Here is a 57,671-nt window from a genome sequence, read left to right on the forward strand (position 1 = left end):
GTCTCATTATACCTTTGTCTCTTGTCGCCCATCGTTAACACCTCTCGGTTTTGGTATATTCATTATCTGTTTACCGAGTTATGGGTGTCCACTTTTTATTCTAGGTGCAGTTCCACCTTTTTATATTGCAAACAGGCTCCACTTATTTGCTCTAAAGCGGAAAAACCGCGCTACAGCACGCGAAACGCCGCTTGGGCATTGCTCTAAAGCGGAAAATCCGCGCTACAGCACGCGAAACGCCGCTTGGCAATGCTCTAAAGCGGAAAATCCGCGCTACAGCACGCGAAACGCCGCTTGGCAATGCTCTAAAGCGGAAAATCCGCGCTACAGCACGCGAAACGCCGCTTGGCAATGCTCACTAAAGCGGAAAATCTACGCTACAGCACGCGACCACATAATTACTGATGTACATAAATGAATAAAATAAGTGTTCTGATGTACATAAATGATGTTGACAGCGCTATCGTGGTGTCTTATATTGGTGTTATAACAAGGAATGCATCCTATCTGGTGTATATAATTCGCGGAAATATACATCAGAGCATCAGAGGCATCGGATGATAGGTGAACGCCTTTTGGGAGTAAGCCATTCCAAAAACGGAGTGTTGTTCAAATGAAAACAAAACCAACGAATAAACAATTTCAACTTGAGCTGGATCAGATGGCAGAAGAATTACGACGGGATATTCACAATGGCACTTTTCCAGCCAACTCATTTTTGCCGTCTGAGTCAGAGCTTGCGAAGAGGTTCCAATTAAGCAACAAATCGATTCGCAAGGGAATGGAAAGGCTCGTCGAGGATGGGCTGATTGTCAAAATACCGCGAGTCGGAAACAAAGTGAACATGCAGCAAGCAAAAGTAACGCTGACATTGGCCTGCACGTTTTCAATCGAGCGCGATTTTAAGCTGAGCAGACTGGTAGAGGATTTTCAAAGGCTGCATCCCTGGATTCGCGTCAATACGGTACAGTATTCGGATATGCCTCAATTCGACGGGAATGGAAAAGACCGGTTTGCCGATGTGATTGCATTGGATTCTACTCAGTTTCAGCAGCTGAAGGAGGAGGGGAACTATTCGATGCTGGAGCCTCTTACCGGGTCTGAGGATGTGTACCCTTTTTTGAACGAAGCATTCCGGGCAGAGGATAAGCAGTATGTGCTGCCGGCTTTATTTTCTCCGATCGTAATGTGCTACAACCGGGCTCATTTCAAGGAATGCAATCTTCCGGAGCCGCATGGGGGATGGACCTGGGATGATCTGACGAGAAATGCGACAATCCTGTCTGAGAACAAGAACCGATTTGGAATCTGCTTTCATATTCTTTCGGAGAACCGGTGGCCGTTATTCATGCTGCAGAGCGGAGGGCGTTTCGAATGGGAAGGGACACGGCTTCGTGATATCAGAGGGACGAAGCTGCTGGAAGGGATTAAGCTCGGCAAGCAGATTATCCGCAACCGTGACATATTCCCGCTCTATTTGTCCGAGAACAATGACGATATTACTGAGCTGTTCAAGGAAGGCAAAGTTTCGATGATTCTTATCAGCTATATGGGGTTGAACGATTTTCTGAATACCAACCTCGACTACGATTTGTCGCCCTTGCCTTATACACATGAGCCTCGAACATTGGTAGTAGCTATCGGGTTCGGAATAAACCGGAATTCTCGCAATAAGGAGGCTGCCCGTCTGCTCACCGACTATTTTGCATCCAACCGGACGCAGAACCTGATAAGGAAGCATACATTGAGCATCCCTGCCATGCAGCAAGCAGATGAACCCGCCGAACCGCTTAAGCCTTGCCCAAGCCGATATATGATGTATCGTGAGATTGTATCTTCATACCGCATGCACAGTGAATTGAATATGCCATGGCGGTTGAATGTTGTGCTAGCCGGACAACTGAAGGCTTACTGGGCGGAGCTGTTGGACGACGAGGAGTTATGTGACCGGCTTGTTGATAAAATGTCCAGCAGGGAAGCGGAAAGTGTGACTCTTTGATCCAAGAGATCCTTTAAGACCGCCAGACCAATTGAAGGATATCAGGCAGGAAATGGGGGATTACGATGAGCTTTAAATCGACAAGAGTACTTATCATTGCAAGATGCAAGTACAAATTCGAAAATCACGTCATAAATCATTGCCATAACTTCCATCATCTTTTATATGTGGTAGGTGGAAGCGGAACCCTGTTCGCGAGCGGTGCCGGGTACAGAATGGACAAAAACGATATGTACATCATCCAGCCGGGCATGGATCACAGTTTAGTCTCGGATTCGTCCGATCCGCTATGTACAATTGAAGTGAAAGCCCTTGTCAACGATCCGCAATTGGATGCGTATCTCAAGCAGATGTCGCTGAAAATGGTCGTTCCCAATACCAAAATAAAGCTGATTCTGGAAGCCATGCTGGACGAAGCGACCCACTGTCGACCGCAATATAAGGAAATCATTACGGCTAATTTTATTGAAATCATCATGAACCTCCAACGCTCCAGCAGCATAGAGAAGCAGGAATCGGATTTTCAATCCGCTGCGAATCTAACTAGCCCATCCGGGAGAAGAGACGTTACCGCGAGTCTGATACCCGGCAAGTCCGAATTCGGCGATGACCTTGCCAGTATGACGCTGCAGTATTTCCACACGAACTATGATCGGAAAATCTTATTGAAGGAGCTTGCGCAGCATTTGACAGTAAGTCATGCTCATCTATGTCGGGTATTCTGCGATCGATATAAGGTTTCGCCGATGCAATATCTCAATAATTGGCGTATTCAGGAGGCCAAGGAGCTTCTCATCAATACGGAGATGTCGATTACGGAGATTTCTACTAAAGTCGGATTTCAAAGTGTGCACTACTTAAGCCGGCGCTTTACGGCCAAGGAGAAAATGTCGCCGCTGCAGTACAGGCAGAAGATGAAGGAGATCACAGAGCTGAAGATCGATGAGAAATTCGATATTGTCGATAATATGGTCGTCATGCATGGATAGTGCTCCGTCCTTATACCTGAAATAATAGACTAACACCATGGCCTCTAGAGCAATGTGCTCCAGAGGTTTTTCTATATCAGATCGGCATATCAAATGCGTACAAAAAATAATCGGTTTTTACTAAAGAATCCCTATTTCATCCCCTATATAATGAATCTGGTAATGGAATAAATCCTGGGTGCTGCAACGCCTATATAAGGTTTGAGAATAGAAACGGGAGGATGTAAGGTTATGAGTTTACGTGCAGGCGTGGCAAAAATCGATATTACCACAAGAAACGACGGGGTGCTCATTAGTGACCCTTTATATGCAAAAGCTCTAGTCCTGGATGACGGGAAGACCAAAGTAGTTATCCTTGCCATGGATGCTTTGGCGATAGGCGGGTTAGGCGATATAAAAGATGATTTTCTGCCTAAGCTGCGCAACCGGCTTCAGAATGAGCTTCACATTCCCGGCGACAATGTTCTGGTTAATGCTTCCCACACCCACCCGCAGGGGAGGTTGATCTGCGACGACGCCGAGCAAGTTGAGCGATCATTCGAGGCAGTCAGACAAGCTTTGCTTAATATGACTGAGGTAAAAGTCGGCTCTGGTTTCGGTCATGAAGATAGAATTATAATAAACCGCAACCTCAAAATGAAGGATGGCAAGCACTGGACAGTTCGTTATGCCCATCCGTGTCCACCGGACGAGGATGTTGCCAGTGTGGGGCCCATTGACCCGGCTATCGGTGTGCTCAGAATAGACCGCATGGACGGTCAGCCGCTGGCGGTTGTATATAATTTCGCCTGTCATCTTCTGATTGGCGTCCCGGATAAAGGGGTTACAGCTAATTTCGTAGGGTTTGCCTCAAAGGTCATCGAAGAGAACCTCGGCAATGGAGCCATGGCCTTGTTCCTGCAGGGAGCCGGCGGAGACATTCTCGAGGTGTATTTTAAAGACGTCAACCGTCCCAGAAACTGCGAACCAATCGGCACCATGCTCGGTCTGAGCACCTTGAAGGCAGTAAGAAGCATAGAGACTAAGGCTGCGGGCTTAAGCGTCCTTTCTGAAACGATCCAGCTGCCGCGAAAAACAGATATCGCTGATCGAATTGAAGCCAGTTTGCAAGATCAGGCCGAGCTGCTGGCATCCTTAAGAAGTACGACTCTGAACTTCAAAACGTTCCTGCCTCTGTATATCAAATACGCGCTTAATCCTGACTATCCGTCGGACTATTCCTATAGATATATGTATGAAGCTGAGATAGGCTCTAAGGAGCTTGTTTCTATGGATGCACATAACAGGGGGAACCTGGATCGATATCTTAACAATATACACTCTATGGAGAAATTGATAAGAATTCAGGAAGATATAGCTACAATGAAGACCCATCAGGCGATAAACAACGAGGCTGGGGAGTTGATCATTCCGGCTGAGGTACAGGGGATTAAAATCGGGGACTGTGTGCTTATTACCGCTCCGGCGGAGCTGCTAGTGGAGGTAGGCTTGAAGCTTAAACAAACATCGCCGTATGCGCATACTTTTATTGCGGCTTTCTCGAACGGTTACATGCACTACGCTCCCCCTGTCGACCACTACAGCAAAGGGGGGTACGAAGTCACGGAATGCCTGCTTGCCCCGGAATGGCAGTATGCTTATGAAGAGAAGGCCAACGAAATCATTCGCAGGTTGTAAAAGCTGAATATTAAACTCTGGCAATCGGTCGGACGTTCATTCGGTGGGCAAAATGCCATCCTGTTACGGCCTATGATAGGAGCAGATAACAATGCGCAAAATGGGTAAAACCATATTATTTCAAGGGGATTCGATTACCGACGGGGGACGGATCCGCAATGGAGATCCGCACCATGTATTAGGTCACAGTTATGCGTATATCCTGGCTGCTCAGCTTGGCTATGAATTAGTCAATGATCGTCCGAATTTCATCAATAGAGGGATCAGTGGGAACCGTGTTCCGGATCTTAATGCCCGTTGGAATGAAGATGCCGTCAGTCACAATCCGGACCTGATCAGTATTTTGATCGGAGTGAACGACGTTTATCGAAGGATCGCAGAAGAACCGCAGGGGATAGCCGACGGTTTCGAACGAGACTATCATCACCTGCTGGAGGAAACGAAGAAGCTGCTGCCGCAGGCTGGAATCATATTATGTGAACCGTTTGTCTTAAGAACGGGATCGACTGCGGATATATGGGAACAATTACGCGCCCGGCTGGATGTTTATGGGAAAATAGTCAGTCAATTAGCCGTAGAGTTTCAGGCTGTGTTCATTCCTCTGCAGGATCCGTTCGATAAGGCTGCAGAGAGAGATACCGCTGAATACTGGATACCGGATGGCGTTCACCCATCGGCAGCCGGCCACGAGCTGATTGCCCGAGAGTGGTTGACAGCTGTACAAAAGAGCAGTTTAGCAATATAAGCGCAAGTATAAAACACATCCTTCCTTAGTTAGGTGAGTTGCGGTGACTCCTCTCGCTAATGACAGGATGTTTTTGTCCTAACTGAGAAAGGAGAATGCATATGGAAAAACAATGGACCGCAGCTTGGATTATGGATCGTGAGTTTGCCGGGTTGCCGCCAATCAATATTTATCACAAGGAATTAGATAATGGGCAACGGGAGGAAAACAGACAGAAGCATAATCAGGAGCTCAAAAATCGCCACATGATGGCCAGAAAGGAATTTACTCTCGGCGGGATTGTATCTGATGCGGTTCTGGATATAACCGGCGATGATTATTACAAGGTGTACATCAATGGTCAATTTGTTGGACAAGGACCTGCACAGGGTAATCATTTTCATTATTACTATAACCGATTTGCGGTTGCGTCCTTTTTGAATAAAGGTGTCAATGTGATTGCGGTGCATGTTTATTATCATGGATTAATCTGTCACTCCTACATGAGCGGGGATCATCGCCAAGGTCTCATTGCCGAGTTAACGGTAGGGGGTCAAGCAGCCGCCAAGACAGATCATACGTGGAAATATCATATAACGGAAGAATATGGTCAAGGAAGCGTGATTGCCTACGATACTCAATTTGCCGAACATATTGACAACCGGATCAAGGTAAAGGGCTGGAGGGAGATCGGGTTTGATGACTCTAGTTGGCAGGCGGCGTTGGAATATGCTCAAGATGATCACCAGTTATTCCTGCAGCCAACACCGCCGCTGACTGTATATGACATGCCGCCATCGCAAGTACTTCCTATTGAGGAGGGAGGGTATCGGATTGACTTTGGTCAAGAGATTACCGGACAGCTTCGTTTAAAAGCACGAGGGGAAGCCGGGCAGGTTATCGAAATTCGCTGCGGTGAAGAACTAATGGATAATGGCCGAGTCCGGTATGATATGCGCTGCAATTGTCTCTATCAGGAGTTCTGGACCTTGTCAGGGCGTGATGATGATGAACTAGAGCTGTTCGATTACAAAGCATTCCGATATGCAGAGGTGCTTGCCGAGCCTGGCGTCCTATTGGACACCGAGAGCTTCTCTGCAGTAGTCCGGCATTATCCGATCGATGATGCTGCTGCCTGCTCGTTCGATTCGTCTAACCCGTTGTTGAATGCGATTTGGTCGATGTGCAGCAATGGTGTGAAATTCGGTTCGCAGGAAAATTACGTGGATTGTCCTTCCAGGGAAAAGGGCCAATATCTCGGCGACAATACGATCATCACGCATGCACATGCTTATCTCGCGGGAGATCTGCGGTTATTCCGAAAGTCGCTTCAGGACTTCGCTTTGTTAGCTTCCCATGTATGTCCCGGGATCATGGCAGTAGCCTCAGGCAGCTATATGCAGGAAATTGCCGACTTTTCATTCCAATGGCCGATGCAGCTCCTTCAGTATTATAAGCAAAGCGGCGATCTGGATTTTCTTAAGGAAATGTATCCCGTTGCCGAGAATATGCTGCGTCACTTCGAACAATTCCGCAGGGCGGATGGGCTGCTAGCGAATGTTACTGATAAATGGAACCTTGTCGATTGGCCAGAAAGTATGCGTGATGGTTACGATTGTAAACTCCACTATCCGATTAAGGACGGCTGCCATAATGTCATTAATGCCTTCTATTATGGTGCACTAACGGCTGTTTCCGAGATTCAGAATATATTACATGGGTCAAAAGCGGGCGATCTGCAGCTCGAGCTAGTCCGGGTCAAGGCTTCTTTCATTGAGATGTTTTACAATGCGGGCACCAAGCTCTTTGTCGATGCAGAAGGATCGGAGCATTCCTCGCTGCATGCTAATGCACTCCCGCTTCTGTTCGGCCTAGTCCCTGAAGAGGCGAGAGAATCAGTAGCAGCCCTAATTAGGGAGAAGCGATTAAGCTGCGGTGTGTACATGTCCTACTTTGTTCTAAAGGCTCTTGCCGAGGCGGGGGAATATGCTTTCATCTATGAGCTTATCACTTCAGAAGACCTCCATTCCTGGGGGAATATGCTGAAGGAAGGGGCAACCACCTGTTTTGAAGTGTGGTCCAAAGACCTGAAGGCGAACGCCAGCTTATGTCACCCATGGGCCAGCGCACCCATTCCGGTGCTGATCGAGGACATAGTGGGATTGAAGCCGGCAGCCCCGGGATGGAAGCAGGTATCCTTCTCTCCACGGCTGCCGGATTCCCTGAGCCAAGTTAAGCTAACGTTCCGAGTGCCTGCTGGAAACATCACTTTCGAGCTCTGCGATGGACGAATGAAACTGACAGTCCCTGAAGGTGTTACCGTTATTGAATAGCCAGGACACGGGATGGATGCAAGCCTAAATGATGCACAGGATAATTTGTTCTTGGCGGTCTGTTTGACATCAATAGAGTACAAAAAATAATCGGTTTTTACTAAAGAAACCCAAATCGATAGCTTATATAATGGGTCTGGTAAAGCGAAAAAACTATCATGGTAATAAAGTGGAGGAGTACAAACATGAATAAAATTCGTCTTGGTATTATTGGTTGCGGAGGGATGGCAAAAACTCATAGCGGGGGCTTCGGATATTTGGCAGACAAGGTTGAAATCGCAGCCACCTGCGACATTGTGATTGAGCTCGCCCAAGAGGCCGCTGAAGTGACAGGCGCGAAGCTGGCCGTTACTGATTATCATGAGCTTCTAGACCATGTTGACGCAGTGCTTATCGTACTGCCGCATGATCTTCATTTCGAGGTTGCGATGACCTGCCTGAAGGCAGGCAAGCACGTGCTCGTGGAAAAGCCGATGTGCAATACCGAAGAGGAGTGCCTCGAGCTCATCCAGACATCAGAGGAAGTAGGCAAAGTGCTGATGACTGCTTATCCGGTTCGGTTCTGGCCGATCGTATTGAAGCTGAAGGAGCTTCTCGACTCGAAGGCATACGGCGAATGCTTCCAGTTGTCCATCTGGACCGAGCAATATACCCGTTTATATGACGGGCATTGGGGGTTGTCCGCAGATCGCCTGGGTGGAGGGCAATTTTTCAGCCACGGGTGCCATTACGTCGATCTTATGCTCTGGATCATGGGCCGTCCGGTGCGCGGAACCCATCTTGGGACAAACTTCGGAACGCCTTGGATGGAGAAGGAAGGCACTAGCAACGTAACGATCGAGTTTGAGAACGGTGCACTGGGCTACCATTTCGGCACGTGGGGCGCGAGAGGCACGACGCTTGGCTGGAGCATTCACGCTCACTGCACGGGAGGGATGCTGGAGGTCAACCGCAACGATAATAAGCTGTACGCGCATACGCAGATGAAGGAGGAGAGGGCCAACCTCGAATCTGAGTCCACTCATGAAGTGCTCTATGAAGGCGATTCGAACGGCAAGTTCACGCAGCATGAGCTGGAGCATTTCCTGGATTGCATCCATACCGGCAACCGCCCGATTACGGACGGCCCTACGAGTCTACAGGGGCTTCGCGTCATTTGGCAGTTGTATGAAGCGGAGAAGAACGGTACCGTCGCAGATTTACGTGGATTGGGCTTGAACGATGATTGGCAGGCAGTGCAGCTGTCCGGCAAGGCGGAATAGCTTGATTCATACTAATAGAGCCGAACGAAAACGGGGCTGCTATCCCTGATTTCGCCAGGCTTTTTTTACATTCTGTGTAAGGCTCAATCGCACTAAGCACTAAGGATTTTACCCTTAATAATTATCGTTCAGATAAGTTTCCTCAAATCAACATCGTACAAAAAAAATGCGGTTTTTACTAAAGAATCTGAAATGGATCCCTTATATAATTGTAAAAGTAAGAGCAAGACAATACAATGTTCACTAAAAGGAGGTTGTTGTCTTTACCTATATTGATGGCGCTTCCATCATCAGGGTACCTTGGAACAGGAGAACAATCTTACGAGCACTGGCAATCATCAAGGGGTGAATAAACAAACGAAAGATAACAGCAGCCTAGACTTGGGTGTCGATGAGGGAATCATAATTGACGGGTTGTGTGCAATGGTGAACGAAATCTTAATAAAGGACATGGAGGAGATTAAACATGATTAAAACGTATAAAAAATCGGTGTGTATAACCATGATCATCCTGCTGATTAGTGTTATTCTTGGCTGCAGTAAAGAGGAACCGACAACACCTATAACGAGTGCGGAGCCAACAAAGCCGCCTATAGTGAACACCGATCCGGTCAACCTAAAGATCATGTATTTCAACACGTTGGTGTCGAAGGAAGCGGTTGAGCAATTTATTTCCAAGCCTGTGAAGCAAAAATATCCGCATATCAATATCGAGTACGTGGAAGTAGCAGCTGGTGTTTCTTTGCCGAACTTGATTGCTTCAGGACAGAACATTCCTGATATTGTGATCACGGATTACTCCAATTTGTCGAGCGCGATAGATCTCGGTTATCCGATGGATCTCCAAGAATCCGTGAAAATGGAAAAAATTGATCTGAGCAAAATGGAAGCGAGTCCCCTTGAAGGTGTAAAAGCGCTGGGAACCAAGGGAGAATTGTATGGATTGCCGCTTTATTTGGACAAATATATGATGTTCTACAACAAGGATATCTTTGATCGGTTTGCCATTCCTTATCCAACTGGCGATATGAGCTATGCGGATCTGGTCAATCTTGTGAAAAGGCTGACCCGATCAGAAGGCGGGGTTCAATATGTAGGGTATCGGTGGGGTGATTTATATACCTTCGGCTTCCAATTCGGACTGCCTGTCATTAATGCCAAAACAGGAAAAGCCGACCTCCAATCAGAAGGATGGAAGAATGCGCTGTCTCTAATGAAGCAAATGGTAGATATGGGCGTTGACAATAAAATTACTCACGAGACTTTCCTCAAAGAGAAGCGCCTCGCCATTTATCCGCAATGGATGGGAGCTGCTTACGGGTTATTCGAGAAAGAAGCAGGAGGCTTGAATTGGGACGTAGCCCCTATGCCGTATTCCAAAGATTCACCAAAAACGTCAGGACCAACCAAACCGATTTATTTATTGGCTTCATCGGTTAGTAAGAACAAGGCGCAGGCAATCGCAGCTATTTCTTATGTGACTACATCACCAGAGGTACAAATGCTTCTTTCCCAGCATGGAAGAATTAGCGTCTTGAAGGATGAAGCGATCCAAAAGCAATTCGGCACGAAGCTTGCTGTGCTCGCAGGTAAAAATGCAACCGCTGTATTCAAATATCCGTTCGGCAAGCTTCCGAATACGACTGCCTATGAATCCCTGGCATGGGATGGATTAGATACTGCCCCAGCTAGCATCATGAAGGGAATAGACGTCAACACAGCTTTGCGAACCGCGGAAGAAGAAGCGAATAAGAAGGTCGATGAATATTTGAAAACGAAGAAATAACATATTAAGCAACTTTCGTTTTCAATCAGGTTACTACCAAACAGGGGATTTGGGCATCCCGAAGCAAGCAGAAAATGGCCTGTTGTTGAATCTGGCGTTTAATCCCAGATTCCTGGCTTCTGCTCTTGTCTTCTGGCCCGAATCCCTTTTGCTTTGGCTCTTTATAGGTTCAAGATCTAGTGAATGTCTGGAGGTAATTATACGAAAGGGAGGAATAAGGATGTCGGTGAATGATGAATTGGAACAAGCTAGAACGCCAAACCAGGATCGAACAGGGGAGCGTGGATCAGAGAGCTTTATAAGCAGGAGAAAGCTTTTGTTTTCATTGGGTATGGCGGGTGCTGCTCTGGCATCAGGTAGCTTGGCACTGGCTGCAGGAGGCTCAGAAGAGGCCAGTAAAAGCGGCGGCAGCTGCTGTTCTACCAAAGTGACGCAAATTCTGGATATTGCCAGTCTGTCCGGATTGTCGGGCTCTTCTGACGGAGAACAGCTCTTGGTTCTTGGATATCATCCGGACACTTCGGTTGGCGGCGGTCGTTTGTTCTGGAACTCAACCGTTGCACGGAATCAACATGACGGAGGGAAGTTCTTTTCACCTACCGTTCCATGGACAACAACAATTGCTGATTATCTGAACGGTGTAGGCGAGACAGCAGGTATGACACTCGGCGTATGGGAACGGCCCGATTTTACCGCTTGCAGCCTGTACGATTGGGGCGGTATTTACGAAGGCAATTGCGTGGCGTCTATGAATGCAGCGTTAGCTTCTGATGTAGTAACAATCAAAGTCCCTGATAATGTTACCCTCGGCGCGCACACGTTCGATTGCAATACCAAAATCATTATTGGCGGCAGTGGAGTTGCGTTTACGGGTGTAAGTGCGGGTTTTCGTCCAAGAGATTGCCAGTACATTGAGATACGTGATTTCAAAGACATCGTAATGTCAACGAGTATTGGAGATGCTCATATATTCGTAGCACCTGCTCCAGGGGCGGATGTTGCCAGATTCATCGTTCACAATTGCTCGGCTAGCGGCGGCGTTATTGGTGTTGCGGCAAGCTTCGAAAGCGGGAGAACGATTGGCCGCTGTGAAATTACACATAACGATTTCAAGGATCAAATTGGCGAGGAAGGCGGGCAGGGCTACGGGATCCAGTACGCGAACGAGAATGCTACAGGAACTGCTATTATCGCCTACAACAAAGTTACAAGAGCAGGGCGGCATTCCTACTATGTGGCCCGAAATGCTGGTGGACTAGTTGAGCTTATCGGTAACGTCGCTATAGATCATCGGGAGAATGCTGTTATCACCAGAGATAATTTTCGTCCAGCCTTTACAATTGCTAGGGCCACTAATGTTAAGGGGTATGGAAATTGTGTAGACGGTTATTATGATGGCGCATGGGCAATCGATTGGGAGAATGAGGCTCCCCCTAACCCGCTATATGCCAAAGCGATTGAAATTTTTGGGAGTTTAATAAGAAAACCGAAAAACATTTTGAATTCGATTTCATTCGGTCTGCAATCGCCAACGGCAGAGGGTTTGCGCGGCATTAAATTTATCGGTGTCGATTACGAGTGTGATACAGTGGCAGCCCCGTTATTTGCTTTCACCTACGGTCATGATTTGTTAATCAGTAATATATCGGCACGTTTTAAGAATATGACTGGATTTTTTCGCCTTGGTCTTCTGACTGGGAACTCCGCAGCCGATTCATCGAATCATGTCATTGAGAACGTAAATGTCAACGTTGTGAATAGTCCGTCAGCAACATTATCCGTGTTCCGCATCCAGCTAGGCTCAAATACAGATCAGATCAGCACCAGCATACGGCATGTGAAATACGTTTCTGATGCGGGCACCAACATGATGTTTGATTCGGCCGTCTATGTGACGAACCCCCTGATCGAATTGATTGGCGTCGACGAGGACGGATTCGTAGGCGGACCGCTTGCGCGGACTAAATTCCCTTCCTTGCCATGGAACGGGCAGAGTAGTGCAGCAACTATAACGACCCCGGTCGGAAGTCTTACCCCTCGATATTTTGGGCAGGAGTGTTATTTGCAGAACAACAATACTTTCTGGAAAGCAAATGGGCTGACCAGCACGAACTGGGTACAGATCGGCTAGCGACCCTCACCTCACTACCAGGTGTCATGAAATCCCGAAAGATCAGTAGGAATAGAAACGGAGGAATCGATGATGTCAGATCGAGATATACAGGAACAAGAAAGGACGCCAATTCCGGATCGTGCAGGAGAACGGGGATCGGAGAGCTTTATAAGCAGAAGAAAGCTCTTGGTATCATTAGGTGTCGCGGGTGCTGCTCTGGCATCGGGAGGGCTGGCCCTAGCTGCTGGACGCGGCATTGAAGAGGAAAAGGGGGCGGAACGTCGCAGCGAGAACTGCTGCTCCTCCCGAATCCAACAAATTCCGGACATTGCCACACTGCGCACAACTCCAGGGTCTTATGACGGCGAACAGGTGTATGTCGTTTCCCATAGCAGCGTCTGGAATGGGAGCCCGATATTGGGGAGAGGGCCGTAAGGAGGAGGCATGTTCACGCGCATATCTGTGAGTGATCTGGCCAATCCGACAGATAACAACGGTACGATCATTATTGTTGATGCCAATATAGCATGGATTCGCGATGACACATTGGAATGTCGAGTTGAGGACTTCGGCGCTATCCCTGACGGTGTAACCAATAACGACACTGCTATACTAGCTGCAATAGCATCCATTCGGGCAAACCCTGTTGTCATCTTGCAGGATATTGGAGCGGGTACTATAACTGCCTATACTTCTGGCAGAGTTGTGTTCGGGCGAGGGGTGTACGTTGTATCGCCCGATGTGCTATACATTACGCAGGACATGGGGCTGCAGCTTGTAGGTCAGGGGTATCGCGGTACTAATAATGCCATTCGGGGTACAACGACTCTCCTGTTCTCAGGTGAATCGAATGGCTTCGGCATTCGCTATTATGGCGCAGGGTCAAGATCGGGTCTGATTCAGGATATGGATATTTGTTATGCTAATGCGAGTTTTACAGGCGACCTGATTGACTCGTATAGCTCACCCGGATTAAAGCTGAACCGTGTCTTCGTAGGGACCTTTGGCCTTACGGCCCAAACTAGAATAAGTACGGCAAGATGCGGTGTGCGAGCGACTTTTGACGAGTTCAATCATTTTGAAAATGTCACATTCGATGGTTTAACGGACGGTTGGTGGAGTGATGACCTTCGAGAGTCCAATCCCTTTGGCGGTACGTTAACGAGCTTTGACAACTGTGTGTTCTACGATATTACTAACAATATGATTCGTCACGACGGCAACCGGACCCGTAATGCATTAACGATTAGAAACACGGCATTCAACCCGATTCAAGTAAGCTGTCAGCGGGCAATCAAAGTGGATAACATCGATGGTATCCATATCGATACATGCGTATTAGCCGGATCTACCACTCACAAAGCAGACGTCGAATGGGTTAAGGTTACCAACGCAACGGGGACGATCCATTCCACTTCATTTAACGATTTCTCGAAAGCAGGAACATTGGGCGGTATGCTGGAAGTAACCGGAAACATCGTGTACTGCACGGACGGGTTTACTTTGATCGGCGGACCCATTCGAGCAGCGAACAATGAATTCTCAAAAGCATCCGCGGCTTACCGTGTTAGTCCTGCTTATCCCTTAACGATGCAGTTGGGGCCGGATCTGTTCAAGGGTGATGTTGGGGTCTCCTATTACATTACGCCTGATGCCGTCGATCTTAGCGGTCGGATCATTTACGCCCCAGAGCAAGATGCTTCCCCTAATAAGTTTATTAATCAGGGCACCAGAGTAACCGTCACCAGCTCAAGCGGGCATACAGTGTCGGTTGGAGATGCGAATTATAGTATATCAATCCTCCATACCGGACGTAATTTCGCATACGCGGTTAACGGCGTTCAGAGCTTTGAATTACCGATTCCGGCAATTGGGACAGAGATCGGTGTCATGGTGATCGGCACGGGAAGAAAAACACTAACCACACCGGCCGGAGTGAGCATCATTGCAGGCACAGGAAGTGCAATCACCAGCCTGTATAGCGAGAAACCAGGCTCCTATATTCGTCTCAGCGCCTTTGGTGTGTCCACTTGGGTAGTAACCAGCAAAACCGAGGGATGGGTTATATAAATTTGCAGAGTCATGCACCGAGTTGAGCAGAGTGGAATTATTTACAGTTATTTGTTATAGGGACTTATTGTGGGGGCCGCGGAAGCGGCTCCTTTTATTGCGATTGTAGGTTAGTCGTGAATACGACTATTAGTGAAGTTTGATTAACTACTCCCAAGGATCTAGGTCGCCTTTGCAGTTGGATTCTCGCCACTAAAAATAGTTCAACAGAATTCAAGTGCAACAGCGATTGTAGCCCATCTTTCTACCCTCTTACGCGCCAACCTGATATCCAACGCCAAGGATCGTCCGACACCGGGTGGTTTTTCTAATATCGTTCAATCGGTAGAATTCGTTTGCGGGCGTGAGTTCCCTCCATAATTCAAACCTTCACACTAAATTCATACCCGATCCTTTACACTAGTAACAAGAAGCTGTTACAGCGTTTGCATCCGTTAGCAGAAGGGGTGTTTGCCGTGTCACGTATTTTATTCAATCATGTATTCAAGCTGTACGGGAAAGATAAATCGCCCGTCGTCAAAGATTTCAATCTTGAAATCAATGATAGAGAGTTTATGGTGTTCGTCGGTCCGTCCGGTTGTGGAAAGTCCACGACGCTTCGAATGGTCGCGGGACTCGAGGACATCAGCAAGGGTGAGATCTACATCGGTGACCGTCTGGTTAACGATTTGCCGCCGAAGGATCGGGATATCGCGATGGTGTTCCAGAATTACGCGCTTTACCCGAATATGTCCGTCTATGAGAACATCGCATTCGGACTTCGTCTGCGCAAAATTCCGAAGCATGAAATCGATATTGGCGTGAAACGAGCGGCGCGTGTGCTCGAGATCGAGCAATTCCTCGATCGCAAGCCGAAGCAACTGTCCGGCGGACAGAGGCAACGGGTAGCACTAGGTCGAGCCATCGTGCGTGAGCCTGAGGTATTCCTGATGGACGAGCCGTTGTCGAACCTGGATGCCAAGCTGCGCGTCCAGATGCGCACCGAGATCATTAAGCTGCATAAGCAGCTTGGGGTTACTACAATCTACGTAACGCATGATCAGACCGAAGCGATGACGATGGGGAACCGAATCGTGGTCATGAAGGACGGGATCATTCAACAGGTGGATACGCCGGAGCAAATTTATAACAATCCGGTCAACACTTTTGTAGCCGGTTTCATCGGCTCACCGCCGATGAACTTCATACAAGGTCGACTAGAGGAACGTAACAATCGACTTGAGTTTCATACGAACCGCTTCGCTCTCGAAGTTCCTCCGGGCAAAGCCGCTGCTCTGCGCAGCAAACATCAGGTGAACAAGGTAGTCCAGCTAGGGGTGCGTCCAGAAAATATTAGTGCGGAGCCGATCATGTTCGAAGCATTCCCGAATGCTGTCATTACCGGTGTGCACCAGCTAAGTGAGCTGATGGGTGCAGATCGGTTCGCCTATCTGGACATTGGCAATAAGACCAATCTTGTCGTAAGGGTTAATCCTCGTATTCTTTTTGATGAAGATACCAAGGTGGAAGTAGCGATTGATATGAACAAGGTATTGTTTTTCGATGTGGATTCAGGCGCAAGATTAATTGACTGACCATGGGGGGTTATGCATGTCATGAGCAGCAAACGAACGGTGTGGCGCCCCGCGGCGATAATCGCTATGGTTGCGGCCATTCTAATATCAGGTAATATTCCCTCTGGGCTGGTCCCGGCGTATGCAGACTCCGCTCCTCAGCAGCAAGCGGCAGCTGTCGATAAGCAATCCTTTCAACTGAATGATGAGCTTGGTGCTTATTATCTAGACGTACTGGCTGATTGGACTAAGAAAGGCTACAAGCCTGCTGCCCAGAGAAGTCCTCAAATTGTGCAGGGGTCTGCAATTACGGCGCAATCCGATACCAAGCTCGCCTCCGTTGGCTCCTATGAGGGCAAATCCGGGGTACTGATCTGGAAGAGCGATAGGGAGAACTGGATCGAGTATGTTGTGGATATCGCGCAGGAAGGCCTCTATGAAATGTCGCTTTCCTATCATCCCTATAACGAATCCAGTCAAACCGGGTTATCTTCCAACCGTCATCCGGCTGTTCTGTCCTTGCAGATTGACGGTGCTTTCCCTTACAGGGAAGCCAGAGCCTTAACATTCCGCAGAAAATTTCAAGATGACCTTCCAGTGAAGAAGGCAAGCAACGGGGATGATATTCGTCCTCGTCCCATCGAGCTTAGAGGATGGTTGACAGAACCGCTGGCCGATTCGGCTAGCAGTTACTCCCAGCCGCTGCAATGGTATTTAAGCAAAGGCAAACACACTTTGCGATTCGCCGGATCGACTCCGATTGTTGTCGAATCGTTGTCCCTGAAGGCGCCGACTGTTATTCCGGACTATCAACAGGTTGCGGCCTCATACAAGAAGGGGGAAGCAGCCCAGAACGCTGCCACTCAGACGATTCAAGCGGAGCAAGTAACGTGGAAAAACGATGTAGCCATTCAATTGGAGTCGAATAAGGATGCGTTTATGAAGCCCAGAACCAATGGGAACGTTATCTTCAATGGCCTTGGCGGGGATCGTTGGCAGTCAGGCGGACAGACCGTGGCTTGGAATATTGAGGTGCCGGAGAGTGGACTTTACCAGATTGCGATGCGCACTTTCCAGGGATATTCTTCGAATAAATCGGTTTTTCGGTCCATTGCGATTGATGGCAAAGTTCCTTTCAAGGAACTCCAGGAGTATCGGTTCCCTTATTCATACAAATGGAGTGGAACCAGCCTGGAGGATGCAGGGGGCAAGCCCTATGAGTTCTACTTGGAGAAGGGGAAACACCAGCTTAGTATGACGGCTACGCTCTCCCCTTTCCTGCCTGTTATTGTCCAAGGAGAGCGGGTCACTAACCTGCTCAGGAAGACAGATGAGGACATCAGGGCCATGACGGGTGGACAGATCGATCGCAATCGCACATGGAAGATTCGTGAGGAATTCCCTGAGCTTCTCGAGCAGCTGGAGTCGGCGAAGACAGAGCTGAAGCTGATGTCTGAGCTCATGCTGGCCGCTAACAAGCAGCGGGACAATACGATTCAGACCATCCAAACGACACTGCAGGATTTAACCGATTATCTGAAGTATCCGAATGAGATTCCTTACCATATGGACGATATATCCAACATTATTGAACGGATTGGCGGTATTCGTGAGGTTCTGATTCGTTCACCTCTTATGCTCGATCAGATTTATCTGGTTCCAGCGGGCAAATCATTGCCGAAGATGGAAGCAGGTTTCTGGCAGAGAACGAGCAATACGGTTCGTAACTTCATTTACTCCTTCACCCGTAAGGAAGATATTAATCAAGTCGATGAGGATACGCTCAATGTGTGGGTAAACCGCAGCAGAGACTACGTCAATCTGCTTCAGGAGCTCGTAAATGAGACGTTTACACCGCAGACAGGCATCAAGGTCAAAGTAAATTTATTGCCAAATGAGAATTTGCTTGTGCTCGCTAATGCCGCCGGGCTTTCACCGGATGTGGCGCTCGGACAGCCGCAGGACAAGTCCATTGATTTCGCTATGCGCAACGCCCTTCTGGACCTGACGCAGTTTCCTGATTTCGAGAAAACGGCCAAGCAATTCGCACCAGGCGCAACCTTGCCTTTTTATTACAATGGGGGCTATTATGCCCTTCCCGAGACCCAGTCGTTCAAGGTGCTATTTTATCGCAAAGACATCCTGAAGCGGCTTGATCTGAAGGTTCCGGATACGTGGAACGATGTTTATGAGATGCTTCCAACGCTGCAGCAAAATGGATACAACTTCTTTGTGCCTCCTGCTGACAACCTGCAGTTCTTTTATCAGAATGGCGCTGAGTTCTTCTCCAAAGATGGGATGAGAACAGCCATGAACACGCCTGAGGCATTCAAGGGCTTTAAGCAGTGGACAGATCTGTTCAATATTTACAGTCTTGAGAAGCAGGTACCTAATTTCTTCCAACATTTCCGCAAAGGTACCTATCCAGTCGGAGTGGCGGATTATAATACGTACTTACAGCTGTTGGTGGCTGCACCGGAGCTGTCTGGCTGGTGGGGAATTGCGCCAATGCCAGGAACCAAGCAAGCGGATGGAACTGTCGCCAGGTGGGCGGCTGGAGGACAATCGACCGGATTTATTTATAAATCCTCCAAACATCCGCAGGAATCATGGACTTTTCTGAAATGGCTGTTATCAGCAGAAACGCAAGAGTTGTATGGCTCTAATCTGGAGTCGTTCAACGGTGCGGCATTCCGCTGGAATACGGCTAATATTGAAGCTTTCACGAAATTGCCGTGGCCGAAGGATGACTTGCAAGTGATTCTGGAGCAATGGCGCTGGTATAAGGAAGTGGCGAACCTGCCCGGTTCTTATTTTCTGGCGCGAGAGCTCAGCAATGCCTGGACTCGCACGGTCGTTGACGGGATGAATTATCGTGAATCGTTAGAGGAAGCCATTAATAACACGGATCGAGAGATGGTCCGCAAGCAGCAGGAATTCGGATTCGTCACGGCCGATGGTCAAGTAACGCATACGCTCGATCTGCCGCAAGTTACAGTTCCGTGGGAAGGGGTGAATAAATATGTCGCAAAGTAATCTGGGGAAGCTGAGCAATAACGCGGCCTCTCCTGCAAAAGAGCCCATAACGCTTCGTCTCAAAAGCTTCCTGAAGCTATTGTGGAAATATAGGCTCTCCTATGCGTTCATTGCTCCTTTTATGCTCTGCTTCATAGCTTTCATCCTGGTCCCTGTCATCCTGGCGGTTCTGCTCAGCTTCACGTATTTCAACGCGATCGAGCCGCCCAGATTCATTGGCTGGCAGAACTTTCAGTATCTGCTTTCCCAGGACCTGATTTTCTTGAAGCACGCTCTCCCTAATACGATCAAATTCGCTGTCATTGTTGGTCCAGGCGGTTATGCTGCAGCCTTTCTGTTGGCTTGGCTTATCGCACAGCTGCCTGGTAAAGCAAGAACCTGGTATGCTCTCGCGATGTATACGCCTTCACTGACTGCAGGAATCGCGATGGGAATCGTGTGGCTGCCCTTACTAACAGGGGATCGGATCGGATATTTGAACAGCTTCCTGTTGAAATTCGGGTTCATCCAGGAGCCCATCCTGTGGGTCACCAATAAGGCTTATTTAATGAACTCCATGATGGTAGTTACCCTTTGGTCAAGTATGGGAGTAGGGTTCCTGGCCATGCTTGCAGGGTTGCTCGGAGTGAACCGGGAGTTATACGAGGCCGGACGTCTGGATGGCATCAAGAGTCGATTGCAAGAAATTTGGTACATTACAATTCCTTCGATGAAGCCGCAAATGTTATTCGGTGCTGTAATGGCGATTGTAGGCACATTCAAGGCTGGTGCGATTGGCACAGAGCTGTCAGGACAATTTCCAACACCAGAATATGCGGGTACGCTGCTGATCACTCATATTCAGGACTATGGGGAAGTGCGATTCGAAATGGGTTATGCCTCCGCCATCTCTGTATTTCTGTTGCTGATCATGTATATGTCCAACCGATTGGGATTCCGATTGTTCGGAAGCAAGGGGGATGAATAATGGCTGCCATCGTCCGTAAGATGAAACATGCAGTAAGCTTAACCAAGCTACGCAGATCGATACTCGTACGCTCAAGCACATTTGACAAGCTGTTGTATGTGTCGCTAACCCTATTCGCTCTGTTCATGCTGCTGCCTATTGTATATATATTTAATCATTCGTTGAAGCCCTATAGCGAGCTGTTCGTGTATCCGCCGAATATCCTGGTGCGGGAGCCCACACTGCAGAGCTTCATGGAGCTGTTCATAGTTACAAGCTCTTCGGTCATTCCAGTTACCCGGTATTTGTTCAATAGTGTTATTGTCGCCGTTCTGGTCGTTGTCGGCACCATTTTTGTAAGCACCTTATGTGCCTATCCGCTCTCCAAGCATAAGTTCCCAGGACACAAAGCGCTATTCGCTGTTATCCTGCTATCGCTCATGTTCGCTTCCGAGACGGTACAAATACCGAGTTATCTGGTTGTTGTGAATCTCCATATTATTGATACGTATTGGGGACATATTTTGCCGCTTTTGGCTGCGCCGGTCAGCGTCTTCTTGATGAAGCAGTTCATCGATCAAGTGCCGAATGAGCTGCTTGAAGCTGCTAAGGTGGATGGAGCTCATGAAATACGCATATTCCTGCAAATTGTGATGCCCATCTGTGTTCCTGCTGTTGCAACGATTGCTATATTGGCCTTCCAGGGCACTTGGAACAATGTGACCAGCTCCTCGCTCTATATGCAGGATGAGGCGATGAAGACGTTTCCGTTCTTTTTGTCCACCTTGACCAATGGGCTGGTGAATAATGTCGCAAGGCAAGGCGCGGCAGCGGCGGCAGCACTTATTATGTTTGTACCGAATTTCCTTATATTCCTGTTGTTTCAGAGGAAGGTCATTGCCACTATGGCGCATTCAGGAATTAAATGATGGGCGAAGAAGGGAGGTGCTTCCCATGTATATAAACAATAAATTTCGGCATGTAAGGATCCTGCTAACGATAGCCTGTGTTGCCGTTCTGCTGTTCCTGTGTGTGCCGATTACGGCCTCGGCCGAGGTGACCTACTGGACGAACTCGAAGGATAGTGACGGCTCTTTGATCTACACTCAACCAGCCTACTACCCTGTTGGAGTTCTGGGGAATGGACTTAAGGTGCCGGACAAGGATAAGCCTGGGGTGATGAATGCCTCCCCCCTGCAGACTCCGAAGGATGTTTTCATAGACAGCAAGGATCATATCTATATCGCGGATAGTGGGAACAACCGCATAGTGGAGTTAGATCCAGCCGGCATATGGCTTCGCTATCTGACCGTTTCGGAAAGCCCGCTGAATAAGCCGGAAGGTGTGTTCGTTACAGCGGATGGTGATATTTATGTGGCTGACACGGGGAATAAGCGGATCGCTCGTCTATCGAAGGACGGCAAGCTAATCAAGGAATATAAGCTCCCTCAGTCCAAATTCATTCCTGCCGATTTTAAGTTCGATCCTATAAAATTGGTTGTAGATAAGCGGGGTTTCCTGTACATTGCCACGCTTGGCGGCTATCAGGGGCTGCTCCAGCTTGATCCGGACGGGAATTTTCAAAGCTTCTACGGGGCTAACCCGACTGAACTATCCGCACTCGACCAACTCAAGAAGATGCTCTATACGAAGACTATGTATCAAAATGAGATGAGTAAGCTTCCTGGCTCCCTGAGCAGCGTGGCGGTGGATAAAGAAGGGTTTATTTATACAACTACATCGGGTAATATCTCGGTAAATCAAGTGAAAAAGCTGAATATCCGCGGTCTGAATATGATTCAGTACAATACGGATCAGGTCAGCAAGGTGTCTCGAACATTCGGAGAAATACGGCCGCGGGATCGGAAATTCGTGGCAGGCCAGGGCTTCGCCAAGCCGCAGCTCATTGACGCCGCCATAGATAATAACGGGAATATTACAGTCATTGACGGCATGTACAAGGTGATCAGTCAATATGATGCGAACGGCAATCTGCTCTACTTCTGGGGAGGGCCTTCCTCGGATTCAACAACCCAGCTTGGACTAATGAAGAACCCTGTGGCAATCGATGCGAACTCTCGCAATGATCTGTTCATTCTGGACGGTCAAGAGGGCATTATTCAAGTGTTCAGGCTGTCCGAATTCGGCTTACTAGTGAATAAAGCGAATGGGCTCACGATGCAAGGGCGGTATGAAGAGAGCGAGAAGCCGTGGAAAGAAGTGCTGCGCAACAACAGGTACTTCACTCCAGCCCTGCTTGGTCTTGGCAAGGCCGAATATAAGAAAGGCAACTATGAACAAGCGAGCCAGTACTTTTATGACGGAGGAAGCCGCAGCGGATATAGTGATGCCTTCTGGCAAATACGGCTTAATTGGTTTCAGTCTCATTTCTCGACATTGGCAACAACTGTGATCGTCATAATTGCTGCTTTCATGCTTTTCAATCGAATCACCCGCAAAGCCGCCTGGAGAATAGCTTGGCATAACCGCAAGCGCTCTTCTCTTCCCATTGTTGTGCAGCTGAAGCAGATGTTCACCATCCTCCGTCACCCTATTGATGGTTTCAGTGCGCTTCGCTATGAGAATAAAGGCAGCTATTGGAGCGCGTTAGCCATTCTTCTTATGGTCTTCGGTTCTATATCGATCATAGCGCTATATACGGGATTCACGTTCAATACTGTGGATACACAGCGGCTTAACCTTGTGCTCCTGTTCGGAGAATTCCTCATCATTTGGCTCGGTTGGGTCGTATCCAACTACTTTGTCAGCTCCATCTATCGCGGGGAAGGCCGATTCCGTGACGTATTCATCGCGAGCAGCTACGCGCTTGTACCTTTAATTTTCGTAGGTATTCCGCTTGCGGCACTTTCCAATATCATGACCCTGTCGGAGCAAGCCATTTACAATTATATGTTTGACGGAATGGTGATCTGGATCGTTCTTATGATTTTCTGGAAAATCCAGTCTCTGCAAAATTATTCGGTGGGGGAAACGAGCATTAATGTCGTCCTCAGCGCATCTGCTTTCATTATGATGGCTGTCTTGATCATGATTACATTCGGATTATCCAGCGATATGTCATCCTTTATTTATGAAGTGTATCAGGAGGTGAGGGTGCGATGACCAGGTTTCTCAAACAGCTCCGTTGGATCGTGCCTCTGCTTCTGCTGGCTGCTGCAGTAACCTATGTCGTGACTCACCTGCAGATTGAATCCATTGAACGTGCCTCATCGAATGCAAGTGCTAATGCTAACCCGCCAGGTGCGGTTAAGGTGAATCAAGGACCGGGAGAGCTTCCTAACGAGGCGAATTTCAAGGTTGTCGGTGAGAATGAGAGGCTTAAGCTTAAGCTGGATGCTGCTACTGCACAATTTATAGTGGAAGACAAACGCGACGGGCGTATATGGCGCTCATACCCGGACCCGGAGCAATGGGCAGGAGAGACTAGCCCTGGATTATGGCGTTCTCATCTTCGATCTCCCATCATGTTTCAATATATTGACCTATCTGGTGCCAAGACACAGCCGAAGGAATCGAATCTTCTGGATCAGCAAGGGAAGATCAAGGATTTGCAGACGTTCGAGGGCGGTTTTCGGGTGACCTTCGAGATGCCTGCTGCGCAGCTGACGATTCCTATAGAAGTCAAGCTGGAGGGAGACTCGGTAACAACACGAATCATTGATTCCGGCATACAGGAAGGCAAGCTCAGCCTATTGTGGGTTCGCTTGTATCCGTTCTTCGGCGCCGAGCGTTCTGTAGGTCAGGATGGGTACATGTTCATCCCGGATGGCTCGGGTGCACTCATTGATTATGAGCCAGACCATGGCAATATTAATCGGATTTATCGTGAGCCGGTATTTGGACGGGATATTGCTTTTCAGCTAGACAATAAAATGGAGAATTCCCGCCGAAAAGTAACCATGCCCATATATGGGGCGAAGAACGAGAATACCAGCTTTTTGGCCGTATTGGAGGAGGGAGCTGAATATGCGGAGGTCCTTGCTTCACCATCCGGAGTGTTCAGCACCTACAACTGGATTACAGGCCAAGCGAACTATCGGAACAGCTACAAGCAAGTGACGAACGAAGCGAGGGGACGATTCTTCATCACCTACAATAAGAAGGAACGGTTTCATTCCGATCGGGTGACTCGTTATCTCCTGCTCGACAGCTCCAAATCTGACTATGTGGGTATGGCCGAGCGTTACCGTCAATATTTGATGGAGACGGCCAATATGAAGAAGCTGAAGCCTAAAAGCAACAAAGTACCTATGGATATTGTGATCGTGGGCGCAGATTCATCGGCAGGTTTAATAAAAGATCGTTACGTGAAGGCCACGACTACGACAGAAGCGATGCAGATGATTCATCTCTTATATGGACTAGGAATTGACCAGATGAATGTCCGGTACTGGGGCTGGCAAGAGGACGGGATCGGATCTTCCGAAGCGTTAACTCATGTAGATCGCAGGCTTGGGGGAACAGCCGGGATGAAGGAATTCGTCAATTTTGCGCAGAAGCTGGATATCCCCGTCTTCCTGCAAACCCGGTACACGCATCATAATACAAGAGCGGGCGGGTTCTTCAGCCGCTTGCATGGATTGCGTGACTTGGGCGGAACTCCTGTTAATCCTCTGGCAAGCCTTAAATTTATAGAGAGCCGCGTATTGGAGAAGGATATTGCTTATTACAAGGAGCTCGGCATTGAAGGGATCGAAGTACACGGCATTGGTCAAAATCTGAATAGCGATTATAACGCGAATTATGGTGCTTCAAGAGAAGAAAGCCGCGCCATCCAGCAATCATTTCTAACCAGACTGCGTGAAGGTGTCGGCAAAGTAATCAGCAACCAATCTAATTTCTATGCCATGCCTTACAGTGACGGTATTGTTGAGCTTGCCGATGATTATTCTTTCGATCTGTTCTCCACTGCAGGCATTCCATTCTCGCAGATCGCGATTCATGGGCTGATTCCATACACGTCCAAGTCATCGAACGAGCGTGATCAATTCCGTCAAGACTTCTTGCATGATCTGGAATACGGCTCGAATCCTTCATACACCTTCACCCACTCCGCTTCGGAAGACTTGAAGCATATCGACCATCTGTTTATGTATAGTCCGGCCTATAAGGATTGGGAGCAAACGGCTGTACAGGAATATCAGAAGTGGAACGAAGCGTTGGGGGATGTACAGGATCAATTTATCGTAAACCATCGCATTCTGACAGATCAAGTTAGGGAAACGACTTACGCGAATGGGAAAAAGATCATAGTGAACTACGGTTTCAGTCCCTACACGTATGAGGGCAAAACTATAAACGCGGAAGACTACTTGATTGTGAAAGGGGGCGAGAAGCGATGAAGATCTCGACGCGCAAGCTTAAATCCTCATCGATTCGAAAATTCGAGGGCTCCTTGTTCATTGCTCCCTGGGTTTTGGGATTTATCATCTTCATGGCTCTTCCGCTCGCATACTCGTTCTATATGAGCTTTCACCAAGTGAGAATTCTCGCTTCGGGAGTTCAGACCAAATATAGAGGATTGTATTATTACAAGTACATCCTGTTCGAGAACGGCAGCTTGCTGTACAACCAGCTCATTCCGTTTCTAAGGCAGGCGTTAATGATGCTGCCGATTATCGTGGTGTTCTCCCTGCTGGTTGCCATTATGCTTAATCAGAAGTTCTGGGGGCGCACCTTCTTCCGGGCGGTGTTCTTCTTACCCGTCATTTTCACTACGGGGCAGGTTGTAACCGAGTTTATTAGTCAAGGTGAAGGCAATATCGATTTCTTGTCCCGATACAATTTGACCGCGCTTATCGTAACCTACGTACCCGCAGCATGGGCCGAGCCTATCGTCAGGGTTCTCGATTCCTTCGTGCTTATCCTATGGTACTCTGGTGTGCAAATTCTGATATTCCTGGCTGGAAGGCAGACGATCCCTCTTTCGGTATATGAAGCAGCGCGAATAGATGGTGCGAACCCTTGGGAAACGTTCTGGAAAATTACATTACCCGCGATGATGCCTTTTATACTGCTTAACTTGATTTATACGACGGTAGATTTGTTTACTTTTCCTGGAAATCCGATTTTGACGCAAGTCAATACAGCCGAATACGGACTCTCCAGTGCGCTTGCATGGATCTATTTTGTGATTATCTTCATCTTTCTTGGCCTGATCTACTTTATGTATAGCCGCGTCTTCCGCTCTATGCAAGCGGCCAAATCACGATAGGAGGCAGTCGTCATGGCCAAAATAAATACAGAACGCCGTTTCCCATCGATCAATCTTATGAAGCTTAGACTGTGGTTGACCAAAGCCAGATATTTCATTATTGGCAAAGAAGCAGATAAGGGTCTCCTGTTCCGACTGTTCATTTACTTGCTGCTTATCGACATAGCTTACATTTACTTGAATCCGATTTTCTATATGATCTCTACTATGGTCAAGAATACCGCCGATCTGATAGATCCATCCGTCAGTTGGGTACCGCACCGAATATTCACAGGTACGCTGCAGGATGCCTGGTCCAAGCTTCATTATCCCAAGTGGTTCGGAATCAGCCTGATGCTTGCCGTGTCGGTCTCCCTGCTGCAGACTTTCTCTTGCGCGGTAGCGGGTTATGCATTCGCTAGGCTGGATTTTCCGTTAAAAAATTTCTGGTTCGTCTGCTTGCTGCTCAGCTTCGTAGTGCCGCAGCAGGTCATTATTCTGCCGGAGCTGATCGCTGCAAGTCAGCTTCATCTGATGAAAACATACATCCCTATTGTGCTGCCGGCTGTGTTCGGCCATGGCTTGAAAGGCGCATTGTTCGTTATTATCTACAGGCAGTTTTTCTCTACTCAGCCTAAGGAGCTGGAAGAAGCAGCTCGTATAGACGGCGCAGGTGTGATCAGGGTATTCCTCCGAGTCATGCTGCCGCTATCCAGGCCTGCCATACTGGTCGTATTCCTTTTCTCCTTTGTGTGGACTTGGAATGACTATTACACCCCTAGTATGTTCCTTATTGGGGCAAAAGACGTGCCGCTCTCCATGGGCGTATCACAGATTAACACGGCGCTTGCTGCGCAGGCTGCCCAGACAGGTCCTTCCTTATTCGATGAACCTCTGAAGATGGCTGGCTCCTTCCTGATTATATTACCGCCACTACTCCTGTACTTGTTCGCACAACGCTGGTTTGTCGAGAGTGTGGAGCGTACTGGCTTGGTCGAATAGCAAGGGTTACCCCAGTCCAGCAAGCGACTGGGGTTTTCTTCCTTTTATTCCGAGCAGGATTTTAACTATTGGTGTGGAATGCATAGTGAAAATAGTTGAGCGGCAGGAGGGGATCATAATTCGTATTCTGATCATTGAGGATGAACCTAAGATTCGTGAGGTGTTGATTGCCTATTTTGTCAATGAAGGCTGGGAAACCGAGCATACAGGCAACGGTCATGAGGCGGTCTCGAAATTTGATTACGGGCAGCATGATCTCATCGTGCTGGATCTCATGTTGGAAGGTCTTCCAGGCGAAGAGGTATGCCGCCTTATCCGCGAGAAATCGAATGTTCCCATTATTATGCTTACGTCCAGAGCACGTGAGTCCGATACAATTAACGGGCTCAATCTCGGTGCGGATGATTATATCGTCAAGCCGTTCAGAGCTAAGGAAGTAGTGGCCCGAATTTATGCGTTAATGCGCAGAGTGATGCCGGATAAACATAATGGACAACATGAAGAGACGATCAAATTCAATCGCGGACAGCTTATCGTGCAGCTGGAAGAGAAGGAAGCGATTCTGAACGGACATAGAACAGGACTAACGGCTACAGAATTCAAGCTTTTATCGGTGATGAGCGCTGTGCCTAACAAGGTTTTCAGCCGTATGGATTTATCCTACAAGGTGCAAGGGTATCGATATCAGGGTGATGGGCGTGCAATCGATGCTCATGTGAAAAATCTGCGGAAGAAAATAGAGCCCGACCCCGTTCAACCGATCTATATCGTCACCGTGGTAGGTCTTGGCTACAAATTTGCAGCTATGCCCGATGAAACGGATCGTAAGGAATGAAGAGTTACCTCCATCTGTTTCGTAAAATGAATGTTATTTTGTTTCTCTCCTTCCTTGTATTTTCATCCATCTTCATTTTCCTGATTGTAAGTCTTTACAATATGAATTGGAATCAACTGTTCGACAGCTTCAAGGGCAAGGATCTGGATAAAGCTGTTTATTTGATCATGGATGATATGAGAAAAGAGCAAATCGTGGAAGGACCATTGACTGAGCAGCAATCCGATTGGCTGAAGAGGCGTGCTGTTCTGTACGGGGTGATGCTGCGTTATGAGAATGAGGATTCCAAGGAGATCTGGTTCGACACATTTGCCAAATCAAACAGAGAGCCTGAGGACGATGTGTGGCGAGGGGTAGTATATGTCAACGGCGGCAATCTGAATGGGATTGTCAAGGTGTCCCATCTTGCTGAGAAGGGTGAGCTGGATCCTGCATTCCAAGGATTCCGGGAGATGATGCGCAAACGGACGAACCTGCTGATTGGAGCAATTATTGTTGTGGCGATCGTATTCAGTCTGCTGATCTCGAGGAAGCTGTCCCGGCATCTTCAGCTTGTTTATACAATGGCTGCTGATATTAGCGCCGGCAAGCGAGATGTGTTCATTCCAGTGCGAGGACCGGAGGAGGTTCGCCGGCTCGCCACGACACTGAACGATATGACCGCTGAATTGAAGCGGCAAGAGGATTGGCGATATCACCTGATGGAGGATTTCATGCACGAGTTACGTACACCGCTCACCTCCATCTTGTCCCAGGTGGAAGCCATCGTCGACGGACTATTCGAACCAGATCCCGAACGTCTGCAGGATATTTATGACGAGATGGTTCGTCTGTCCAGACTCGTGAATGATCTAGAACGGTTATCTGAAGCGGAGGCAGCCCGATTCACTATGAATGTCCGAAGGACCAATATGACAGAATTAGTGAGACGTATGTATCTCAACAACAAGGCACTGGCACGTGAGAAAGGAATCAAGCTCCTGTTCGAGCCGACCAATGTTCCTTGTTATGCGGAAGTGGATCGGGACAAAATAGTCCAGGTGATGACCAACCTCATGTTGAATGCAATCCGATATACGTCAGAAGGCGGGACAATCACATTAAGGGTCGATTGGTCGGCAGATGTGACCATTGTGGAGTGTGAGGATACTGGCATTGGGATCAAGGCCGAGGATTTGCCTTATATATTCAATCGTTTGTACCGCGCAGACAAATCTCGATCGCGATTCAGTGGAGGGGTTGGACTTGGACTGAGCATTGCCAAGGCGCTTGTCGAGGCGCACAATGGCAATATTGAGGCGACGAGCGTTGTGGGGCGGGGCTCGAGCTTCGTGATTCGGCTGCCGAACATATATGCGGGCTTTGGCGATAGTTCGGATAAAGTCTGATTCAAGCTGATGGCTTTCTGGCTATAAGTGTGAATGTCTTTGGTATTCCTTTGTCGAATACATCAGATGAGGCATTCGCTTCTTCCACTAACTGTTCAATGATCAGTCCTGAGCTAGCTATGCCTGTGACAATCTCTCCAAGTGTCCATTTGCGCAATTTCACTTTGAGCATCGAGGCTGGATCCGTATCAGACACGAACTTGGAGTAAGCGACATCGGATTCTTCCAATGAAGTGTCGAAGTAATCGCCGGTTACCTTATGTTTGCGAATGGCAGCCGTTGTACCTTTCGAGCTAATGAGCTTGGTGGATACAGGGTGAAAGTCTTGCAAGATCAGCTTACCTCCGGAATGTAACAGCTTAGCGATAACGGTGGCTAGAGCGTTCAGATCCAAGAAATAGTGAAGGATGCCGAACTCCATCAATACGATATCATAATCACCGGATAGCTCCGTCTCCGGTAACTCGAGTACATCCTCTACGACATAGCGGATGGTTACACCAGCGGCGCCAGCGAGCTCGCTGGCGTATTTCGCATTCTCTGAAGCGAAATCGATAACGGTAACCTTCGCCCCAAGAAGGGCCATCGGTACGGCTTTACCGCCATGAGAGCCTAGCAGATTGGCAACCTTCTTGCCTTCCAAATCACCAGCATACGCAGCAAAAGAACGGATCTTGGCTGCAGGGTCTTGTGTAATTCTCGCTGCGGCTTGCTCTGGAGTGCCAAAACGATTAACCCAAGCATCGTAAGCGTGCTGATTCCATGCATGTTCATTGTTAAGATTCATTTCTTTTTGCATTATGGATTCCATCCTCTGCAGTGCATTCATTTGTAATCAGTATAATAGACAGGCCTGTAAGTCGCAAATAGTCAGGAGAGCCTTTTTGTTTCAATTGTGTTGCATTAAAATACATAATAATGCATAATAATAAGTATAGGGAGAACAAACAGATTAGAAGGAGTGGAGCCTCATGATGATTGCATTCGATAATCGGATCCCGGATTCATTCATGTTGGAACAATTGATAGGGCAGGATACGAACTATAAGTACAGATTAACAACACATGACCGAGCTTCGCAGCCTGGCAATGCGAATGATCGCTATATAGCCGTATATGATGATAATCAATTAGTTGGCTTCGGACATTTATGCATGGATGCCCCAGCAGCAGGCGATGAAGTCACTTCCGAGGCCATATTCGTTTCACCTAATCACCGCAACCCGGATCTCAAACAAACCATTCAAAAGCTGCTGCACGCCCGCAAATACAGCCGCAGCTTATAATGTCATTGATAGAAAAAAATTACTAACCCCGACAAAGATTGCGGGGTTATTTTACTTTGCATGGAACTAGGTTTGATGTATGATGGGATATAACGCGCAAGCTTACGGCACATGTAAGCTTCGTCAAGGGAAAAAAAGGATCGGGAGGTTGAAGCTATGAATGATTTGAAACACCAAATTCTAGATCTGCTTAAAGAAGACTCCCGCCGCGGTGTTGATATCATCGCGACGATGTTGGACATTTCGCAGCAAGCAGTCATCGAAGCGATCGATGAGATGGAAACGGATCACGTGATTGTGAAATACGCGACCATAGTCAACTGGAGCAAGGTAGACGACGAGAAGGTTACGGCCTTGATCGAAGTGCAGATTACTCCTGAACGAGGACGCGGTTTCGATGCGATAGCAGAACGCATTTATTTGTACCCGGAAGTGAAGTCTGTATACTTGATGTCCGGCGCGTATGATCTGCTCGTTGAGATAGAAGGTAAGAACTTGAAAGAAGTGGCATCATTCGTCTCGAATAAGCTTTCTCCAATCGAGAGCGTGCTTTCAACAAAAACGCATTTTATACTTAAAAAATACAAGCAAGACGGAATCATCTTCGAAGAGCATGTGGATGATCACCGGATGCAGATTTCACCATAAAGGAAGAGATGGCGATGATTAATCAAGAAGAGCTGCGACCAGGAACTGCAGGTACCGATAAGTCGATGAAGGATTATTTGTCTCCGCTCGTCCGCGATATTCCGCCTTCTGGAATACGCAAATTTTTTGACCTTGTGAGTGCTAGTAAAGACATTATTTCCCTAGGGGTAGGCGAACCCGATTTTGTAACCCCATGGCGTGTGCGCGAAGCTTGTGTCTATTCACTTGATCGAGGAAGAACACAGTACACCCCTAATGCGGGTATGCCTGAATTGCGTGAAGCAATCGCTGAATATTTGCAGCGTTCATTTGCAGTTACCTATGAACCTAAGGATGAGGTAATTGTGACGATTGGGGGCAGTGAAGCGATTGATCTTGCTCTGCGTGCACTCATCTGTCCCGGTGATGAGATCCTCATCCCAGAACCTTGTTATATTTCATACTCCCCGATTACCCAAATAACGGGAGGCGTGCCGGTTGGGATTGAGACCTTTGCGAAGGATAACTTCAAGCTCACGCCGGAAGCGTTACGTGCTAAGATCACGCCGAAATCCAAAGTGCTCATGGTATGTTACCCTAGCAATCCTACCGGGGGTATTATGACACTAGAGGATTGGCTGCCGATTGCGAAGATCGTGGAAGAGAATGACCTGATTGTGATTTCCGATGAGATCTATGCCGAGCTGACTTACGGTACGAAGCATGTGAGCTTTGCCGCTCTGCCAGGGATGAAAGACCGAACTATTCTGGTTAGTGGATTCTCCAAAGCTTTCGCGATGACAGGTTGGCGGATGGGATACGCATGCGGACACCCTGATCTAATCTCTGCCATGCTCAAGATCCATCAATATACGGTCATGTGTGCGCCCGTTATGGGTCAGGTTGCGGCTTACGCAGCACTTACCCATGGAATGGATGAAAAGGATCGGATGGTGGATGCTTACAATCAACGCCGCCGTCTTGTTGTAAAAGGCTTCCGCGAGATGGGACTGGAGTGTCACGAGCCGCAAGGGGCTTTCTATGCCTTTCCTTCTGTTTCCTCTACGGGTTTGTCCTCGGAAGAGTTCTGTCAAAGGCTATTGTACGAAGGTAAAGTAGCGGCAGTGCCTGGTCAAGTATTCGGGATAGGCGGAGAGGGCTTTATTCGTTGTTCCTACGCTACGTCTGTAGGACAATTAACTGAAGCTTTAGACCGTATTTCTGGTTTTGTCGACAAAATAAGAGTTGGTTAGATGAATTCAGCATACCTCGTAGTACTTTGGATACTCCCCAATGTTAGTTATTTCTGGTATATTGGTCTTAGTACCAGCGATATTAACAGCTTGTCTTAAGGTTCGATACGGAGGGAGGGGTTCCAGTGTATAATGAAGCAGGTATGGTCCATTTGTCCAATCATGGCCTTGCACGTGAACAGTCATTACCGATCCGTTGGTCGTACCGTCGTAAGCACCAAACCTCTGAGCAGGAGTCTCTAACTCTTTCGTTGGAGGAAGAGATAATTCGACTGCGAATGTCAATGGAGCAAGCTTTCTTAGACAACCAATCGTTGACGGCAGAGCATGTTGTGGATATTAGCCGGATGCTGGATGAGAAGATTAATGAATATATGCGCAAGTCCCTATAGGACTGACATTACAATCTATTGAAACCCGTTCCGCGGCTATCCGCGGGGCGGGTTCTTATTCGTCCAATAGATGGAAGAAGGTAGCGTTTTCGTAGAAGCTCTCAATATGGTATGATAACCTACAAGTAGATAGAGTATAAAGCCATGGATAAGGGGAGAAGCAGCACATGAGGAAGAAGACGTTGGCGTTAGGACTTGTATTGACTCTGCTAATCGGGGTATTAGCCGGATGCGGAGGTCCAAAAGCGGATGTCCCTATATTTGCAATGTTCGCAGAGAGCTCGCCATTTAACAAAAATGAGGAGATGGAGGCATCCCTCAAAGAAAAGGTTGGAGAAACACCAACAGTGGAATTATTCGTTACTCCTATGTTCAGTATAGACAAGATGGTCGTAGAACTCGCTGCAGGGGAGAATGGGCTGTTCATTGTGCCGAAGGCGCAGTTCGACATGTTAGCGAATCAGGATGGCTACATCAGTCTCGATGATACTTTCAAAAAAGAAGATTATCCTGCAGGTATATATAAAGACAAATTAGTTGGAGTGCCAGTGACGAATACCAAATGGTTAAAGGATCTTGGATACAAGGGCGGAGAAATGATGGCTTATATTCCATTCCGCGCAAAGGATAAAGAGAAATCGAAGCAAGTGCTGAAAGCGATCATGGAGAAATAATGCTTGAAACGGTGCCGTCCCCTGGGGATGGCATTGTTTGTATAAATCAACTGAGCAACCTGACCACGATGTGACAATAATGTAAGATTGATTTGACTCCTCGTAAGCTACTTCGATGGCTGCATGCACTTAAGTCTAGTAGGATAAGGACATAAAGTCACCCCGCTGCTCAGGACGGGGACGTCGAATGGGGGAAATCGGAAGATGAGAACAATTGTAGAAGCGAAGCAAGTGAAGAAGGTATATGGTTCGAAGGGAAGCGTGTATACAGCACTGGACGGGATTGATCTAACTATACTGGAAGGCGAGTTCGTAGGGATTATGGGTCCATCTGGCTCAGGGAAAACGACACTATTGAATGTATTGGCAACGATAGATCAGCCGACATCTGGCGATATTGTAATTGATGGAACGAGCATCGTGAAGATGAAGGAAGAGGAGCTGTCCGCATTCCGCCGCACGAAGCTTGGATTTCTTTTCCAGGATTACAATCTTCTAGATACGTTAACCGTCAAAGAAAACATTGTGCTTCCGCTGGCATTGTCCAAAACGAATGTTGCTGTGATAGAGCAGAAAGTAGAGACAATCGCGGATCGATTCGGAATCAGAGCCTTGTTAGACAAATACCCGTATCAAATATCCGGCGGCCAGAAGCAGCGGACGGCAGCTGGTCGCGCGATTATTGCCAAGCCAAGCTTACTTCTTGCTGATGAGCCTACGGGTGCGCTCGATTCCAAGTCAGCCACTGAATTGCTGGAAAGTCTAAAGGATTTGAATGAGCAGGACAAGGCTACTATTCTGATGGTAACCCATGATGCGTTCGCCGCCAGCTATTGCAAGCGAGTCCTATTCATTAAAGATGGAAAGATGTTCACGGAGCTTGTAAAAGGGAATTCATCACGCAAAGATTTCTTCAAGAAAGTGCTTGATGTGTTGTCCGTGCTCGGGGGTGGCGCGAATGACGATATTTAGTATAACGAAACGTAATATTCAAGGGAACTTCAGAAACTATCTGATTTATTTCGTCTCGATGATATGCAGCGTTGTTATTTACTTCACTTTCGTCTCCATGCAGTACAGCTCGGACATTCAGACCACCATGTTGGCTTCAACTGCAATCAGCTCTATTTTTCGGCAGGCTTCCATTATGCTAATCATCTTTGTTGCCTTGTTTATCTGGTACTCTAATTCCTTTTTCACTAAGAAACGAAAGAAAGAGGTTGGCCTCTATTCATTGCTCGGTATGCGGAAGAGTACGATCGGCAAGATGCTGTTCTATGAAAATTTGATTATGGGTGCTCTCGCGCTCATAACTGGAATTATATTGGGTACATTATTATCCAAGCTGTTCCTCATGATCTTGCTTAAGCTGCTTGGCTCGGCCGTAAATGTAAGCTTCAGCTTGTCGGTAGGTGCGATCGGGAATACAATAGCGGTGTTCACGGCCATCCTGCTGTTCACATCGATTCAAGGGTACAGATTGATCTATCGGTTCCAGCTCATTGAATTGTTCCGTGCAGAGAAAGAAGGCGAACAAGTACCCAAGGCTTCACTATTAGCTGCTCTCGTTGGATTGATTCTAATTGGCATCAGCTATTGGGCATCGGACCAGCCCTTCAAGTCCAATGAACAAATACTTAGAAATCTTGGGATATTAATGGGTGGTATTGTTATTGGAACTTTCCTTATATTCCGTTCGGGCACCATAGTATTGTTAAAGCTGATGCAGAGGAACAAGTCCAGCTATTATCGCGGTATGAAGATGATTGGCACCTCTCAATTGATGTACAGGATGAAAGGAAACGCCCGCTTATTAGCTATGATTGCCTTGTTAAGCGCTTTTACTTTATCAGCTATATGCTTGGGCTACAGTACGTACTACAGCATCGAGAAGACAGCTGAGAAGCATTCACCATTCAGTTATATGCATATATCCGAAGGGGAATCGTTTGATCGTCAAATAGAAGCTATCATTGCTCAAGACAAGGAGCACTCTGTTACGATATCCATGGATGTTCCGGTTATTAAATCGGCAGGGGAATTCTCCGATCCGTCTATGCTGCCTCCGCGGTACCTCGATGCGGATAACAAGCCGATCAAGCTAATAGCCGTCAGTACGTTTAACGAGATACAGAAAGCCTTATCCAGAGAGCTTACCATTCAATTGTCCGGGGATCAGGCTATGCCGATTAAGCCTTTATACACGAAATTCACATTTGCCGATTTCCAAGGGAAGAATCTGAAGCTGTCTGTACCGCAAGGGACTAGCACGATTCAATTTGTCGATCTATTGGAAGAGAGAGTACTGAATTGGAAATTCCCTGATTTCTATTTCATTATTAGTGATGCTATGTTCGCTGATCTGGCCAAACAAACCGCTCCATTGATCTACAAAGTATACAAAGTACAAGGCGAGAAAACGACTGCGGACACTTCCGCCAAACTGCTGGAGTTAAACAAGGGTACCGATCATGATCCGTTGTTCGCCTTTTATAAAGAATACAGAAAAGGGATGGAAGAATCAGGCCTGAACGTGTTTATTTTTGGATTTCTGGGACTCGTGTTGCTTGCTGCTACGGGCAGTATGATTTATTTCAAGCAATTGACAGAAGCACAAGCAGACAAAGAGAGGTATGCGATTCTGCATAAAATCGGCTTAAGCCGCAAACAAATACGCAGCTCCATTGCGAAGCAATCCCTATTCGTCTTCCTGCTTCCTCTACTCGTCGGGATGCTGCACAGTTCAATCATTATTCATGCATTCTCGTCCCTGCTTGGAAGTCTCATAGGAATTAACTTGTTCTTCCCTATTACGGTGTCGATGCTGGCTTATGCGGGCATTTACTTTATCTATTATGTGCTTACGGTTCATTCCTTCAATAAGATTGCGAATGCTTGAGGAGCTTGAAGGACGGCGGGTGAATTTAGTTGCAGAAAAGCAATTAAATCAGGGTGTCCGGGGTGTTTGGGCCTAATTAGTTGCAGGAAAGCAATTAAAAGTGGACTTGGTGGTCTAATAGTTGCTTTTTTGCAATTAAGTAAGCTGATTTTGGTTATGTATTGAAAATAATTGCTTTTTGGTTACTGCTTAGGTTTCGATTACTCGAATCCGTTGTGTGGTTCCACCTTCCGTATGCGAAAATCGCTGTTTTTTCCTGCTACATTTCTGTTTATCGTGGATAGTAGGAATTACAGTGAGGCGAAACTTACAGATAAGCCATGTTACTATTGTCTATTTGGGCCATTTCATCGCTCAGGCACGTAGCAGCCAATCTGACTATCCCTTATTTCCGCATTGTGAACTGATTCTCCTCAATCCAGGCCAAATAACCAGTAGCAAAACTTGCTATCCCGGAAAAAGCTGTCTTTTTCACCCAAATAACCTATACTAGCAGTGGCAAACTGGTCTCTACAGGACCTAAGTAGTAACAACCTTTTTGCAATTGACTCAACTGCCAAGAACTTCTGGAGCATAATGCACCAGAGGTTTTACATTTCATAGAGATATGATCGGTTAACCCTGAGGGCGGATTCTAACTACTGCGATCTGTGACGCATTGATGGCAAAGGCATTTCCTCCTTGCCCAACTCTGGCGCTGGCTGATTGCCGAGATGTAATCTGGTTTTTGCCGACCCTTGCCAGATAGATGACCATGGTCTATAATTCATACGTGATGCTTAATCAATAGAATACTTGGAACTACCTATAGGTGCCGTACATGTTCTTGGCTGTAAGCTTGAAAGATGACGGTTAAAAGGGAAGTCAGTGAAAGACTGACGCGGTCCCGCCACTGTGAAATAGGGATTTCTTCATGCAAGTTTGTGAGGGAATCGTAACCCTATAAGTCAGGAGACCTGCCTATATGGTGTACAGCTCTTGGAATCCTTCGAGGAAAAGGACCGGCTGAATCAGGAAGTGAACATACGTTTCAGCGCAAACAGCTCCGTTACGATGGTCACGACGTTTCCCTTGATTTGCTGAACCTCTATCCTGCCACGGGTAGAGGTTTTTGTTGTTTGTTGTTCCTAGCAAGTGTGTCCACGGTATTCTCTCGAGGAAGCTCAACTACATAGTAAGAGGGAGAATGTTAGCATGAAGAAGCAAATCGTATGGTTACTTGCTGCTGCGTTACTACTGACAAGTGCAGTCGGCTGTGCCAAGAAAGAAGAAAGTCCATCAGGGATCAAGGAGCCGGTTACTGCTTCCAGTCCGAGCCCGAGTGCAAGCCCGCAAGCAACAGCGAACAGCAAAAAAACCGTATATCCATTAACGGTTAAAGACGCATCGGGTAAAGAAGTAACGTTCACCAAAGCACCAGAAAGAATCGTATCGCTATCGCCGAGTGAGACAGAAGTATTGTTCGCTTTAGGACTAGGTAACAAAATATATGGCGTGTCCGATTATGATGATTATCCGGCAGAAGCGAAGACGAAGCCTAAGATGGGGAATCTGCAAGGGAATACAGAAGCGATTCTGGCCGCTAATCCGGAGATCGTATTCGCAGGGCTGTCCTTGAACAAGAAGTCGGTTGAAAAGCTGACAGAATTGAAATTGAACTTATTCTCTGTAGAACCTAAGACGGTTGACCAAGCAATGGAGCGTATTCTTCAGTATGGGAAAATTACCGATACTCAGGAGCAAGCCGAGAAGGTAGTAGCTCAGATGAAAGCAGAGAAACAAAAAGTTGTAGATGCAGTAAAAGGATTAAAGGAAGAGCAAAAGAAAAAAGTGTATATTGAGTTCTCCCCAGGCTGGACGGTAGGTAAAGGAGAGTTCATGGACGACCTTATTACACTGGCAGGCGGCGTTAACGTAGCATCTGATCTGGTTGGTTGGAAACAAATCAGCGAAGAGAAAATCATTCAATCTAATCCTGATGTGATCTTGTTCGCAAAGGGTGTACCTGATCTCGAGAAGACGATTCGCGGCCGCGGAGGCTGGGAAAAAATTACGGCTATCAAGAATAACGCAGTTAAAGGCTTGGATGATAACTTGTTGTCCCGTCCAGGTCCACGCGTGACGCAAGGTTTGATCGATATCGCCAAAGCGATTTATCCTGATCTGGTGAAATAACTCATGAAGAAGAAACTGTTGTTGTGGGGAGGAGCAGGCATGCTTCTCCTTCTTCTCTCCATAGTGATCAGCTTGTCGATGGGGTCTGCGCGCCTTCCCATTTCTCATGTGTGGCTGATCTTACTACACCATATCCCGTTCGTCGGGGACTGGGTTCAGGTGCAATGGCCGGAATCCTCGGAACAAATTATTATGAAAGTCCGATTTCCTAGAATAATGCTCGGTATTCTTGTAGGCGGCTGCTTGTCACTAGCTGGGGCAGGCTTTCAGGGCGTGCTGCGTAATCCGCTTGCGGATCCATATACATTAGGTGTGGCCTCAGGCTCCTCTGTGGGAGCGGCCTTCCTTATTTTGTTTGGTCTGCAGTTTGCCTTGTTCGGGCAGTGGACGATTCCGATTGTGGCTTTTACAACCGGACTAATCAGTCTATGGGTCGTATTCCGATTAGCTAATTTCAACGGCAAATTCCAGATGGAGACGATCATCTTATCGGGTGTTGTGATATCGGCATTTCTCGGGGCAATAGTATCGTTCATGGTGTCGATGTCCAATCGGGTCGTTAATGAAATCTTGTTCTGGCTGATGGGCAGCTTGGCGCTTCGCGGGTGGTCTCATTCAGTGGTCGTGCTGCCGTATTTGATTGTTGGGCTTCTTGTGTTGACAGCATACGCTCGTTCACTCAATTTGTTCGCATTGGGAGAGCGGCAAGCATCACATCTTGGCGTATCCGTAGAACGCACGAAAAGATGGGTACTGGTTGTATCCACGCTGTTAACCGCTGCTGCTGTATCGGTGTCGGGAGTCGTTGGATTTGTAGGCTTAATTACTCCACATTTGGTGCGGTTGATTGTAGGGCCGGATTACAGGCTGATTGTCCCCTTATCTATGATAGCAGGCGGGATATACGTACTATGGGCAGATACGATTGCAAGAATGGCGCTGAGTCCGACAGAGATTCCTCTAGGAGTTGTTACTGCGTTTTTGGGCGCACCTTTCTTCGGTTACTTATTGAACAAGCATAAGAAAACAATGAAAAGTTGACAGGGCGGCACAAAAACAATGACCTTAGGAAGGGGGTGCGGGATGATTGCGATAAACAAGGTTTGTAAGTCTTTTGATCGGCAGCTCATCTTGAAAGAGGTCGGTTTCTCGGTTGAACGCGGTGAAATGTTTGGTGTTATTGGCCCTAACGGAAGCGGAAAATCCACGCTGTTGAAGCTTTTATCGGGTGTTGAAACAGCAGATTCAGGCGCAGTAGAGCTCGATGGACGGAAAGTCAGCAGCTATGCTCGTAAGGAACTGGCGCAATGGGTTGCTGTCCTCCAGCAGGATGCGCTCCCGCCAATCGGATTTACAGTGCGTGAAGTTGTGGAGATGGGGCGCTTTCCTTTCCAGAATTGGTTAGGAGACGAGACGGAAGACCAAATGCTGCTGATTGAGGGTATAATGGAGAAGCTTAACCTTGTACACCTTGCGGAACGGACGCTTGAGAATTTGAGCGGCGGCGAACGTCAGCGGGTTGCTTTGGCCAAAGTGATGGCCCAGCAGCCGAAGCTATTATTGCTCGACGAGCCAACTACGTTCCTCGATATCGGGTATCAGGTGCAGATGATGGATGCAGTTCGCCGTTGGCAGGCTGAAGAGGATCTTACGGTGGTGGCCGTATTGCACGATCTGAACTTGGCCGCCCAGTATTGCGATCGCTTGCTTGTCCTGCATGGGGGCACTGTTGCCCAAGTGGGTACACCGCAGGAAGTGATTCGCCGCGAGCTGATCGCGGATGTATATGGAACAGTACCGATCATAACGGAGCATCCCGTGAGTGGAATTCCGCAGATTATGCTGCAGCCGGGTTGGACTGGGTAGTCAGTAAGGATAGAGCCTTTTCAAGGTCTTATTTCGTCCAGGTTGCTAGCTAGCATCATGTGAAATAAGGGCCACGCACCAAATAAGACCCTGAGAAGGCTTTATTAGCCCATTTTATAAGTAATTGAAGAGATTAATTGCCTCAAAAGGCGCTAACCACAACGGCGGGTAAGGGATAAACCGCTGTAACATACATTAGACAGGAGCCTTGGTCCGTGAGCAACCTCGCAATAAGTGAAGAAGAGCTCGGCATGCTAGATGTTATTAGACGCATTGAACCATTGAATGACGAGGCGGTCCAGGCTGCGCGGCTGAGGCTGGATCAATTGACCAAGCCGCCAGGCAGTCTCGGCCGCTTGGAGGAGATCGCTTGGCAGGTAGCTGGAATAACGGGGGAGCTGAACCCGGATCTGACGCGCAAAGCGGTTATTGTGATGGCCGGTGATCACGGCGTGTGCGTGGAAGGCGTTAGCGCATTCCCGCAAGTGGTCACACCGCAGATGGTGTTGAACTTCCTGCACGGCGGAGCCGCTGTGAACGTACTGGCCCGCCAGGCAGGAGCCGATGTGGTATGCGTTGATATCGGCGTCATGTCCGATATAGAGCATCCGCAGCTGGTGAACCGCAAGGTGAAGTACGGCACAGCGAACATCGCCGCAGGACCGGCGATGAGCCGGCAGGAAGCCGCGCAAGCGGTGATGGCGGGTGTCGAGACGGTGAACGGCCTAGCGGAGCGCGGCTATCGGCTGTTCGCCACCGGCGAGATGGGCATCGGCAACACGACGCCGAGTGCTGCTCTGCTCGCCGCGCTGACCGGTGCGGACGTTGAAGCTGTCGTCGGGCTGGGCACCGGCATCGACGAGGCGAAGCGGCTGCACAAGGCCGCGATCGTGCGTCGAGCGCTTGCGGCGAACCGCGTAGACGCGGCCGACCCGCTCGGCGTGCTTGCCGCGCTCGGCGGCCTGGAGATCGCCGGCCTTGTCGGCGTGATCCTCGGCGCCGCGGCGCACCGTTGCCCCGTCGTCATCGACGGGTTCATCTCTTCGGCGGCCGCGCTCGTGGCGAGCCGCCTGGCTCCGCTGTCGGCAGCCAGCATGCTGCCGTCGCATTTGTCGCAGGAGCTGGGCCACCGGCAGCTCCTAGAGAGCATCGGGCTGAAGCCGATGCTTACGATGGATATGCGCCTGGGCGAAGGCACAGGCGCCGTGTTGTGCTTCCCGATCGTGGAAGCTGCAGTGAAAATTATGAACGAAATGGCTACGTTTGAGAGCGCAGGCATTTCGAAGGAATAGGAGCGAGCACGATTGATGAAGCATATCCTCGTGACAGGCGGCGCGCGCAGCGGCAAGAGCTCGTTCGCCGAACAGCTGGCGTTGCGCCTTGGCGAGCGCGGCACCTACATCGCGACCGCGCAAGCGCTTGACGCGGAGATGGCCGAGCGCGTCGCCCAGCACCGCAGTCAGCGCGATCTCGCCGCGCCGCCAGGCTTCTGGGCTACGGCCGAGGAGCCGCTGCAGCTCACCGAGCTGCTGACTACGCTCGGCCTCGCACCCGCGCAGCCTCAAGACGCGTCGCCCACCCCGGTCGGCAGCATCACTTCCGCTGCATCGCCCTCCAATCCCAGCACGGTCGTGCTGGTCGATTGTTTGACGCTGTGGCTGTCGAATTGGGTGCTCGCCTACGAGGAAGACCCGTGTCTTGTTTCACTTATCAATAACAAGCTCGACGAGCTATGCGATGCAGTCCGTCAATATCCTGGCCGATTGGTGATCGTAACCAATGAAGTGGGCAGCGGGATAGTCCCGGCCTACAAGCTCGGTCGTGTGTATCGGGACTTGGCGGGACGGATGAATCAGCGTCTGGCCCAAATATGTGATCACGTGTTCCTGGTTACAGCAGGAATTCCTGTTGAACTGAAATCGATTGCGTTCCATTTGACACAAATAGACGAACTAACCTAACCAGCCAGCGATACGGAGAGTGAAGACGAATGCTGTTTTACTCCATTCAGGAGACGGCAATTATGATCGCAGCTGCCATTGTATTGGATTGGATCATCGGTGATCCTAAGTGGATCACGCATCCGGTCATCTGGATCGGTCGATTCATCAAGCTGTGCTCGAAATGGTTAAGACCTGATGAAGCTAACGAATCCTTCTCAGCCAAGCAGCTAAGATGGCGCGGAATCATCCTCACTTCCTCAACAGTGCTGCTGTCCTTCACAATAATAGGGGGAATTGGGTACGCCGCAGCAGCTATTCATGCATGGCTCGGCTATGCGGTGAACATTTGGTTCATCTCGACCACAATTGCGGTTAAGGGCCTTAGAGATGCAGCTATGCAAGTATATCGACCGCTTACAAAAGGTGATTTGCCAGAGGCACGCCGTTATGTCGGCTATATCGTAGGTCGGGACACTCAATCGTTACCTGAGCGTGAGATTGTTCGAGCCACAGTGGAGACGGTGTCCGAGAATACAGTTGATGCGGTCGTATCCCCGCTCGTTTTTGCTTTCCTCGGCGGTGCGCCGCTTGCTATGTTATACAGAGCGGCTAATACGCTGGACTCTATGGTTGGTTACAAAAATGAACGCTTTCTATACTTCGGCTGGGCGTCCGCGAGATTCGATGACATTCTTAACTTCATACCCGCCCGTATTACTGGACTACTTATTGTACTTCATAGCACTTTGGAGCCTTCATTCTCTGCGAAGCAGGCGCTGCGCTCGATATTCCGATTCGCCCATCTCCACCCTAGCCCGAATAGCGGCGTTCCCGAATCTGCTGTAGCCGGAGCTATCGGCATCCAACTTGGAGGTACGAATCATTACGGGAATCACATAAGCGAGCGAGCCAAGATGGGGTGGCCTACACGGGAGCTAGAGCAAGGGGATATCGTGAGAACAAACCGAATATGTTATGGAATAAGCTGGCTGATCTTGGGAGGCATGTTATGCGTCTGGGCGGTTTCCACCCTATAGAATGGCTGCATGCTTGTGCGGCCGCTTTTCAATTTCTTACCCGTATACCGGTTAAGATCCAATTGAATTATGACGAACGTCTATTTCGTCGAAGTGTCGTTTTTTATCCATTGGCCGGTGCTGTTATAGGTCTTGTGTTATTCCTGCTCAGCCTTATTCTTGAGTCCGTTCTGCCTACCGCTCCACTAGCCGTCATCCTGCTGGGTATTTGGATTGCGCTAACTGGAGGGTTGCATATGGACGGGCTGATGGATACAGCAGACGGTGTGCTCAGTCATCGCTCGAGGGAGCGAATGCTTGAGATTATGAAGGATAGTCGAGTGGGTGCAATGGGTGTGATCGTGGGGTGCTGCCAGCTTCTAATGAAAGCAGCTCTCTTATACAGCCTCTTGGAGTATGCGTCGTCCTGGATGGTTCTGCTTATTGTCATCCCGATTTGGAGCCGGCTGTTTATGGTATATGCGATTGCCAGATGGCCTTATGCTCGTGAGGGCGAAGGGATGGGCAGATTGGTAGCGACGGTTTCCTACAAAGAAGCGATCCCGGCTCTCCTGATAGCCGCCTCCTTAACAATAATCACCCTTTTAGCAAGCCACACATCGATCATCACCACTCTTTTTTATACGGTCCTGTTCGCAACAACGACTTTGGTCATAGGTTGGTTTTTTGCCCGTAAAATGGTGAGCAAATTAGGCGGTTTAACAGGTGATACTTATGGTGCTTTGAATGAACTTCTGGAAACGGCATGGCTGCTCATTGTGGTGATGTGGGCATATTCTTCTTAGAAAAGAGGTCAAGGATGCTTGAACGATACGGTCATGGCGGCGATCTAACAACCGCTGAAGCGGAATTCGGAATACCTGAGGAAGGGTTCCTGGACTATAGCTCCAATATGAATCCGTTCGGCCCACCAGATATAGTTGGAGACATTGTTCGTTCCCAGTGGCGGGAGCTTGCCCGTTATCCGGATCCTGCTGTGCGGGAGCTGCGCAACAAACTAGCGGTCAAATATAATATTGAGCCGGACAGCATCCTTGTAGGCAATGGCGCGGCTGAGTTGATTGATCTGGCAATTCGAGTGTTTCAACCTTCTGTAACGGGCATCGCTGCACCCTCATTTACGGAATACGAGGATGCTGTACGCAAGACAGACAGGGAACGGATCTCAATTCCGCTCTATTCCGAATATGGATTTGTCCCGCAAGAACGGGACATCCGCTACGCAGCGGAACGAGCAGAGCTGCTTGTGCTCGGCCATCCGAACAATCCGACAGGTCAACTGCTGAATCCCGAACTTATGCGGAGAATGGTGTCCGAAGGCACTCCGTTACTGCTCGATGAAGCATTCATGGATTTTGTTCCGGACGAGCATAACCTGAGCCTGCTTCAGCTGGCTTCAACTACTCCGCATCTGCATGTTCTTCGTTCCATGACCAAGTTTTATGCCATCCCCGGGATTCGTCTTGGATTTGTCGTCTCGCATCCGGACTCCATTCGTAAGCTGCGAGAGCGACAAGTACCGTGGAGCGTGAACAGCTTTGCCCAAAAGATAGGAACTGCAGTACTGGATGATATCCAATATGAGCTGCAAACCCATAGCTGGCTGGCTGAAGAAAAACCTTGGTTAGCCTCGCGCCTAACAGAAATCGGGATGCGTGTATTCGAGGGCAGTGTCAATTACTTGTTATTTGCCCTGCCTCAAGGGGCGAGACCTATTCATGTACAGCAAGTTCAGAGGGAACTAGGCCGTCGAGGGATATTGATACGGGATGCCTCCCTCTTCGCAGGGCTGGATGAGCGGTATGCTCGTGTTGCTGTTCGGTTCCGAGAGGATAATGAGCGGCTTATCCGAGAGTTGGATCGGGTCGTGAAGGCATTGATGAATGAAGCAGGGGGAGAGGAATACGTATGAATCTGAACAACAAAGCGCCTGAAGCGGTCACAATCATGTTTCAAGGCACCTCTTCGGACGTTGGCAAAAGCATTCTGACTGCGGCCCTTTGCCGTATTTTGACACAGGATGGATGGCGGGTTGCACCATTCAAATCGCAAAACATGTCGCTCAACTCCTACGTTACGTTAGATGGCAAGGAGATAGGCCGCGCACAGGGGATGCAGGCGGATGCTTGCCGCATTCCGGCAACGACCGACATGAATCCGATCCTGCTTAAGCCCAAGCAGGATATGGTTTCTCAAGTGGTCGTACATGGCAAACCTGTTCGCGATCTGGACTTTCGTTCTTATAGAGAGAACTATTCTATGGAAGCTGAGCAGATTGTTAAAGATTCGCTTAATCGTCTTCGGCAGCGCTTTGATGTCATATGCATAGAAGGTGCAGGCAGCCCGGCCGAAGTAAATCTTAAGGATCGGGATATCGTCAACATGAGGTTGGCAGGCTGGGCGGATGCTCCAGTATTATTGGTCGCGGATATTGACCGAGGAGGTGTGTTCGCCTCCTTGGTAGGTACGCTTGAGATTCTGAATCCTGATGAACGGGATCGTGTAAAAGGATTCATTATTAACAAGTTCCGCGGTGACGTCTCGCTTCTTCAGCCCGGACTCGATTGGTTAGAGAACAAGACAGGCAAGCCTGTTCTTGGCGTGATCCCTTTTATGCGTGATTTGGGGCTGGAGGACGAGGATTCGGCATCTTTGGATGCAAAGGTGAATTTTCAGCGTTCTAACGCTAACCATGCTCAGACCGAACAGCAATTGGACATTGCCGTGCTGCGGCTGCCGCGAATCTCCAACTTTACTGATTTTGACCCGTTTGCCGTAGAACCGGATGCTGGATTTCGCTACGTCAGTACGCCGGAGGAATGGGGAAATCCAGACGCTGTTATTATTCCAGGCAGCAAAAACACTATTGATGATCTGTTATATCTCCGTCAAAGCGGCCTCGAGCAGCTTGTTAAGTCATTTGCGGCATCAGGCGGAACGATCCTCGGGATATGTGCAGGTTATCAGATGCTAGGCCGTCGGCTGCTCGATCCAGAGCTTATAGAATCGGATAAACCGGAGCTGGAAGGGTTGAATATTTTTCCTGCTGAAACGGTGTTCGTGGGGGAGAAAAGGACGGAGCGGATCACAGGATGGTCTACTTTTTACCAAGAAGAGAATGATACTGTGCATCCCGTAAGCGGTTATGAGATTCATATGGGACGGACCCGATTCCTGGAGCCTGTGCAGCAGCCATTCCATGTTCGCATTCATGATGCGCCAGATGAAGAACAATCCTATCATTCAGATGGTGCGGTAACAGGCAATGGTCGTATCTGGGGGACTTACATACATGGCATTTTGCATAATGATCGGCTTCGCCGTCTATGGTTGAATAGGCTTCGGGAGCTCAAGGGATGGGACCCGATCCACGATATTACACCGTTCGATGATCTTAGAGAGCAGGCATTTGACCGATTAGCTGAGCATGTGCGACTTCATTTGGATTTGAAACGTGTTTATGAGATTATGGGAGTACAGGTTGTACAAGAATCGGATAAATAACCAAAGAGGAGAGGGTGTATTATGAAAATTTATACTCGTACGGGCGATAAGGGGCAAACTGGAGTAATCGGGGGACGGGTTGATAAGGATGATGTAAGGGTAGAAGCATACGGGACCATTGATGAGCTCAATTGCTTCGTTGGTCAAGCCATGAGTCTTATGAGTGCACAACTATATGACGGTCTTCGTGAGGATATGCTGAACATTCAACATGAATTGTTCGACTGTGGCTCTGATCTGGCGCTGCTGAAACAGGACCTTCGTCCCTATAAAGTGAAAGCAGAAATGGTAGATCAGCTTGAAGTATGGATTGATAAATATGATGCCGAGACACAGGATCTAACCCGATTCATACTTCCAGGAGGCTGCTCGGTTTCTTCGCTTCTGCATGTATGTCGGACGGTTTGCCGAAGAGCGGAGCGACGTGTTGTCACGCTGGCCAAAGAACAGCCGATCAATGACGAGGTACGCCGTTACTTAAACCGTCTATCGGACCTGTTCTTCACTATCGCTCGTACGGCGAACGCCCGAGAAGGTGTTGCCGATGTCGAATATATCCGCAGTGCAGAAGTGTTCCGGCGCAAATAATGGGATACTATGAGCCATTAACTTACATCATTCCCCCGGAAGACGACGGGATGCTGCTGAAGACTGTGTTGTCGAATCGGATGACTATCTCGCGCACGCTTCTGTCAAGGTTGAAGCAGACAGAGCGGGGGATCATGCTTAACGGTGAACGCGTCTATATCTCAGTTCGGGTCCGAGCTGGTGACTGTGTCGAGGTAAGAATGGAGGAAGAGCAATCGGATGATATTCTTCCTGAAGACTTGCCTCTTAACATCTTATTCGAAGATGATCACCTGCTCATAGTGAACAAGCCAGTCGGTCAAGTCGTGCATCCTACACATGGCCACTATACGGGGACGCTAGCTAATGCTGTCGTCTTTTATTGGCAGCAGCGTGGACTTAAGGTGCGCTTCAGGCCGATCCATCGGTTAGACCAGGATACGTCTGGAGTGCTCGCTATTGCCAAGACTCCATTTATCCACCAGAACATTTCCGAGCAGCTGCAGGCGAATGAAGTGGATAAGGAATATGTAGCTTTTGTCCATGGGCTGGTCACGCCTGAGAGCGGAACAGTCCGCAGTCCGATCGACCGAGATCCCGAGAATACGCATTTAAGGATCGTAACACCTACTGGGTATCCTTCTGTAACCCACTACACAGTGGAGCGAGCTTATGGAGATAGCGTCTCTAAGGTGCGGTTGAAATTAGAAACGGGGCGAACGCACCAGATCCGTGTGCACATGCGTCACATCGGTCACCCTTTAATTGGTGATGCGATGTATGGCCTCTTCAGCCTGCCATTAACGGTATCTCGTGCAGCGCTCGACCCGCATTGGGACACCCTGATCGGGCGTCACGCGCTGCATGCGGCTACACTAGGGCTTACCCATCCCATCACCAAGGAACGGCTTGTTTTTAGCGCTCCGCTCCCAACAGACCTGGCTCAGTTGGAACGAGATCTCGACCAAAGATTCCACTCTTAATCTTACGAAAAAGTGTATAGCCACTCCAACCTCCACATGGTATATTTAGGAAATGTAAATTTCATCCTATGGAGGTTGGTTTTTTCGTTATGTCCCTTATTCCCGCTCCGAAACCATCCCAACACCCAACACAATCGCTATCGTCGCCCTCTTTAGATGCTTTGCCTGATAGCGGGGAACCGATCACCAAGCGGGAAATACGCCGAAAAGTACTTGATCTCGCATGGCCAACTCTAACCGAGATGTTCCTAAGTAACTTGATCCTCATGCTTAACATGATCATGGTGAGTCGTGTAAGTGCGGAAGCTGTAGCGGGGGTTGCCTTAACTAGCCAGCCTATTCTTTTCTGCGGGATGCTCTTCGCAGCAATGAATATCGGTTCGACAGTTATTGTTGCTCGAGCAATTGGAGCTGGCAACAGCGAGGAGGCCAACCGTTCGGCGCAAACGAGCTTTAACGTCAACATCTTGTTCATCCTTCCAATCGTGCTGTTCGGCATGTTGTTTGCTTCGAACATTTTACGCTGGATGGGAGCTACACCCGAGGTAGTGGAAGGAGCGGCTGGCTATGCCCGGTTAGCGTTTCTTGCCTTTGCCTTCACGATTCTCAGCAATAGTGTCTCGTCAGTTCTGCGCGGAGCAGGGGATACGAAGACGTCGGCCAAAATAAACGTAACCGCAGACGTGCTTATAGTTGCTATTGGAGTCCCGCTCATCTATGGATGGTTCGGGTTGCCCCAGCTCGGTTTGCTGGGTGCAGGTATTGCGACTCTGGTTGCACGCGTACTGGCTGCCGCATGGATGCTGAACGGAGCTTTCTCTGGCCGTAAGAAAATAAAACTCCGGATATCGCTAATCGGTCAGATCGATAGGGATTTGGTTCGCCGAATCTTGAAGATCGGGCTGCCTGGCGCGGCAGAAACCTGTGTAATGCGAATTGGACAAATATTTTTAACGATATTAATAGCAGGCCTCGGAACACAGGTGTTCGCCGCTAATCAAATTGCTTTTAACATACTGGGTCTGACGATCATGCCTGCTCTCGCTCTATCCCATGCAGCTACAACTCTAGTCGGACAAGGATTGGGGGCTAAGAAGCCACAGCAGGCGGAACAGCTCGCTTGGGAAACCAATAAGCTTGGAATGGTGTTCTCAGGCGTCGTAGGTATAGGCTTCATCGTGTTCCCTCAATGGATATTAATGTTGTATACGAATGATCAAGAAGTAATTCGATTAGGGAGCATTGCTATGCAGGTAATCGGTTGGACCCAGGTATTTCAGGCAGCTCAGTTTGTTCTTGCCGGGGCATTACGGGGAGCTGGCGACACGAAGTTCTCTCTGAAAATTACTTTTATCGGGGTCTGGGGCATCCGCATCGTGTTGACGTTGATCTTCGTGTACATTTTTGATTGGGGATTGCTTGGCGCGTGGCTGGCGATTGCTGTAGATCAGGTTTATCGTACCCTCTTTTTAATCCTCCGTTTCCGTCGAGGGGATTGGAAGACGATTAAAGTATAGGGTCTGCATAATTAGCACCTTCTGACAACAAGCCTCGATTACACGACTCGGATCCGGCCATGCTTGATCTCGGGATGTTGAATCAGATAAGCCATGGCGGTCATATTTTCGGCAATCCCGGCTTTGTTGTCTGCACCTAGTAGCGTAGTTCCGTCCGTCGTAATTAGAGTATGGCCCTTGTATAGAGTCAGCCCTCCAAAGTCCCTTGGAGAAAGCACGATTCCCTGAGCTTCGTTTAAGACGATATCTTGTCCGTCATAGCTTTCAACGATTTGCGGCTTCACTCCTGCCCCAGTAAAATCAGTAGCGGTATCTAAATGGGCCATAAAACCGATGGTAGGCACCTGCTTGTCGGTATTCGCAGGAAGGGTAGCCATTACATAGCCGTTTGCATCCATAGTGACATCCTGCATGCCTATGCTCTTCAGCTCATCCACCAGCATCTTGCCTAGAGTTAGCTGTCCAGCCGTTGTCGGGCAAGAATCACTGCTGTCATTAGACTGCGTATCCACTTGGACATACGTTGTAAATCTTTTGATGATTTCATTTTTCATTTCTGTGCTTCTCACTTTGTAACTCATCTCCTTACCCCCATTATAAAACAAATATCCTTCATGATATACTTGCATGGACAAGCGCCAAGAAGGAGGTCTCTTTAGTGGACCCAACATTCCAAACCGCGTCGGAAACTCTTTCGTCTCCCGCCTCTTACACCACCTATGAAATTACACAAGTATCCTTATTAGCTGGCAAAATCATGCTGGAGAGCGGTGCCGAGACGTATCGGGTTGAGGATACCATGACTCGAATAGCGAATTCGCTGGGGTTGTCTCATTCCCACAGCTTCGTAATTCCGACCGGAATTATTTTCTCGATAGACGGTCCTGAGCAGATTACGCGGTTAATTCGTATTTCCAAGCGTTCTACGGATTTAAGCAAGGTAACCAAGGTCAATGCAGTTTCCAGAGAAATTAGCCAAGGGAAGCTATCAGCAGTTGAAGCCAAGCAACGGCTAGAGCAAATTGATGCCGCCAAGCCTGTATATCCGTTATGGGTGCAAACTCTGGCTGCCGCTATCGCAAGCGGGTGTTTCTTGCTGATGTTCGACGGTGTCTGGTCGGATTTTATTCCTGCTTTTCTCGCAGGCGGTGCCGGGCTTTCTCTATTAATTTATATCCAACGGGTGATTCCGATCAAGTTTTTTGCTGAATTTCTGGCTTCCCTCCTGATAAGTGCTTTGGCCTTCTTGTTTATGGAGCTGGAGCTTGGCCGGGATTTGGATAAAATTATTATTGGCTCGGTTATGCCGCTCGTTCCAGGACTTCTGATTACGAATTCGGTACGCGATCTAATGGCAGGTCATCTAATGTCCGGACTATCAAAAGGTGCTGAGGCTCTGCTTACTGCTTTTGCCATCGGGGCTGGCGTTGCCTTTGTGCTCTCTTTTTATAACGGGGGTGGATTCCAATGATTCTCCAGCATCTCATAGTCAGCTTCATAGCTTCCGCAGCGTTTGCCATTATTTTTAATGTACCAAAGAATACTTTACTGCAATGTGGGTTGGTTGGAATGCTGGGCTGGATCATCTATATTTCTCTGCTTCAAGCTTCTGCAGATCCTACTTTGGCCGCACTATTAGCGTCATTTGTTGTAGGCGTAACCAGTCAATTATTTGCGAGATTGTACAAGACGCCTATTATCGTATTCAGTGTAGCAGGAATCATTCCTTTAGTGCCGGGGGGATTAGCCTATGACGCGATGCGAAATATAGTGTTAAATCAGTACGATATGGCCGTACCTCTGGCTGCGAAGGCTTTTATGCTGTCGGGAGTGATTGCGATGGGCCTTATTTTCTCTGAAGTGATGAATCATATGATTCGAAGGTCGAGTTTCAAAGTCAATTTTCGGGGTTGAGCTGCAGAGGCAGGAACCCGCAACAGCGGATCATGGGAATGATTGCTTCAGCGGGTTTATTCTTCATGATCGGAATGGACGAGAATCGGATGTGCATACGATACAGAAATGGTGATGCCCCACCCCCTGTTGAAAAAAATCATAGTTTTACATTTTTGACTAAACGAATGCTTTTGAAAACGCGGCATCTATTGCAGATATTAAATCATTCGGATTTTCCAAGCCGACGTATAAGCGCACCAGTGGACAGCCGCTTTGCGGAGAAGTGGTTAAGTATACAAGGCTTTCATAGCCGCCCCAACTAACACCAATCCGAAACATCGTCAGCGCGTCAACCCAGCGTTTCACCTCTTCAAACGGTCTTTCGAATTCCACGGAAAACAAGCTGCTGAAGCCGCTCATCTGACGCTGTGCTAATTCGTACTGCGGATGCGAGGGCAATCCCGGATGGTGCACCATGCGCACTCCAGGCAATCGTTCCAGGTGAGTGGCGACGATAAGGCCGTTTCGCTGCAGTCTCTCCATCCGCAGCGGAAGCGTACGGAGTCCACGTAAGGCCAAATTCGCGACATGCGGCGCCATGATTCCGCCTAGAAGGCGTTGTTCATCCACCGCGATTGCATCAAGCTTCTCCGCTGAACCGACAACAACGCCCCCTAAAAGATCGCTGTGTCCACCAATATATTTGGTAATGGAGTGGATCACCATGTCAACACCCAAACGCAACGGATTCTGGAAGCAGGGTGTTGCCCATGTATTGTCTGCGATCGCGACTGCCCCAATACGATGCGCTAGTTCGGATAGCTGTTGCAAGTCCTGGAGCTGAAATAGAAGACTGCTTGGACTTTCAAGATAAAACAGCTTCGTATTCGGCTTGACGGCCGCTTCGAAATTCTCGATCCGAGAAGCGTCGACGAAGGAACAATCAATGCCAAAACGGCTTAGATAGCTTCCCATGAAGCGTTTTGCCGGATGGTAAGCCTGATCGGTGCAAACGATGTGGTCGCCAGCCCGTATAACGGACAGGATAGCCGCTGAAATCGCAGCAGTTCCGGACGCAAAGCAGCGGGCCTCTTCCCCTCCTTCCAAAGCCGCGATCCGCGACTCAAGCGCACGCAACGTCGGATTGTTGCCGCGGGTATACATGTATGAGTCAATTGGATTTGATGCAGCTCTTTCGAACTCATCTACCGTTTTAAACGTAAACAAACTGTTTTGATAAATAGGTAACGTTACAGCGCCATAATGCGATTCATCGTGCGCATCGTGTACAACGAGCGACTCTTGCTTGAAGTTGTTGTTTTTCAATGTCCACATCCCCTTGACTCATTGATACGCCTGCGCGAAATTGCCAGCCGAAATACATGTCCAGTCCAACCGATCCCTTCCGTATGTTATGGCTTTTTCAATGGCCTACGTGATCCCGGGACGGTTTCTTAACGCAACAGCGTTTCGATGGGAACGACCGTCAGAGTTCGTCGATGGTGACGACGCTGTTCGTCATACGGGCGCGGTCGGCCGCGAATCCGATTTGATGACCGAAGATCGACTTGTCCAGGGACGTAGAGGATAAAGAAGGGGCTTCTCCGCGCAGCGTACGGACGAAATCAGCGACAAGCCGCAGATCCCCTCCGCCGTGCATGTCCGAGGATACGTCGAGTTCGATGCGATATTCCTTAAACCGTTCTTCCGGATCCGGGCGGCGAATGACGAAATAACCGTCCTCCATCGTACCGATAATTTCGCCCTTCGTGCCCGTTATATGAATCTTGCGGCATGGTTTGGCGGTTGCGCCGTTTAAGCTGTGCGAAGCCGTACTGCCATCGGCGAATTCGACGATCACCGCTTGATGATCGACCACATCGTTATCGCAGCGCCAGACGCAGCGGCCATACGGATTGTCGGTTCGCAGCGAGTGAAGCTTCTTTTCCTCAGAGGCGTCTTGTCCGAGATCAGGAAAGTCCCAAACGTAGGAGCCCCATAACTGCTGCTTCATGTACATGCGGCCGGCCGAATATGTGCATGAAGCCTCAAGAGGGCAGTCTGTCAGGCAGCGAGTCCCGGCCCTCTCCGGCGCATTCGATTCTTTAAACTGCATGATGCTGCCGAAACTGCTCACTTTGATCGGACGAGTACCGCCCTTCATCCACGCGATCAGATCGAGATCGTGACAGCATTTGGCCATCAGCATCGTGGAGCCGCAGCTTGCCTGGCTGTTCCATTTGCCGCGTACGAAGGCGGTCGCCATATGATGATAGCTGACATTCTCTTCCGTTTGGATGGAGACGATGTCCCCAATCGAGCCCAATTCAAGCTGGCGGCGAATTTCGGCATAAAAGGGAGCGTATCTCAGCACGTGGCAAATCATGACGTTGCGCCCGTATTTCAGAGCTGTCTCGTAAAGCGACAGCACTTCCGCTTCATTGACGCCGATCGGCTTTTCCAGCAGGAGATGGTATCCAGCCTCCAGAAGCGGTAGCGACGTCTGAACATGCAACTGATCCATTGTTCCGTTGATGGCCGCGTCAGCGATACGTGGTCTGGCTGTAAGCAGTTCGACCGACGCAAAGGTATGTTCCGCGGGAAAGCCGAATCGTTCCGCGGTGGATATGCGGCGAGACTCGTCCGGGTCAACGACACCGACGATTCGCAGCTCTTCTGGATGTAGAAGGGAATAAGAAGCATACAGCAAGCTGCGGTGCCCCGCGCCGACAATGACGGCGGTTACGGGTTTTTTTTTGGATTCAGGGTTGTAATGCTCATTACTATTCATGATGGAGTGCCGACCTACCTTTCGGAAACTATCTAGTATGTGACTTCCAAGATATCCTGTACGACATTAAAGGAAAATCTACTTGTATAGTAATCGATTACTATTGAAATATCAACGATAAATGTCGAATGGCTGCGAAGATATGGAGACTGCGATAGGCAGCCGCGAACCGGGACCATAAGCGCATCGCGATCCCAAAAGCTAGTTCTGGCAAGGAAGGAGCAGTTAAGGATGTATTTGTTTTCGCCTTAGAAAGCGTTGCGCAAAAAACGTATGACAAAGCTCGCGGCGGTGTGGTAAGCTTTACGCAAGAAAGTAATCGATTACTATATTTTCTCAAATAATGAGGAGGAGAGACGAAGCGATGAAAAGTCTATTTATCGTGGGGGACAGTATATCGATCCAATATGGTCCGTACTTGAGAAAGCTAGTAAGCGATCGATTCCACTATGATCGAAAGCGCGGAGAAAAGGAGGCGCTGGCCGATCTGGACAATCCAATTGGCACCAATGGCGGGGATAGCGGCATGGTTCTAGACTATTTGCAAACGAAACGAGATCATCATGTGCGCTATGACATTCTACTGGTCAATTGCGGCCTGCACGATATCAAGACGCATCCGTTTACTGGCGCTAAGCAAATTCCGCTGGAGGAATACCGGGCCAATCTTGAAAAAATTGCTCACTTCGCCCGAGAGATGGCGCAATCCTTCATTTGGATTCGCACAACGGATGCGGTGGAGGACATCCATAATACAGAAATGTCGACGGTTTTTCGATTTCATAAAGACGTTTTAGCCTATAATGCTGTTGCGGACGAGGTCATGCGCGCTCATGGTGTTCCCCTAATTGATCTTTATACGTTTACCCGCAGCTTCGGAACAAGCGCATTTTGCGATCATGTGCATTATACGGAGGAAGTAAGGGCTCTGCAGGCCGCATACATTGCCGGATACTTGGAAGCTATCATGAGCATGTAGAGCGCATGACCACAGTCATCGATTTCATGATAGCTGTCCCAGAACAATCTTGATGAAAGAAGGGGATTCACGATTTATTAGCCGTGATCACGGAGCACTTCAGCATTCCATCTAGTAATCGACAAATACTTTTCTCTGTGATATCATACCGAATACAAGAGAGTTGATCTCGTTCATGTAAGACAGTCATAGACCAGCTAATAAGAATAACGATCTATATTATGGAGTGCTCGAATGAGGGAGTTACCAGGAAGAGGCTGCCCTCACTCCGAATCAAATATTCTAAGGGAACCAGCTTACTATTAGCATGATAGCTGCCGAGACCAGATCAACGGGTGAGAAAAAATGTCAAGGGTATGGAACAACTTTCACCAATTTTTTCAAAGTTCGAAAGGACTCTTTTACAAAAAGAGCCTCATTCTTATTTTGCTCAGCGCAAGTATCCCTGGGCTGGTAATCGGTGGAAGCGTTTACTGGATCGTGTCCAATAAAATCGAGTCCGCTTTGATTGAATCGCATCAGAAACAAATTTTGGAACAATCCCGAAATATGGACGAGCAATTGAACTATTTGGAATTGACCTTAAGTCACTGGGCTTTTGAGCCGCGATTCGGCGAAAGCTTAAAGACGCTTGATTATATATATTATTTTGCGGAAACAAGAGACATCAACAAAACGCTGCTCGTGATGCAAGGCTCTCATCCACTCATCAAAGAGGTGGAGTTGTTTATTGACGGACAGTCGCCTGTACGGTTCAACCCGGACTACAATCCGTTTACCGATCAAAGCCAAGTGACGTATTTCAAGCAATTGCTGAACTCAGGGGGGACAGCCTACTGGACGAATTCGTCCCAATTCGCGAAATCATCCGCTTCGAATTCGAATGAAGCCTTGTTGGTACACAAGATTGTGGATATGAACCAGAATCCGTTCGGCGTCCTTGTCGCAACCCTGAATCGCAAGAAAGTCGAGAACATGTTAAAGGTGCTGAATCCTTATGATAAAAGCGCCACATTTCTGATGAATCAGCACAACGAAATTTTCGCATCCGTCCAGAGTGGAACTTCTTCATCGAACGAGTTTGAAGCGGCCATTAAGAAAGCGATCTTGCAATTGGGAACCAACGAGAGGGCGTTCGCGTTCAAATGGAATGGTGACGAGTATTCGGTTTTGCTCGGCAAGCTGTCGCGAATCGATACCGAGTGGACTTATGTTTCGGCCACTCCGATCTCAGCTATCACTTCGCCCATCATTTTCGTATCCAAATTGATCCTTCTCTTCAGTGTTTCCGGCTTTGCTTTGGCATTAGCGCTGTCGTGGTTCGCCTCCAATCGCATCTATTCGCCGGTCATGAA

Annotated in this window: 47 protein-coding genes, 2 pseudogenes and 1 riboswitch (1 of these 50 running past the window's edge); of the genes and pseudogenes, 44 read left to right on the forward strand and 5 right to left on the reverse strand. The window is 48.5% G+C overall.

Annotated features, from left to right (window positions below; translation table 11 throughout):
- The first annotated feature begins 191 nt into the window (after nucleotides 1-191).
- The 21 genes from AC58QD_RS29965 (at nucleotide 192) to AC58QD_RS30065 (ending at nucleotide 29,927) form a co-directional block, all read left to right on the forward strand.
- Nucleotides 192-362 carry a hypothetical protein gene (locus AC58QD_RS29965; RefSeq protein WP_497338717.1) on the forward strand — a complete coding sequence of 57 codons (171 nt, stop codon included), beginning with the start codon at nucleotides 192-194 and terminating at the stop codon, nucleotides 360-362.
- Between the two features lie 251 nt (nucleotides 363-613).
- Nucleotides 614-1,999 carry an ABC transporter substrate-binding protein gene (locus tag AC58QD_RS29970; protein WP_497338718.1) on the forward strand — a complete coding sequence of 462 codons (1,386 nt, stop codon included), beginning with the start codon at nucleotides 614-616 and terminating at the stop codon, nucleotides 1,997-1,999.
- A gap of 65 nt (nucleotides 2,000-2,064) precedes the next feature.
- Nucleotides 2,065-2,988, forward strand: a complete 924-nt coding sequence (locus AC58QD_RS29975) for an AraC family transcriptional regulator (protein WP_497338719.1) — start codon at nucleotides 2,065-2,067, stop codon at nucleotides 2,986-2,988.
- Between the two features lie 231 nt (nucleotides 2,989-3,219).
- A complete protein-coding gene (locus AC58QD_RS29980; protein ID WP_497338720.1) occupies nucleotides 3,220-4,665 on the forward strand; it encodes a hypothetical protein in 1,446 nt (481 codons plus the stop codon).
- Nucleotides 4,666-4,756: 91 nt separating this feature from the next.
- Nucleotides 4,757-5,410: an SGNH/GDSL hydrolase family protein gene (locus AC58QD_RS29985; protein WP_497338721.1), complete on the forward strand. Its 654-nt coding sequence runs from the start codon at nucleotides 4,757-4,759 to the stop codon at nucleotides 5,408-5,410.
- 101 nt (nucleotides 5,411-5,511) lie between these two features.
- Complete coding sequence (locus AC58QD_RS29990) at nucleotides 5,512-7,722, forward strand: family 78 glycoside hydrolase catalytic domain (protein WP_497338722.1); 2,211 nt, start codon at nucleotides 5,512-5,514, stop codon at nucleotides 7,720-7,722.
- Nucleotides 7,723-7,907: 185 nt separating this feature from the next.
- Complete coding sequence (locus tag AC58QD_RS29995; RefSeq protein WP_497338723.1) at nucleotides 7,908-8,984, forward strand: Gfo/Idh/MocA family protein; 1,077 nt, start codon at nucleotides 7,908-7,910, stop codon at nucleotides 8,982-8,984.
- A 466-nt stretch (nucleotides 8,985-9,450) separates the two neighbouring features.
- Nucleotides 9,451-10,770 carry an ABC transporter substrate-binding protein gene (locus AC58QD_RS30000; RefSeq protein ID WP_497338724.1) on the forward strand — a complete coding sequence of 440 codons (1,320 nt, stop codon included), beginning with the start codon at nucleotides 9,451-9,453 and terminating at the stop codon, nucleotides 10,768-10,770.
- Between the two features lie 220 nt (nucleotides 10,771-10,990).
- The gene (locus AC58QD_RS30005; protein WP_497338725.1) at nucleotides 10,991-12,901 is read left to right on the forward strand and encodes a putative phage tail protein; all 1,911 of its coding nucleotides are present in this window, start codon (nucleotides 10,991-10,993) and stop codon (nucleotides 12,899-12,901) included.
- Between the two features lie 69 nt (nucleotides 12,902-12,970).
- Nucleotides 12,971-13,318 (forward strand): hypothetical protein, encoded by a 348-nt coding sequence (locus tag AC58QD_RS30010; protein ID WP_497338726.1) that lies wholly within the window; start codon nucleotides 12,971-12,973, stop codon nucleotides 13,316-13,318.
- Between the two features lie 9 nt (nucleotides 13,319-13,327).
- Entirely contained in the window at nucleotides 13,328-14,953 is a 1,626-nt protein-coding gene (locus tag AC58QD_RS30015) for a hypothetical protein (protein ID WP_497338727.1), read from the forward strand.
- A 455-nt stretch (nucleotides 14,954-15,408) separates the two neighbouring features.
- Nucleotides 15,409-16,527, forward strand: a complete 1,119-nt coding sequence (locus AC58QD_RS30020) for an ABC transporter ATP-binding protein (protein WP_497338728.1) — start codon at nucleotides 15,409-15,411, stop codon at nucleotides 16,525-16,527.
- Between the two features lie 21 nt (nucleotides 16,528-16,548).
- Entirely contained in the window at nucleotides 16,549-19,542 is a 2,994-nt protein-coding gene (locus AC58QD_RS30025) for an extracellular solute-binding protein (RefSeq protein WP_497338729.1), read from the forward strand.
- Nucleotides 19,529-20,509, forward strand: coding sequence for a carbohydrate ABC transporter permease (locus AC58QD_RS30030; RefSeq protein WP_497338730.1), 981 nt, complete (start codon nucleotides 19,529-19,531; stop codon nucleotides 20,507-20,509). Before AC58QD_RS30025 ends, AC58QD_RS30030 begins: the two co-directional genes overlap by 14 nt.
- Nucleotides 20,509-21,417 (forward strand): carbohydrate ABC transporter permease, encoded by a 909-nt coding sequence (locus AC58QD_RS30035; protein WP_497338731.1) that lies wholly within the window; start codon nucleotides 20,509-20,511, stop codon nucleotides 21,415-21,417. Before AC58QD_RS30030 ends, AC58QD_RS30035 begins: the two co-directional genes overlap by 1 nt.
- 25 nt (nucleotides 21,418-21,442) lie before the next feature.
- The gene (locus AC58QD_RS30040; protein WP_497338732.1) at nucleotides 21,443-23,611 is read left to right on the forward strand and encodes a YIP1 family protein; all 2,169 of its coding nucleotides are present in this window, start codon (nucleotides 21,443-21,445) and stop codon (nucleotides 23,609-23,611) included.
- Nucleotides 23,608-25,851: a DUF5696 domain-containing protein gene (locus AC58QD_RS30045; protein WP_497338733.1), complete on the forward strand. Its 2,244-nt coding sequence runs from the start codon at nucleotides 23,608-23,610 to the stop codon at nucleotides 25,849-25,851. Before AC58QD_RS30040 ends, AC58QD_RS30045 begins: the two co-directional genes overlap by 4 nt.
- Nucleotides 25,848-26,723 carry a carbohydrate ABC transporter permease gene (locus AC58QD_RS30050; RefSeq protein ID WP_497338734.1) on the forward strand — a complete coding sequence of 292 codons (876 nt, stop codon included), beginning with the start codon at nucleotides 25,848-25,850 and terminating at the stop codon, nucleotides 26,721-26,723. The genes AC58QD_RS30045 and AC58QD_RS30050 overlap by 4 nt, the downstream gene beginning before the upstream one ends.
- A 12-nt stretch (nucleotides 26,724-26,735) precedes the next feature.
- Nucleotides 26,736-27,704, forward strand: a complete 969-nt coding sequence (locus AC58QD_RS30055) for a carbohydrate ABC transporter permease (protein WP_497338735.1) — start codon at nucleotides 26,736-26,738, stop codon at nucleotides 27,702-27,704.
- Between the two features lie 85 nt (nucleotides 27,705-27,789).
- Nucleotides 27,790-28,539, forward strand: coding sequence for a response regulator (locus AC58QD_RS30060; RefSeq protein WP_497338736.1), 750 nt, complete (start codon nucleotides 27,790-27,792; stop codon nucleotides 28,537-28,539).
- The gene (locus AC58QD_RS30065; protein ID WP_497338737.1) at nucleotides 28,536-29,927 is read left to right on the forward strand and encodes a sensor histidine kinase; all 1,392 of its coding nucleotides are present in this window, start codon (nucleotides 28,536-28,538) and stop codon (nucleotides 29,925-29,927) included. The genes AC58QD_RS30060 and AC58QD_RS30065 overlap by 4 nt, the downstream gene beginning before the upstream one ends.
- A 1-nt stretch (nucleotide 29,928) precedes the next feature.
- Here the strand turns inward: AC58QD_RS30065 and AC58QD_RS30070 are convergent, their stop codons facing one another.
- Entirely contained in the window at nucleotides 29,929-30,726 is a 798-nt protein-coding gene (locus AC58QD_RS30070; RefSeq protein WP_497338738.1) for a class I SAM-dependent methyltransferase, read from the reverse strand.
- Nucleotides 30,727-30,898: 172 nt separating this feature from the next.
- Between AC58QD_RS30070 and AC58QD_RS30075 the strand changes: the two genes are divergently transcribed.
- From AC58QD_RS30075 to AC58QD_RS30165, 19 genes are all read left to right on the forward strand, one after another.
- Nucleotides 30,899-31,213 carry a hypothetical protein gene (locus tag AC58QD_RS30075; protein ID WP_497338739.1) on the forward strand — a complete coding sequence of 105 codons (315 nt, stop codon included), beginning with the start codon at nucleotides 30,899-30,901 and terminating at the stop codon, nucleotides 31,211-31,213.
- A 156-nt stretch (nucleotides 31,214-31,369) separates the two neighbouring features.
- Nucleotides 31,370-31,861: an Lrp/AsnC family transcriptional regulator gene (locus AC58QD_RS30080; protein WP_497338740.1), complete on the forward strand. Its 492-nt coding sequence runs from the start codon at nucleotides 31,370-31,372 to the stop codon at nucleotides 31,859-31,861.
- A gap of 14 nt (nucleotides 31,862-31,875) precedes the next feature.
- Nucleotides 31,876-33,093 carry an aminotransferase class I/II-fold pyridoxal phosphate-dependent enzyme gene (locus tag AC58QD_RS30085; RefSeq protein WP_497338741.1) on the forward strand — a complete coding sequence of 406 codons (1,218 nt, stop codon included), beginning with the start codon at nucleotides 31,876-31,878 and terminating at the stop codon, nucleotides 33,091-33,093.
- A 125-nt stretch (nucleotides 33,094-33,218) separates the two neighbouring features.
- Nucleotides 33,219-33,485 carry an aspartyl-phosphate phosphatase Spo0E family protein gene (locus tag AC58QD_RS30090; RefSeq protein WP_497338742.1) on the forward strand — a complete coding sequence of 89 codons (267 nt, stop codon included), beginning with the start codon at nucleotides 33,219-33,221 and terminating at the stop codon, nucleotides 33,483-33,485.
- A gap of 167 nt (nucleotides 33,486-33,652) precedes the next feature.
- Nucleotides 33,653-34,159 carry a hypothetical protein gene (locus AC58QD_RS30095; RefSeq protein ID WP_497338743.1) on the forward strand — a complete coding sequence of 169 codons (507 nt, stop codon included), beginning with the start codon at nucleotides 33,653-33,655 and terminating at the stop codon, nucleotides 34,157-34,159.
- Between the two features lie 204 nt (nucleotides 34,160-34,363).
- The gene (locus AC58QD_RS30100; RefSeq protein ID WP_497338744.1) at nucleotides 34,364-35,131 is read left to right on the forward strand and encodes an ABC transporter ATP-binding protein; all 768 of its coding nucleotides are present in this window, start codon (nucleotides 34,364-34,366) and stop codon (nucleotides 35,129-35,131) included.
- Nucleotides 35,118-37,058, forward strand: a complete 1,941-nt coding sequence (locus tag AC58QD_RS30105; protein WP_497338745.1) for an FtsX-like permease family protein — start codon at nucleotides 35,118-35,120, stop codon at nucleotides 37,056-37,058. Before AC58QD_RS30100 ends, AC58QD_RS30105 begins: the two co-directional genes overlap by 14 nt.
- A gap of 792 nt (nucleotides 37,059-37,850) precedes the next feature.
- A riboswitch (cobalamin riboswitch) is annotated at nucleotides 37,851-38,036 on the forward strand.
- A gap of 216 nt (nucleotides 38,037-38,252) precedes the next feature.
- On the forward strand, nucleotides 38,253-39,233 hold the full coding sequence (locus AC58QD_RS30110) for an ABC transporter substrate-binding protein (RefSeq protein WP_497338746.1): 981 nt from the start codon (nucleotides 38,253-38,255) through the stop codon (nucleotides 39,231-39,233).
- 3 nt (nucleotides 39,234-39,236) lie between these two features.
- The gene (locus tag AC58QD_RS30115; protein WP_497338747.1) at nucleotides 39,237-40,274 is read left to right on the forward strand and encodes a FecCD family ABC transporter permease; all 1,038 of its coding nucleotides are present in this window, start codon (nucleotides 39,237-39,239) and stop codon (nucleotides 40,272-40,274) included.
- A 42-nt stretch (nucleotides 40,275-40,316) separates the two neighbouring features.
- Nucleotides 40,317-41,099 (forward strand): heme ABC transporter ATP-binding protein, encoded by a 783-nt coding sequence (locus tag AC58QD_RS30120; protein WP_497338748.1) that lies wholly within the window; start codon nucleotides 40,317-40,319, stop codon nucleotides 41,097-41,099.
- 251 nt (nucleotides 41,100-41,350) lie between these two features.
- Entirely contained in the window at nucleotides 41,351-42,391 is a 1,041-nt protein-coding gene (gene cobT / locus AC58QD_RS30125) for a nicotinate-nucleotide--dimethylbenzimidazole phosphoribosyltransferase (RefSeq protein WP_497338766.1), read from the forward strand.
- Nucleotides 42,392-42,406: 15 nt separating this feature from the next.
- Entirely contained in the window at nucleotides 42,407-43,060 is a 654-nt protein-coding gene (locus AC58QD_RS30130; protein ID WP_497338767.1) for a bifunctional adenosylcobinamide kinase/adenosylcobinamide-phosphate guanylyltransferase, read from the forward strand.
- A gap of 29 nt (nucleotides 43,061-43,089) precedes the next feature.
- On the forward strand, nucleotides 43,090-44,079 hold the full coding sequence (gene cbiB / locus AC58QD_RS30135; protein WP_497338749.1) for an adenosylcobinamide-phosphate synthase CbiB: 990 nt from the start codon (nucleotides 43,090-43,092) through the stop codon (nucleotides 44,077-44,079).
- Nucleotides 44,052-44,864, forward strand: a complete 813-nt coding sequence (gene cobS, locus AC58QD_RS30140) for an adenosylcobinamide-GDP ribazoletransferase (protein WP_497338750.1) — start codon at nucleotides 44,052-44,054, stop codon at nucleotides 44,862-44,864. The genes cbiB and cobS overlap by 28 nt, the downstream gene beginning before the upstream one ends.
- 14 nt (nucleotides 44,865-44,878) lie before the next feature.
- On the forward strand, nucleotides 44,879-45,991 hold the full coding sequence (gene cobD / locus AC58QD_RS30145) for a threonine-phosphate decarboxylase CobD (RefSeq protein ID WP_497338751.1): 1,113 nt from the start codon (nucleotides 44,879-44,881) through the stop codon (nucleotides 45,989-45,991).
- Entirely contained in the window at nucleotides 45,988-47,583 is a 1,596-nt protein-coding gene (locus AC58QD_RS30150) for a cobyric acid synthase (RefSeq protein ID WP_497338752.1), read from the forward strand. Before cobD ends, AC58QD_RS30150 begins: the two co-directional genes overlap by 4 nt.
- A gap of 21 nt (nucleotides 47,584-47,604) precedes the next feature.
- Complete coding sequence (locus AC58QD_RS30155; RefSeq protein ID WP_497338753.1) at nucleotides 47,605-48,171, forward strand: cob(I)yrinic acid a,c-diamide adenosyltransferase; 567 nt, start codon at nucleotides 47,605-47,607, stop codon at nucleotides 48,169-48,171.
- Nucleotides 48,171-49,133 (forward strand): RluA family pseudouridine synthase, encoded by a 963-nt coding sequence (locus AC58QD_RS30160; RefSeq protein ID WP_497338754.1) that lies wholly within the window; start codon nucleotides 48,171-48,173, stop codon nucleotides 49,131-49,133. Before AC58QD_RS30155 ends, AC58QD_RS30160 begins: the two co-directional genes overlap by 1 nt.
- An 89-nt stretch (nucleotides 49,134-49,222) precedes the next feature.
- Complete coding sequence (locus AC58QD_RS30165) at nucleotides 49,223-50,650, forward strand: MATE family efflux transporter (RefSeq protein ID WP_497338755.1); 1,428 nt, start codon at nucleotides 49,223-49,225, stop codon at nucleotides 50,648-50,650.
- A gap of 44 nt (nucleotides 50,651-50,694) precedes the next feature.
- On the opposite strand, the pseudogene AC58QD_RS30170 reads toward AC58QD_RS30165, so the two are convergent.
- Nucleotides 50,695-51,204 (reverse strand): annotated as a pseudogene (locus AC58QD_RS30170) (zinc-binding metallopeptidase family protein); the annotation flags it as partial.
- 104 nt (nucleotides 51,205-51,308) lie between these two features.
- On the opposite strand from AC58QD_RS30170, the gene AC58QD_RS30175 reads away from it, so the two are divergent.
- Together AC58QD_RS30175 and AC58QD_RS30180 are read left to right on the forward strand one after the other, a co-directional pair.
- A complete protein-coding gene (locus tag AC58QD_RS30175; RefSeq protein ID WP_497338756.1) occupies nucleotides 51,309-52,121 on the forward strand; it encodes a threonine/serine exporter family protein in 813 nt (270 codons plus the stop codon).
- Nucleotides 52,118-52,564, forward strand: a complete 447-nt coding sequence (locus tag AC58QD_RS30180; protein ID WP_497338757.1) for a threonine/serine exporter family protein — start codon at nucleotides 52,118-52,120, stop codon at nucleotides 52,562-52,564. The genes AC58QD_RS30175 and AC58QD_RS30180 overlap by 4 nt, the downstream gene beginning before the upstream one ends.
- A gap of 159 nt (nucleotides 52,565-52,723) precedes the next feature.
- On the opposite strand, the gene AC58QD_RS30185 is transcribed toward AC58QD_RS30180, so the two are convergent.
- From AC58QD_RS30185 to AC58QD_RS30195, 3 genes and pseudogenes are all read right to left on the reverse strand, one after another.
- Nucleotides 52,724-53,881 carry a trans-sulfuration enzyme family protein gene (locus tag AC58QD_RS30185; protein WP_497338758.1) on the reverse strand — a complete coding sequence of 386 codons (1,158 nt, stop codon included), beginning with the start codon at nucleotides 53,879-53,881 and terminating at the stop codon, nucleotides 52,724-52,726.
- A gap of 151 nt (nucleotides 53,882-54,032) precedes the next feature.
- Nucleotides 54,033-54,932: a Gfo/Idh/MocA family oxidoreductase gene (locus AC58QD_RS30190; protein WP_497338768.1), complete on the reverse strand. Its 900-nt coding sequence runs from the start codon at nucleotides 54,930-54,932 to the stop codon at nucleotides 54,033-54,035.
- Nucleotides 54,933-54,938: 6 nt separating this feature from the next.
- Nucleotides 54,939-55,337, reverse strand: a pseudogene (locus AC58QD_RS30195) (Gfo/Idh/MocA family protein); the annotation flags it as partial.
- 364 nt (nucleotides 55,338-55,701) lie between these two features.
- On the opposite strand from AC58QD_RS30195, the gene AC58QD_RS30200 reads away from it, so the two are divergent.
- Together AC58QD_RS30200 and AC58QD_RS30205 are read left to right on the forward strand one after the other, a co-directional pair.
- Nucleotides 55,702-56,316, forward strand: coding sequence for a GDSL-type esterase/lipase family protein (locus tag AC58QD_RS30200; RefSeq protein WP_497338759.1), 615 nt, complete (start codon nucleotides 55,702-55,704; stop codon nucleotides 56,314-56,316).
- Nucleotides 56,317-56,661: 345 nt separating this feature from the next.
- Nucleotides 56,662-57,671 carry the beginning of an AraC family transcriptional regulator gene (locus tag AC58QD_RS30205; RefSeq protein ID WP_497338760.1) on the forward strand. Its footprint extends 1,336 nt past the window's final position, so only the first 1,010 of its 2,346 coding nucleotides appear in the window; it begins with the start codon at nucleotides 56,662-56,664; its stop codon lies beyond the right edge, outside the window.

It is taken from the genome of Paenibacillus sp. J2R1T-4, assembly GCF_059692235.1.

Bases quoted from the DNA above. Each gene is read 5' to 3' on its own strand.
- AC58QD_RS30115 (WP_497338747.1), top strand. From the start codon at position 39,237: ATGAAGAAGAAACTGTTGTTGTGGGGAGGAGCAGGCATGCTTCTCCTT.
- AC58QD_RS30015 (WP_497338727.1), top strand. From the start codon at position 13,328: ATGTTCACGCGCATATCTGTGAGTGATCTGGCCAATCCGACAGATAAC.
- AC58QD_RS30105 (WP_497338745.1), top strand. From the start codon at position 35,118: ATGACGATATTTAGTATAACGAAACGTAATATTCAAGGGAACTTCAGA.
- AC58QD_RS30095 (WP_497338743.1), top strand. From the start codon at position 33,653: ATGAGGAAGAAGACGTTGGCGTTAGGACTTGTATTGACTCTGCTAATC.
- AC58QD_RS30045 (WP_497338733.1), top strand. From the start codon at position 23,608: ATGACCAGGTTTCTCAAACAGCTCCGTTGGATCGTGCCTCTGCTTCTG.
- cobS (WP_497338750.1), top strand. From the start codon at position 44,052: ATGCGTCTGGGCGGTTTCCACCCTATAGAATGGCTGCATGCTTGTGCG.
- AC58QD_RS30070 (WP_497338738.1), bottom strand. From the start codon at position 30,726: ATGCAAAAAGAAATGAATCTTAACAATGAACATGCATGGAATCAGCAC.
- cobT (WP_497338766.1), top strand. From the start codon at position 41,351: ATGCTAGATGTTATTAGACGCATTGAACCATTGAATGACGAGGCGGTC.
- AC58QD_RS29990 (WP_497338722.1), top strand. From the start codon at position 5,512: ATGGAAAAACAATGGACCGCAGCTTGGATTATGGATCGTGAGTTTGCC.
- cbiB (WP_497338749.1), top strand. From the start codon at position 43,090: ATGCTGTTTTACTCCATTCAGGAGACGGCAATTATGATCGCAGCTGCC.
- AC58QD_RS29970 (WP_497338718.1), top strand. From the start codon at position 614: ATGAAAACAAAACCAACGAATAAACAATTTCAACTTGAGCTGGATCAG.
- AC58QD_RS30055 (WP_497338735.1), top strand. From the start codon at position 26,736: ATGGCCAAAATAAATACAGAACGCCGTTTCCCATCGATCAATCTTATG.
- AC58QD_RS30120 (WP_497338748.1), top strand. From the start codon at position 40,317: ATGATTGCGATAAACAAGGTTTGTAAGTCTTTTGATCGGCAGCTCATC.
- AC58QD_RS30160 (WP_497338754.1), top strand. From the start codon at position 48,171: ATGGGATACTATGAGCCATTAACTTACATCATTCCCCCGGAAGACGAC.
- AC58QD_RS30040 (WP_497338732.1), top strand. From the start codon at position 21,443: ATGTATATAAACAATAAATTTCGGCATGTAAGGATCCTGCTAACGATA.
- AC58QD_RS29980 (WP_497338720.1), top strand. From the start codon at position 3,220: ATGAGTTTACGTGCAGGCGTGGCAAAAATCGATATTACCACAAGAAAC.
- AC58QD_RS30085 (WP_497338741.1), top strand. From the start codon at position 31,876: ATGATTAATCAAGAAGAGCTGCGACCAGGAACTGCAGGTACCGATAAG.
- AC58QD_RS29975 (WP_497338719.1), top strand. From the start codon at position 2,065: ATGAGCTTTAAATCGACAAGAGTACTTATCATTGCAAGATGCAAGTAC.
- AC58QD_RS30130 (WP_497338767.1), top strand. From the start codon at position 42,407: ATGAAGCATATCCTCGTGACAGGCGGCGCGCGCAGCGGCAAGAGCTCG.
- AC58QD_RS29995 (WP_497338723.1), top strand. From the start codon at position 7,908: ATGAATAAAATTCGTCTTGGTATTATTGGTTGCGGAGGGATGGCAAAA.
- AC58QD_RS30050 (WP_497338734.1), top strand. From the start codon at position 25,848: ATGAAGATCTCGACGCGCAAGCTTAAATCCTCATCGATTCGAAAATTC.
- AC58QD_RS30025 (WP_497338729.1), top strand. From the start codon at position 16,549: ATGAGCAGCAAACGAACGGTGTGGCGCCCCGCGGCGATAATCGCTATG.
- AC58QD_RS29985 (WP_497338721.1), top strand. From the start codon at position 4,757: ATGCGCAAAATGGGTAAAACCATATTATTTCAAGGGGATTCGATTACC.
- AC58QD_RS30035 (WP_497338731.1), top strand. From the start codon at position 20,509: ATGGCTGCCATCGTCCGTAAGATGAAACATGCAGTAAGCTTAACCAAG.
- AC58QD_RS30005 (WP_497338725.1), top strand. From the start codon at position 10,991: ATGTCGGTGAATGATGAATTGGAACAAGCTAGAACGCCAAACCAGGAT.
- AC58QD_RS30190 (WP_497338768.1), bottom strand. From the start codon at position 54,932: ATGATTTGCCACGTGCTGAGATACGCTCCCTTTTATGCCGAAATTCGC.
- AC58QD_RS30030 (WP_497338730.1), top strand. From the start codon at position 19,529: ATGTCGCAAAGTAATCTGGGGAAGCTGAGCAATAACGCGGCCTCTCCT.
- AC58QD_RS30065 (WP_497338737.1), top strand. From the start codon at position 28,536: ATGAAGAGTTACCTCCATCTGTTTCGTAAAATGAATGTTATTTTGTTT.
- AC58QD_RS30110 (WP_497338746.1), top strand. From the start codon at position 38,253: ATGAAGAAGCAAATCGTATGGTTACTTGCTGCTGCGTTACTACTGACA.
- AC58QD_RS30000 (WP_497338724.1), top strand. From the start codon at position 9,451: ATGATTAAAACGTATAAAAAATCGGTGTGTATAACCATGATCATCCTG.
- AC58QD_RS30185 (WP_497338758.1), bottom strand. From the start codon at position 53,881: ATGTGGACATTGAAAAACAACAACTTCAAGCAAGAGTCGCTCGTTGTA.
- AC58QD_RS30180 (WP_497338757.1), top strand. From the start codon at position 52,118: ATGATTCTCCAGCATCTCATAGTCAGCTTCATAGCTTCCGCAGCGTTT.
- AC58QD_RS30080 (WP_497338740.1), top strand. From the start codon at position 31,370: ATGAATGATTTGAAACACCAAATTCTAGATCTGCTTAAAGAAGACTCC.
- AC58QD_RS30100 (WP_497338744.1), top strand. From the start codon at position 34,364: ATGAGAACAATTGTAGAAGCGAAGCAAGTGAAGAAGGTATATGGTTCG.
- AC58QD_RS30010 (WP_497338726.1), top strand. From the start codon at position 12,971: ATGATGTCAGATCGAGATATACAGGAACAAGAAAGGACGCCAATTCCG.
- AC58QD_RS30075 (WP_497338739.1), top strand. From the start codon at position 30,899: ATGATGATTGCATTCGATAATCGGATCCCGGATTCATTCATGTTGGAA.
- AC58QD_RS30150 (WP_497338752.1), top strand. From the start codon at position 45,988: ATGAATCTGAACAACAAAGCGCCTGAAGCGGTCACAATCATGTTTCAA.
- AC58QD_RS30165 (WP_497338755.1), top strand. From the start codon at position 49,223: ATGTCCCTTATTCCCGCTCCGAAACCATCCCAACACCCAACACAATCG.
- AC58QD_RS30200 (WP_497338759.1), top strand. From the start codon at position 55,702: ATGAAAAGTCTATTTATCGTGGGGGACAGTATATCGATCCAATATGGT.
- cobD (WP_497338751.1), top strand. From the start codon at position 44,879: ATGCTTGAACGATACGGTCATGGCGGCGATCTAACAACCGCTGAAGCG.
- AC58QD_RS30155 (WP_497338753.1), top strand. From the start codon at position 47,605: ATGAAAATTTATACTCGTACGGGCGATAAGGGGCAAACTGGAGTAATC.